This window comes from Pontibacter sp. H249, assembly GCF_037892465.1.
In the GTDB taxonomy this organism is placed as follows: domain Bacteria; phylum Bacteroidota; class Bacteroidia; order Cytophagales; family Hymenobacteraceae; genus Pontibacter.
The window spans coordinates 1-46,023 of record NZ_JBBKTR010000026.1 but is presented as its reverse complement, the minus strand read 5'-3'; the positions used below and the strand labels follow the sequence as shown (position 1 = coordinate 46,023).

Here is a 46,023-nt window from a genome sequence, read left to right as displayed (position 1 = left end):
AGCAAGCGGAGGTTATTATTTTGCGGCACCTGGTCGGTTATAGTTAGCATGTAATTATCAGCAGTGGTAAATAGTTCTTTGCCAATGCCAGCCCACTTTTTGCTTACATTGGCAAACTCCAAGTCATCTTTCACAAACCTGAAGTCCCAACTGGTCCATTTACCTTGCAGCGTGAACAGGTAATTGTCGTTAGCATCCAGCACATTAAACTTGCCGCCAATCGAAAAAAACTGTTGCTTAAGTCGGCCCACTACTTCGCCATTCCCGTCCAGTATCTCTACCGTAGATCTGAATATAGCCACACCTCTCCGTACGGTTAGTATTAAGTCGCTGTCGCTTGCAGACTTGATCTCGATTGTGAAAGGTGTCATGCGCTTGTAATCTGTAAAGCGCAGCAGGCGGGAGAAAATACCCAAATTCTCTTCTCGGCAGTACAGCGAAATTTCCTGTGTTTCGGGGTCGTAAATGTCGTAGTTGTTGGAGGCTTTAAAAACGCCAGTATGTTCTTTTACAAGGTATGAGTTCTGATTTAAGGCTGGGTGCATTGGAAAGTATGGTTAGTCTGTTTTAAGAGTGATTTTATACTTTGGGTAAAGTATGAACAGACAATATAGAGATTTTAAAGTATAGACAGCCGAAAAAATAAAAGCCCACTACATGCCATTATGCAGTAGGCTTTTATTTAGATCAAAGTATGATGCAGTATATCAAAAGTAAGCAACTGGTAGCTATACCTTTAAACGGCTTTCTTATAGAAGCTTAAAGTAGCAAAGGCTGGCTCTTTGTTTTAGTTGTGTGTAAAGCTTTATACTTTAAGCAAACCACGAAACGCCCTGGCAGAATAGTAAGATTGCGCACCGTTGTGATAAACAAAAACTTTGCTGTAGCGGCGATCACAAAACAGGGCGCCACCAAGTTTCCTGATCTCAGCAGGTGTTTTTACCCAGCTGGACGTTTTAGCATCAAAGACTCCAAGCTCCTGAAGCTCCCGATATTGCTCTTCCGTCAGGATCTCGATTCCTATAGCAGCGGCCATATCCAAGGCATTATTCTCTGGCTTATGCTCTTTCCTGGACTCCTGCCCCTCACGGTCGTAGCAAACGCTTCTGCGGCCTTTGGGGCTCTCAGCGGAACAATCACAGAAAATGTACTCGCCTGTTTCCTCATCGTAGGCAATAACATCTGGTTCGCCGCCAGTTTTCTCCATTTCGGAGAGTGACCATAGCTTTTCAGGGTTAGCTTCGAGTTTTGCCTGTACTTTAGCCCATTCAAGCCCATTATGGCGGCTCATGTTTTTCTCGAAGCGGACTCTCAGGGTTTTTAGAAGTGCTGTGCCTTGCTCTTCGGGCAACTCTTGTTTATGTGTAACCGCCATTTTGTGCTTTTGTGGTGTGATTACTGTTTTTGCAAGCGATTGACTTTAATGCTTTTATAATTAGGACTGTACTACGCCTTAATTACAAACTCAGATTTAAACCCCATAGAGCCAAAACCATCAATCTTGCAATCAATGTTGTGGTCTCCATCCGTCAGGCGTATGTTCTTTACCTTTGTGCCAGCCTTTACAGGTTTCGGAGCACCTTTTACCGGCAAATCCTTAATCACAACAACAGAGTCTCCATTCTGAAGTACATTCCCATTCGCATTTATTACTTCTAATCCTGTATCTTCTTATAGTTCATTCGGGCTCCACTCATTCCCACACTCAGGACAAGCATAAATCTCTGCACCCATCGAGTAGCCATATGGTGAGCTACATTTTGGGCATTGTTTCATTTCTTCTGACATCTTATTAATATTTCGTTTTGTGAACGTGCTTAGCCATGAGCAGAAGCATCCCGCAGGGGGCTGTTGCTTATAGGTTTTGTTGTGGCCAGTTTTTTATATTGGTTCAATACCAACGTTCTTCTTAAAAAGTAGACAAAAATTCTCGCTACCTGAACCGTAAAATTTCTCGTAGCCCTTCAGTTCGTCTAAGTAGTGATTGAGCTCAGGATTGGTCAAAGTGCTATTATGTTCTAAGTTATTATACCTGAACGGAAAATTGTCATGGTTAGGATTTGGTGTATGGAGAAATAAAGCATCGCTATAGCTGTCAAAATCTAGAATCACAGCATAAAGCTGAAATTCCTTTTTAAGCTTTTGGGTCTCCATTGCGAGAAGTTCAAAATGTCGGAACAGTTTGTCCAGATGTGGTTTCCTTCTTTTAAAGCTGGTGTTCCCAAATCCTTTCCAGTCAAAGTGTAAATGCCAGTTGTCCAACCATGCCTTTGGGTCGGCAAGGTTCAGCCAAGTTATTTTTTCTAAGTCGTTTTCTGTTTGAAGTCTCCTATAGTACTTCTTAAGTCCGCGTTGTTTTTTCATCTTCAAATTAGCCACAACATACTTGGCTTTGCGTTGGCGTAGCTAACGTGAAGGTGTGGTTGGCCTTTCGTTTTTCTTTTATAACCCTCTTCAATTAAAGAAAATTTGTCCGTCCCAACTACTTTCACCACCCCTTAAGATAGTCATTTTTAAGGCTACCCAAACAGCAAATGCAATCGAAAACCAAATTACTTGTTTCCCCTTTCCAGACATTATACTACTTGTTCTTGTAGACAGGAAGTAGGCTAAGTCTACCACAATCATGACCGCTACTATCAATGCATCAATTAAGGCGTCAGCTAGACCTAAACCAAAGCGAATCTTACCACTCCAACTTAATATAATAATTGTAGTAAGAAATGAATTCCAAAACATCAAGTATAGGAAAGGAGAGGTTATCTTTCGCTTTGATGTTTCCATTTGATGCTCTTTTTAATTTAAATGAATGCCAACGCTCTTGGCCATAAGGCGGCGCAGCTAGCTTATGAGTGTGGTTAGCACAGTGTCGTTTTATTCTTCTATTTAACAAAGTAGTTGAACTGAATTGGGTAAACCTGCCCGTCCAGCATTACTTTTGGTTCGAAAGTATTAACTCCTTTCTTTGGTGCTTTGGCTCTGTAGAGATACCTAACACCATACTCTCCCTCTTCCCGCTTAACTGTATAGGCTTCTTCATGTTTGATACTCACAGATGCGTTTTTTATGTCAGTAGGATTCAGGTAAATAGAAGCTTCAAAAGGGACTGATGCTGACGCAGTATCATTGTTAAAGCTCACAAAAAAGTCTTCTTTCCTGTATTCATACTTGAAGACTTCCTTCTTCTGGTAACCTGCATCCTCACCTTTAGCAAGTCTATAAAAGACATCCCCATTCAATGGGCTATTAACCAACTCGACAGATTCACTTACCGTGTCTCTTCTTGTAAATATCAGCTTCCCGTTTTCATCATAAGCTTTAACCACAGAAGTGTCAGCCATCATTTCTTTTAACAACTCCTCAGATGAACCCTCATAGAACTCTACATTCCTGTTAGGCCTTAAAAGATAAAACAAGAGTAGCGATAAAAGACCTACAAAGACAATCGCGATTAATACCTTCTTCATTAATTATCTATATGTGCTAACGATTAGTCTAGATGGTGTTTCGTTGGAGGATCGCTGTGCTCTGCAAGGTTCCTCCTATGGCATCTAGACAGTGTTGGTCGAGGTTGTTTTCCCTTTTTAAGTAATGACTGTGAGTAATTTATTCTTTTTATTTAGGGAAAACAACCTGCATGGTTGGGTTATTTTCTCCTATTAAATTCCTTCTAAGTGGCGCTTTAGCCGGCGGCAGTACTGTTAATAGCGGGGTATTAGCAATGTTGCCGCCGGCGTCAGGCTCGGGGCTGGTCCAAGGTCTAAAGAAAAACTAACTAAATCATTGGCCTCTCTGTTGCAGGCAACTCTCTGTAAAAGAGCCACCTCGGGCCGAAGCTAGCCCCTTGACTTTGTCAAGTCCCAACGCTAACTTCGCCCCACCAAAGTCTTGCCTGGACGCTTCCGTCCGAAAGCCAGCTTTCTCCCGGCACCGCCGCAGCAAGACTTCCCGGCACAAACTCCATTCATGCCTTTGGCACTTTTTCTGATCGTTGCCCGCTTTAGTGGCCTTTGATGCCACCCAGCCCCTAAAAAGCCTGAAAGACACGCCACTTTTAAACTCTGAAAATAATCCCAATCACGGCCAACTAGTGTATAAACGGAAGTCTATTCGGCTTATCTGCTAAAAACAACAGATAAACCGAATAGATACATGAATATAGTATAACCTGAATGGATCTACAACAAAAAAGCCTGCTGCAACTAGAGTTACAGCAGGCTTCCATACTTTGAGTTTTCAAAACTTAAGCCCCACCAACCTTATTCTCCGGATCATCCGGAATATTAGGGTAGTATTTCTGGAAAAAGGCACAAAAATGGGTTAATGGGCATTCTTCGCATTTAGGGCGGCGGGCAACGCAGATGTAGCGGCCATGAAGTATAAGCCAATGATGCGCTTTGGCCACTAAGTCTTTCGGAAGATTGGTTACTAGCTGCTTCTCAACCTCCAGTGGGGTTTTAGCTGTTTTAGTTACCAGCCCCAGTCGTTTGCTTACCCTGAACACATGCGTATCCACAGCCATAGCCGGCTGGTTCCAGATAACCGATACAATAACATTGGCAGTTTTGCGGCCCACGCCAGGCAGCTTTACCAGTTGCTCTACTGTATCAGGAATCTCAGAGTTAAACTTCTCAACCAACATCTTGCCTAAGCCAGCCAAATGCTTTGCCTTGTTGTTGGGGTACGATATACTTTTGATGTAGGGAAATATTTCCTCAGGAGTAGCTGCTGCTAAATGCTCGGGCGTAGGAAAAGCCTCGAACAGGGCAGGAGTTACTAAATTAACGCGCTTATCTGTGCATTGCGCGCTTAGCACAACGGCAATTATAAGTTCGTATGGGTTAGTATAGGCGAGTTCAGTTTCAGGCTCCGGGAAGTTCTGTGTAAAATAGTCTACCAGCAGCCTGTAGCGTTCTTTCTTGAGCATAAAAAAAGTTTGCAATCGTTAAGACTGCAAACTTAAGCTTTTTGAGTAATTAAGTATATTTTGTACAGTACGCTCATGTGGGGTTTTGAGTGCACTGTCTAAAAGGTTCTGGATCTGCAGGAGCTCCGAGCAGCTTTCGGCTAATTCATCGTCGTGCATAAACGCTGCCTCCAGTTGTTCGCAGGCATCTACTGCCAACTCATTGTAAACGTACTGGATCAGCTCATTCTGAGTAGAGGTTTTTATCATAAGCAATATTCGTGTTTAGCATCTTCTTCCTCAGGTTGATAAGCGCATAGCGCATACGGCCCAAGGCTGTGTTGATGCTCACACCGGTAGCGTCGGCTATTTCCTGGAAGCTCATGTCGGCGTAATGGCGCATCATAAGCACTTCCCGCTGCGACTGCGGCAGCGTCTGGATAAGCTCTCTCAGGCGGGCATGTGTGTCTTCTTTTACCTGTAGCTGTTCTGCAGAGTCTTCTGCAAAAGCCATGGTATTGAACACATTGCTGCCATCTTCCAGCGTGATCATCGGGCTACGTTTTTCTTTACGGAAAAAGTCGATTGCCAGGTTATGGGCAATACGGCATATCCATGAAGAAAACTTGCCTTCCTCGTTATACCTGCCGCTCTTCATGGTGTGGATAGCTTTAATAAAAGCATCCTGCATCAGGTCTTCGGCTGTATACGTGTCCTTAACTATTAATAAAATTGTAGTGTAAACTTTGTTTTTGTGTCTGTTTACTAGCTGTTCAAACGCATTTTCATTACCTGCGATGTAAAGCGAGACTAAAGCAGAGTCGCTTACTTGCGTCGTTGTATTCATCTTAAAGCTACATTAGTTTAACGTAGAGCTTTATATCATATTGTAGCGTTTAGGTTTTTGAACAAAGTTTTTTCGAAGTGAAGAATCAAATATATGTAATGCATTTTATTTGTGCAAGAGCAAACCGCTGCTCCTGCCTAAATTAAATTTTTACCTTCAGCACTAGCAAAGCTTCCTTTGGCAGAAAGCATTTATACTTGATTTTCTCTTATACGGTAGTAGAATATAAAAGAGTGTTAAAATCCTTCAATTTAGTTTTCCACATATAGTAAATAGGCCTTATTTTATAAATAGAGCGGTTTTTAGTTAAGGGCCCTTAAAAAATTTATGTGCTTAAAAGTTTATTAGAAGAGCCCATTGCAGCAGATATGGTATCTAAACAAAAACTTTAGCTGGTTATGGGTAATAAAAAAGATCCTACACGAGGACCTTTCTTGAAGATTTTAGTACAGGAGGTAATTTTTAAGCGCAAGCTTGTGTAGGTGTTTCTATGTATATCTGGAAGCTACAGAGCAGGCTGTTTAATTAGGATGTCACTCATACCTAATCTTACCTGGAAAACATGCGCTATACTTGTGGCCTTTTGTTTTGCTTCTGTAGCCTTATTGCCCTCAAATAAAGTATCTGTCGTTTTGCAGAAAAGCTCTACCCAACGAGAAAAGTGGCGGCGCTCTATAGGCAGGCTCATGTGCTTGGGAAAAGGCTGACCTTTGTATGCCATACTTCCCAATAGTACAGTGCTCCAGAAGGAATACATTAGTGGGAGGTGCTTTTCCCAATTTATTCTCGAAAAATCGTTAAATACAGGAGATAGTAACTCATCCTGATTAACGGATTCGTAAAAAGTGTTCACTAATAGCTTTATATCTTCTTCGTTTTCCAAATCCCGTTTCATGTCTTGCATCTGCTTAAACCACTTTGCACCTTTATTATCTAACATTACTCATTACTGTTCTTATGCGTTAAGGCAAATTTACCGGCTAGCCTGCTCTAAGAAAATGACATACATCATCTTAGAGCAGGCGTGGCAGGAAAAGTATGGTAAAACTGTAGCAGAAATGTGGCGTAAACCTGCGGGCATAAAAAATCCTTCGTAAGAGCTGAGGAATCTTGCCGAAGGATAGTCTGGTTTTACTTAAGTATTATTTTCTGCTGTAGCCTTTTAAGCGGTTCAGGATTAACAGCAGTTTGCGGTTTATCTCGCGCTCTTCTACAGGTTTGCACTGTGCGGTAATGTCGCACGGTTTCTGTAGTTTCTTTTCTACAGCTTTTAAATGCTCCAGATAGCACTCGAGTGTTGTGCAGGATACATTTTTAAGAAAATCATCGGTTGCGCCGCTTTCGGCTTTATACTTTAGGTTTATTGCTTTCGAGATCTCAACATTAATCATCTTCGTTAAGTCAGTGTCAGTTTTAATCTCTTGCTGGTACACCTTCCGCTCAATATTTTCTAGTAGTTCACGTATGTCCAGTTGCTTCATAATTCAAATATTAGTTGTTGTTAATATATTATAGTTGCCTGACGGCATTCCTAAAAATACGCTTTTATGATGCGCACGTTTAGCGGAAAAATTAAAAATTACAGTAAGTTAATTTTAGTAACAAGACTTTTACAGAATGGTTACTCTGAGTTTATTTTAAAAAAACCTGAACGGTTATAGCTGTAATTTGCACAGGTGGCTAGCTATAAAATTTTATACTATGGTTAAGTAAGTTGAGTTGCCTTATAACACCATAAATAAGTTAAAAAACTTGCGAGTAGGCGGCAGCTAAACGGCAACACTATACATTATAAAGTATAACTTATTATTTAGCAGATGCTTGCACATAGGAGAGCAATTTTTAAGCTATAGCTATTTAGTAAGGTTAGTCATAGAACACAGCAGAGGCACCCTAAAACGCAATTGCTTAGGGTGCCCCTGCTGTGTCTGGTTTAGAGTTTACTACTTGGCTGTATCCTGCTGTTCCTGCTTAGCCTTATTTGCCTTGCGGGGACGTCTGTTGCCGTAGGTGCCTTTCGTGATTTTACCTTTGCGTGATTTTTTATCGCCTTTTCCCATAAATATTGTTGGTTAGTATGGTTAACAACTATCCACGCTTACGAATAAAGTATAAAATCGGATTAACCGGCTGCTACTCTAGTATTACACGTTGCTGCACTACTTCATTACCGGATGTTGCTGTAAGTATAAATAAACCTTTGCGGTTGTTTATTTCGTCAGCGGTGAATCTGACCAAACCATTCTGCACCACTTTAGATAGCACAACCCTTCCCGACATATCCTTTAACTCCAACAGTGTTTGTGTGCTTTGCCTGTTGCCTCGCACAAGTACTTCACAGTCTCCGCCACGGCAAGGGTTTGGATACATCATTACTTGCATCTCCTCTGGTATTATGTTGTTTACTGCAATTGTTTTAGAGTATTCAAATTGGCCGTCGAAGTCAGCCTGGCGCAGTCTGTAATAGTTTTCTCCAAATTGAGGATTTGTATCGTTAAAGGAGTATTTAATGACAGTGTTCGAGTTGCCATTGCCCTCTATTTTAGCGATTTTCTCGAATGATTTTCCGTCGGTGCTTCTCTCTACATCAAAGTGGCTGTTATTCTCCTCGCTTGCTGTGCTCCATTCCAAATTAATGCCGCTCTCAGTAGCCTTGCCAGTAAAGCTGATCAGTTCTACAGCCAGCGGTGTAATAGGGAGGCATGGGTCTTCAGAATCAAGTCGGGCTTGCAAGTCTACGATAGGCGGCATTGGCACAGGTATGACAAACCCAAAAAATGGAATGCGTCTGTACCTGAAAGGCGATATCAGAACATCTGGTGTTTCTGTAAAAGTTTCTCTGTCCACGGTAAGCTCTACAAAGGAGTTCTCTGCCAACTGTGCTCGCGTTAGTAAGGTCAAAGCGCCACCTGCAGGTTGAAAGACGAGCCCATCGTAATTAGAGCAGTTGCCGCTATTATTCAGGAAAACACTTAAAACAACCAGAAGGGTAGGTGAATCGGGGCTCTCTTCCTGTATCGTTTCATAAGCTATAAGCAAACATTCGTCTTCGTAGCTGCAAACAGCCTCTTCTACAACCTGAGCTTTAGCATTGCTTGCCGAAAAGAAAATTAAAAGAGAAAGTACGGCAGATAGCCGAATTAGGGAATATATGTTTTTCATAGTTAGGGTCTTTTAAACGTATTACATTTTTGTGGTACCGGCTCTTGTATATAACAGAAGTATTGGTCTGCTTTAAAGGCAGTTGTATACACTAGAGAACCAGGTATCAAATAATATTTTCGCAGATTCAGGAAGGGTGGTGGAAACCTGAACCGATACGTTGGCCATTGTAATGTGCAATTTTATAATGCACTACTGGCGCAACTGTACTGTGCAGTGGCTATATAGATTAGTACGTTACTTGTTATATCATGTTAGTTCTATAGAGCAGCTTTTTGTTAAATGTTGGTTTTGGTCTATCGGAAATGCCTGGGGCTTAGTTAAAATAGTGCAAATTCCTAAACCTTTTTATAGTTGCTGCTGTTACAAAAAGATGCTTTAGCGCTTTTTGTGAGAAGGTTTTACGGCGGTTTCAAATAGCTGAAAACGGTTGTAGAATCTCCTTCAAAAAGAAGGCAGCTATTTGTAACTTTACAAAATTATCTAAAGAGAAAAAGACTTGTGCTGCAGGATAAAGACCTGTGGTTTCAGCTCATGCTTTTATGGCAAATATTCCTGATCAAAACTTAGAAGAACTAGACGCGCGTCAGAACATCATCATCAAAGGGGCGCGGGTGCATAACTTAAAGAACCTGAGCGTGGCGCTGCCCCGTAACAAGTTTATTGTAGTTACGGGTCTTTCCGGCTCTGGCAAATCATCGCTTGCCTTTGATACGCTATACGCCGAGGGGCAGCGCATGTACGTAGAAAGTCTCAGCTCTTACGCACGTCAGTTCCTGGGCCGCATGGACAAGCCCGATGTAGACTATATCAAAGGCATCAGCCCGGCCATCGCCATCGAGCAAAAGGTAAGTATTAAAAATAACCGCTCTACAGTTGGCACAAGCACTGAAATCTACGATTACCTGAAGCTGCTTTATGCCCGTATTGGCAAAACATACTCGCCTATATCAGGAGAGGTAGTGCAGAAAGATAGCGTTGCAGATGTGGTAGACTTCATTTTTTCGCTAGAGGATGAAGCACGTGTGATGATATTGGCGCCGCTGCTGCTGCACAAAGACCGCACCCTGGCTAAGGAACTGGACCTGCTGCTTCAAAAAGGTTATTCCAGAATCTATGCCAAAGGGCAGGTATACTTTATTGAAGAACTGCTGGAGGAGAAGAAGCCAAATCTTGGCAAAGAGGTTTATATTTTAGTAGATCGGGCGGTTATCTATAAATCAGATGAAGACCTGCAGTTCCGTATTGCAGACTCAGTACAGACAGCCTTTTTTGAGGGGCATGGCGAGTGCCGCGTAAAGTATGGAAACGACGAGGAACGTGTGTTCTCCGATAAATTTGAGCTGGACGGAATCGTATTTGAGGAGCCATCTGTAAACTTCTTCAGCTTTAACAACCCCTACGGTGCCTGCCAAACCTGCGAAGGCTTTGGTAGCGTGCTCGGTATAGATCCTGATCTGGTTATCCCGGATAAGAGCCTCACAGTTTACGAAGGTGCCATTGCGCCTTGGCGTTCTGATAAAATGAACGAGTGGCTGCAGCCACTGCTAAAGAACGGCATTCGTTTCGATTTCCCGATTCATAGGCCATACAACGAACTTTTGGAGGCAGAGCAGGAGCTACTCTGGACGGGTAACAAGCACTTTGAAGGCCTGAATGACTTTTTTAAGTTTGTGCAGCAGCAAACGCATAAAATACAGTACCGTGTGCTATTGTCGCGCTACCGTGGCCGCACCTCCTGCCCCGACTGCAAAGGTTCTCGTCTGCGCAAAGACGCCAGCTATGTAAAGGTAAATGGCAAAAGTATAACCGACTTGGTGCTGATGCCCATCACTCAATCATTGGCCTTTTTCGAAAATCTGCAGATTTCAGAGCACGAGCATAAAGTGGCAGAGCGCCTCGTAACAGAAGTAACTAACCGCTTAGGCTACCTGGTGCGTGTAGGGCTGGGGTACTTAACGCTAAACCGTCTGTCAAACACCTTATCTGGTGGCGAAAGCCAGCGCATAAACCTGGCAACCTCGCTGGGTAGTGCCTTGGTAGGATCTATGTATATCCTAGATGAGCCAAGCATTGGCCTGCACCCTAAAGACTCTGAGCAGTTAATTGGAGTGCTGCGCACACTGCAGCAGCTGGGCAATACCGTAATTGTAGTGGAGCATGAGGAGGAGATGATGCGTGCTGCCGATCAATTGATCGATATTGGTCCGGAGGCTGGTTCTGGTGGCGGTAACCTGATGTTTCAGGGTACATTAGATGATCTGACTAAAACAGCTGATACGTACACGGCCAAATACCTGAGTGGCCGCCTGGAGGTGCCGGTGCCAGCGCAGCGACGTAAATGGCGCAATGCAATCGAGATTATCGGCGCACGCGAGAATAACCTCAAAAATTTGAGTGTGAAAATTCCATTGAATGTAATGACAGTGGTAACAGGCGTGAGTGGCTCAGGTAAGTCTACTTTGATCAAGAAGATTTTGGCGCCGGCTATGCAGAAGTTGCACGGTTCATCATCTGAGGCTACAGGTAAATTTGATAAGCTAGCCGGTGATTATAGCAAGATTGAACACGTAGAGTTTGTAGACCAAAACCCAATCGGTAAATCTTCGCGCTCTAACCCGGTAACATATGTAAAGGCTTATGATGCTATACGTACCTTATATGCGGATCAGCCATTGGCAAAATCCAGAGGATTTAAGCCTTCTCACTTCTCATTCAACATTGATGGTGGTCGCTGCGAAGTATGCCAGGGCGAGGGGCAGGTAAAGATTGAGATGCAGTTTATGGCTGATATCTTTTTAACCTGTGAAAGTTGCCACGGCCAACGTTTTAAGCAGGATGTGCTCGATATCAAGTATAAAGATAAAAGCATTTCTGATGTGCTGGATATGACCATTGCCGATAGCATTCAGTTCTTTGCGGATCAAAATAAAATTGTGGAGAAGCTGAAGCCATTGAACGATGTTGGCTTAGGCTACATACGCTTAGGTCAGTCTAGTAATACATTATCAGGCGGTGAGGCGCAACGCGTAAAATTAGCGTCTTTCCTGACTAAAGGTGCTCAGCCGCACCAGTCAAATATTCTCTTTATCTTCGATGAGCCAAGTACTGGTCTGCACTTCCACGACATCAGCAAATTGCTAACATCTATAAATGCTTTAATTGAAAACGGCAACACTGTTGTTATCATCGAGCACAACATGGATATTATTAAATCTGCTGATTGGATTATCGATCTAGGCCCAGAAGGTGGAATAAATGGTGGGCACCTGCTATTTGAGGGCACACCGGAGGATATGGCTAAGCTGGGAGATAACCACACAGCAAGATTCCTGAAGACAAGATTGGAGTAGAAAGTATAAACTATAAGTATAAAGCCGCTGCAAAGTATAAATGCAGCGGCTTTTTTGTTTTCAGCAGTATTTGTCCCATCACCCCTGCCCCTCCTTAACCAAGGAAGGGAGCTCTTACCTACATATTTTAGCTATTTAGCTTATAATAACCTGCCCACTTTTAAATATGAAAGTTTAACCCAACTTTAGAAAAGCAGATTAACGGATGTAATAAATAAACTCCCCTCCTTGGTTAAGGAGGGGCAGGGGTGGTTTGTTATACACCTGCTACAAACTATAAATCATATTTTATTAACTTGCCGTACCTGAAATCAAATAAAACAAACATCAAAGTATAAAACATGAGAAGACGTATAGTTGCAGGAAACTGGAAGATGAACAAAACCTACGAGGAGGCGCTTTCGCTGGTATCGGAGATCGATAATATGGTGAAAGACGAGGTAAACGGTGATGTTACCGTGATTGTAGCCCCTCCATTTCCTTTCCTGCAAAGCGTAGGCAAGTTAACTCAAGGCAACGACCTGATGCACCTGGCTGCCCAGAACGTAAGTGAGCACGAAAGCGGTGCGTTTACCGGTGAGGTGTCGGCAAGTATGCTGAAGTCTGTTGGTACAGAGTATATAATTATTGGCCACAGCGAGCGCCGCATGTACCACCACGAAGATGCGCAAACGCTGTATAAGAAATTAAAAGCTACCATAGCACAAGGCTTGAAACCGATATTCTGCTGCGGTGAGCCATTAGAAGAGCGCGATGCAGACCGCCACTTTGAATATGTTGGCAAACAGTTGCACGACAGCCTTTCTTACCTGAGCAACGAAGAATTTGACCAGGTGACGGTAGCTTATGAGCCGATCTGGGCTATTGGCACTGGCCGCACAGCCAGCAGCCAGCAGGCACAGGAAATGCACGCTTACATTCGTGAGCAACTGTCTCGTATGTTCGATGCAGAGGCGGCAAGCAACACAAGTATACTATACGGCGGAAGCTGCAACCCAGGCAATGCACGGGAGCTTTTTGCGCAGCCTGATGTAGATGGCGGTCTTATAGGTGGTGCATCACTTAAATCTAGAGACTTTACTGACATTATCAGGTCGTTCTAAAAGCGAAAGTATAAAGTATAAAAGGCTGCCAGCTTAATTAGTTGGCAGCCTTTTTGTTTTGGATAAAATTAATTTGAGTAACTTTAAAGTATGCAAATCCTGATTACATTTTGGTTTACCTTGCTGCCGCTGTTTTTGGCAGAAAACGAGGCTTCAGCGCCTGTTGAAGAGGTAGTTGCTGCACGTGATTTCTGCAAGGTTTATGGTTCTGTTTACCTGGAGCGAGACCCAAAGTATAAGAATACGGCTTCTTATACTGTTTTTCTGGAAGAAGATGAGGCTTTTGCTAATATGGTAGTATACCGTGAGAGTAATAAACTTTTTGCCGATGCTACTGCAGTTTGGTATATTACATCCAAGAAAGCGTTTGCCGACCACATAGTATATGTAACCGACAATCGCAATTTTGCAGATTTTACTGTGCATTTTACTAAAGTACGGTCGTTTGCCGCATGCCGCGAATAATACACATATGGATTTTATAGAAGTTACCCTTAAAGTAGACGCCGAATACGCGGACATACTTACAGCCGAGCTGGGAGAGCTGGGTTTTGATGCTTTTGTGGAGACAGAAGATGGTTTTAGTGCTTACATTGACGAGGATAAGTTCTCTGAAGAAGATTTGAAGGAGGTGTTCCATCGTTACGCAGCCCTTGTGCAGGTGGAATATACTACTCAAAAAATTGAACGACAGAACTGGAACGAGGAGTGGGAACGCAACTTTGAGCCACTTTTTATCGGAGAGCAGGTTTCTGTTAGAGCCTCTTTTCACGAGAAGCCAGCTAACGCAAAGTATGATATCGTGATCAACCCTAAAATGTCGTTTGGCACGGGGCACCACGAAACTACCACTCTTATGATAGAGAACCAGCTGACGCTGAGCCACCAAGGTAAACGCGTGCTGGATATGGGATGCGGAACTGGTATCTTGGCAATAATGGCTGGCGAACTGGGCGCTTCTGAAATTGTAGCCGTAGAAATAGAAGACTGGACCGTAGAGAACGCCCGCGAAAACGCTGAATTAAACGGCTATGAAAATATCGATGTACGTTTAGGCGGAGCCGAGACGATAGAAGGAGATAAAGCCTACGACATTATACTAGCTAACATCAACCGAAACGTTTTATTAGAAGACATGCCGGCTTATAAAGCTGTGCTTGCACCGCAAGGGTGGCTGCTACTAAGCGGTTTTTATACCGAAGACCTGCCAATAATACAGGAACGGGCAACCGAACTTGGGCTTAATTACATTTCGCACCGGGTAAAGAACAACTGGGTGTCGGCAATATTTAGAGCAAGCGAATCTTAATTATACTGCTATGAGGCATAAACTTTTACCCTTATTTTTTTTATTATCGATTGTAGTGGCGCAGGCGCAGTCTAAAATAACTGGTAAGCCTGATGATTTTGTGGCGGAAGTAAAGGCGATGCTGATAACGGGTAAAGCAACCAATGCCGATAAACTTGCCGCTGATCTGGAAGGTGTCTGGAACAGCGGCACACTTACCTCTAAACAGCAGAAGGAGATCATAGACATTACGCAAGGGCTATACCGCAAGCGCATGCGCGTTAACCCGCACTATGAGCAGTTCTTCGTGATGGTAACGGCTGGTATAAATAACCAGAACATGCGGGGCAAGCAGCTCGATGAGATGCTGAACGTGGTGGCAAAGTCTGTACAGAATGAAGAAGGCAAGCAATTGGAGGCTTTCCTGCATATCGCAAGCCTTTATCTCCAAACCAATCGCATTTACCAAAATACCTATTATAAGCTTAACACCTCCGGCGGCAGCTTTAGTTTTGCTTATGAAGGCACCAGCAAGCCAGCCGAAGCGAAGGCAGAAGATCCTTGGGCAACATCCTGGGATGATGAGGTAAATGAACAAGGGGAGGTACTGGAAGATGATGGCTGGGGAACTCCTGTTGCTGCTAAAAAAGAAGACAAAAAAAAGAGCGAAAAGAACAGGAAAGAAAGTATAAAGCGTCAGTTTATTCCTGCTATGCCCTCTGTAAGTGGTCCTGTTCTAAAGCTGGAAAATGTTAACCTTACCTTTGTTACCCCCTGGGACTCTACCGGTATAAAGAAAACAAACGGGCAGCTGATGCTTGCCAGCAACATTTTTGTAGGAGAAGGAGGTAAATTCGATTGGCAGGCAGGTGGCACCCCAGCCTCTGCCGAAATCAGGAAGTATAGTTTTAACACATCGTTTGCAGGATTCAAGGCACCAGATGTAACAGTAACTTACGCATCTGTACTGGAAACTCCTGTTGAGGGTGCTATGGAGTGGATCAGCGGGAAACGCAAAACAAGTGAATACCCATATCCGAAGTTTTTCTCTTTTACAAACGATGCAAAGCTTAACAACCTCGGCAATAACATAGCTTATACAGGTGGTTTTTCGATGCAGGGCAACCTGTTAGGCAGTAAACCACTCGACAATAGTTTATCTGAGATTGTAGTATCTTATAACGGAGAACGCAAGTTCCGTTCGCAGGCCCGCAACTACAATGTAAACGATTCGCTAATAATGGCAAACCGGGCGTCGGTAGCTATTTATCAGCAAAAAGACTCGCTTACGCACCCAGCAATGCAGTTGCGCTACTCCAAGCCCAAGCAGGTACTCACCCTTACAAAAGATAAAGGCCCATATGCACGCACTCCCTTTGTAGATACTTTTCACAAGCTTGAGATCACAGCAGAACGGCTTCACTGGGATTTAAGCTCTCAGGAGATAGATTTTTCTATCATCAACTCTAAGTCGCTGGTGCCGGTACAGATAGAATCTTCTCACTATTATTCTAATAACCGTTATCAGCAACTGGTAGGGGTAGCTCCTTTTCATCCGTTGCAGGTGCTTATTGGTTACGGGGCTAAGGCCAAGAGCAATACATTTTATGCCGCAGAAGTAGCCCGTTCTACCAAATTAAACGAGCAGGCGATAAAAGAAGCAGCTTTGGCTATGCATCACGCTGGTTACCTTAAGTATGACCCGGCAACAGGATACATTGAGCTAGAAGAAAAAGCCTGGCATTATGTGCGTTCTTCCCGCAACATTAATGATTACGATCACTTAATTATTAAATCGTTGGTGCCCTCCGGAAGAAATGCTACCCTTAACCTTGCTGATAATAAGCTAACAGTACGGGGCGTAGAGAAAATCACCTTCAACAACGATACGGCAAGTGTATACATACATCCAACAAAAAGTGAAGTACACATTCTTAAAAACCGTGATATAGAATTTGATGGGCATGTGTTCGCCAGCAGCCTCGCTTTTAAAGGCTCTAAGTTTAAGTTTAACTACGACGAGTTCTCCATCGACCTGACCAAACTGGATACAGTTGCCTTAATGTCGAGGAAGCGCAGGGCGCAGGGCGGCGAGGTAACAGACCAGGTACTGACAGGTAAGGGAGGCTCTATCTCTGGTAAACTTTACATTAACAAGCCAAATAACAAGTCAGGCAAAGAGCACTATGCTGATTATCCTAAGTTCGATGCGCCGGTAGGAGCACAGGTGGCTTTTGCAAGGCCCGATGTGGCAGGTGGCGCCTACGATAGTACCGTATACTTCGATATGCCGCCGTTTAAACTCGATAGTTTAGCATCCGGGAAGAATGTGATCGGATTTGACGGTACCTTTAACTCTGGAGGCATCTTCCCGTCGATTAAAACAAAACTGATCATGATGCCTGACGAAACATTAGGCTTCTACTACCAGCCCGGGCCAAAGGGATTGGCAGCGTTCGGTGGTAGAGGTATGGCTTATGATACTATAATGATGAGCTCCAGTGGTATACAGAGCAAGGGCAAGCTTACATACCTCACGGCAACACTTCAGGCCCCGGTTTATACTTATTACAAGAATGCAGTAGTTACAAAAGAGGGCAAAACAGCAGAGATAGCCGAGGGGACATTAGGCGGAACACAGTTTCCGGTGGCTAAAGTTTCTAATTACCACATGAACTGGCTGCCGCAGGCTGATACCATGTACATCCAGACGCAGAAGGAGCCAATGAAAGTGTACAAAGAGGAGTTTGCCTTTAAAGGGATAGCCAAGCTTGCACCAGGTGGTTTGTACGGTGCAGGCGTTGTGGATAATCCTGTGGCAAACGTAACATCGGCAGAACTACACTTTAAACAGCGCCACCTAAGCGGTAACCACGCCACTATGATTGCTAAAGCTGATAAGGCAGCAGGGCGTCCGGCTATTAAAGCGAAGGATATGGCATTTGAGTATGACCTGGTAAAAGGTATAGTAGACTTTGAGAGTGAGGTAAAGGGAGCTGCAAGTATAGAATTCCCGCACGCGCAGTATACAACCTCAATGAGTAGTGCCCGCTGGGACATGAACAAACAGCGAGTAAGCCTTAAAGCGGACGAAAGTGGTAACAAGAACTGGTTTTACTCTCAGCATCCGGCGCAGGAAGGGCTTATGTTTGCAGCCGCCAGCGGAGAGTACGACCTAAAAGCTAACACCATACTTGCAGGCGGCGTGCCATACATTACAGTAGGTGACTCTTATGTGATGCCGGATAGTGGTAAGGTAGCTGTTGCCGGTGATGCCACTATCAAAACACTTCGCAACGCAAAAGTAGTTGCCGATACATTACAACAGTACCACAAGCTCTACGCCGGTAATATTGACGTGCTGTCGCGCAATTCCTTTAAAGGTACTGCAGTGCACGACTATTTTAACGCGGCTTCAGACTCCTTTAAGCTGACTTTTGCAAACTATGTGTATGGTAACCCTCGTGGTAAGAAAAAGCCAATTTATACTTTTGCAGATGCTCAAGCTGATGAAAACAGCCAGTTCTACATCTTCCCAAGAATTCTGTACCGTGGAAAAATATTGATGCATGCCAACAAGGAGCACTTTGACTTTGACGGTGACCTGAAGCTTAACTTTACAGGTAATCCTGCAGACTCAGACTGGTTCTCCTACAAAAAAGACTCGCTGAACCCAGCAAACGTTCGTATCCCGATTATGAAGCCCAAAGCTGCCGACGGTACACCGCTGCACACGGGTCTGCACATTTCGCGGGGTAGTTCTAAACTTTACAACACCTTTGTATCTAAAAAGCAAGACCCCGAGGACCTGGATCTCTTTACTGTAGATGGCTTGCTATCCTATAACAAAGAGAGAACAGAATTTAAGATGGGCCGTGAAGATCGCGCTTACGAAGGCTCTTTTGAGGGTAATCTGCTGCTCTACAACGAGGCCTCTAACACAGTTAGGTTTGAAGGAAAGTTAAACCTGGTAAAGCCAGTAAAAAACTTTAAGATAGAGGCTTCGGGTAGCGGTGATGCAAACGTAGACAGTAGCCGTTATAAATTAGATGCCTTTATGGCTTTTGATCTAGCAGCTCATACCAGTATCCTTACTGCCATGGGAGAATCGCTTAAAGATAATGTGGGAGGTGCAGGCGAAGCATTGGATAAGAGTGAGGCCACTATGTATAAATTGGCAGAGTTTATAGGCAACAGAGCTGCGCAACAGTATGGCGCTAGTATGGAATATATGCCACTGCCGAAGCTGTCAAAAAAATTAATACGAAGCCTGATCATCAACCAAGCTGACTTACGATGGTCTAATGAGCTGAATGCATGGTATAGTATAGGCAAAATCAGTGTGGCTAGTATATTAAAAGAAGATATCAATGCCCAACTGGATGGCTACCTGGAGATAAAACAGGATATGAACGGTGAGCCGGCAGTTACGCTATACTTACAGGCAAACCCTTATGCGTGGTACTACATCAACTTTCTGAATAACTCACTTACTATAGCCTCTGCAGACGAGAAACTAAACAAGCAGGTGCGATCTAAAGGCAAAGGCATTTTTGAAGGTGGCGAGATAGACAAGAATACTTTCCTGGAGCACTTCCGCAAAAATTACCTGAATGGTGAAAGCGGTTTCAAGATTGCAACAGGACAACCACTTAACGAGCCGATCAACAATACAAACTACGCTGAAGAAGAGGAGGATGAAGGCAAGGGTAAGAAGAAGAAACGCAAAAAAGATAAGAAAGATCCTTTTGAGGTAGGTAGCGAAAATAACAACTAAACCAGGAACTATGATATAGGCGTATATAGTTTGAGATATACTTGTTTTGGCGTTTAAATTAAGATTTGCCTATATTTGGGCTTGTTTATGCCCGGGTAAAAGTAAAGTAGTGCCATCTGGTATGATACTGCAAAAGCAGCCTGGCAAGGTTAAAGTATAGATTACACATGGATTTTCTGTTGATAGCTGTATTAGGCTTACTAGCTTACTTAATTGGTTCTGTTTGTACAGCTGTATGGTTGGGTAAAGCCTATTATGGCATAGATATTAGAAAGCACGGCAGTGGTAATTCCGGGGCTACCAATACCTTCCGGGTATTAGGTAAGAAACCGGGTACTATCGTAATGCTGATTGATATCTTTAAAGGCTGGGCTGCCACATCGCTTGCTGGTTTGTTGGTAATTTTTAATGCCATACAAGCTGAAAACTTAGTGATTTACCAGCTTTTATTCGGCGCTTTGGCAGTAGTAGGGCACATATTTCCGGTGTACGAACGCTTTAAGGGTGGTAAGGGCGTTGCAACTTTATTAGGTATGATGCTGGCCATTCAGCCGGAGGTGGCGTTGGTATGTATGGCCATTTTTGTAGTGGTACTGTTTGTGTCGCGTTACGTATCACTAGGATCTATGATTGCAGCGCTTGCCTTCCCGATGCTGCTGCTGTTGCACCCACGCTTTCATCCGGACAACCCAATCCTGATCATCTTCGGATTCATACTTTTTGCTGTGGTTGTGTTAACACACCGCAAAAACATAAACCGCCTGATAGCTGGCGAAGAGAGCAAGGCAAACATTGGCCTGGGCCGCAAAAAATAAAGATCAAAGTACAACGATATGCTAAAAAGCCATCCTTTACTACAAGGGTGGCTTTTTTTTGTAACTTTAAGTCGAAACCAAAACGTAACTGCTAACTATGATAAACCAATATATCAACGAGAACAAAGACCGTTTTATTAACGAGTTGCTGGATATGCTGCGCATACCATCTGTAAGCGCCGACCTAAAATTTAAGCAGGATGTACTGCGCACAGCAGAGTTTGTAAAGCAGCGCCTGATCGATGCAGGAGCAGATAACGTGGAGCTGGTAGAAACACCTGGCAACCCGGTAGTATACGGTGAGAAAATAATAGACCCAAGCCTGCCGACTGTAATTGTTTATGGTCACTACGATGTACAGCCAGCCGATCCGTATGAGCTCTGGACCTCGCCTCCGTTTGAGCCAGTAATCAAAGACGGTAAAATTTACGCACGAGGAGCCTGTGACGATAAAGGCCAGATGTACATGCACGTAAAGGCATTCGAAGCCATGATGAAGACCGGTACGCTTGCCTGCAACGTGAAATTTATGATAGAGGGCGAAGAAGAAGTTGGCTCTGTAAACTTAGCCACCTTTGTAAAAGAAAATAAAGATAGGCTGCAGGGCGATGTAATTCTTATTTCGGATACAGGCATGCTGGGCAACGATACGCCTTCTATCACAGCAGGTCTGCGCGGCCTTAGCTATGTAGAAGTAGAGGTTACAGGACCAAACCGCGACCTGCACTCAGGGTTATATGGTGGCGCTGTGGCCAACCCGATTAACATTCTTTGCCAGATGATCGCCTCTTTGCACGACGAAAATAACCACATTACCATACCTGGTTTTTATGACAACGTGCAGGAGCTAAGCCAGGAAGAACGTGCCGAAATGGCCCGTGCCCCATTTGACCTGGAGAAGTATAAAAAAGCGCTTGATCTGGGAGATGTACATGGGGAAGCCGGTTATGTAACCATGGAGCGTAACTCCATTCGCCCAACACTTGATGTAAACGGTATCTGGGGCGGCTATACTGGCGAGGGCGCTAAAACAGTAATCGCTTCAAAGGCATTTGCCAAGATATCTATGCGCCTGGTACCAAACCAGACGTCAGAAGAAATAACAGAGAAATTCCAGAAGCATTTTGAAAGTATAGCACCGAAAAGCGTGAAGGTGGTGGTAAAGCCGCACCATGGTGGAGAACCTGTGGTTACACCTACAGATTCTGTAGCTTATCAGGCAGCTGCTAGAGCTTATGAGGATACTTTCGGAGTAAAGCCAATTCCTGTTCGCAGCGGTGGCTCAATTCCGATTGTGGCAATGTTCAAATCTGAGCTTGGCCTTGACTCTGTATTAATGGGCTTTGGATTGGATTCGGATGCGATTCACTCGCCAAACGAGCACTTTGGTATCTTTAATTACATGAAGGGTATTGAAACGATACCGATGTTCTACCAGCATTTTGCTGAAATGAGCAAATAGTAAAGTATAAAACAGTACAATTTAAGAGGCCTGGTAGTTTACTATCAGGCCTTTTGTTTTGTTAGCTGTTAAGGTAGCAAAGGTGCAAGTAAGTAACCTACACTTATTTTAAAGCCAAAATTTTTCTGGTCTAGCTCTTTAGAAAAAGATTTAAAGCCGCCGAAATTGTGTACACTCATAAAGAAACCACTATCTAACTGGATGCCTAGACCTACAGTGTAACCATAATCCCATCTTTCAAAATCATCTATACTTAGCGGGTAATCAGCGAGTATAGTAGGTTCTGGTTGGTTGGCTTCTGCACGGTCAATAATGTTTACTTTGGCAGTTTCTGCTAAGAGATATCCTAAATAAGGTCCACCTTGAGCAAATAACCCACCTTTCTGTATTTTTAGCATAAGGGGCAATGTTATGTAGTGCAAGCGGTGATCATCTACCAAAGCTTCAGTGGCATTTATGGGGTAGCCATCGTAGGTAAAGCCTTTCTGCTCATACAGCAACTCTGCCTGCACCGCTAGCCTCGACACAAACTCATAACTGCCTATAAAGCCGCCATGAAAACCTGCCAATGAATTAGTTACATCCGTTGAGCCATCGTCGCCATAGGCACGGGTAAACCCAGCTCCTGCTTTTGCTCCAAAGCGGGCAAACTGCGCTTGAGCAAGTTGTGCCGTTAAAAGTATAAATAGCAGAAGTAGAAAAGTCTTTTTCATAATATTGATTTTATAGGGAAGGCTACTATGTATTACTAACGCAAGTATAAATTTATTGGCTGGCCTTGTTACAAATAAAAAAAGCCAGCCTTACGCTAGGTAAGGCTGGCTTGTAAAGTATAGTTTATACTTTGTTATCTGCCAGAAGGAATAGTAAAGCCTAAGGTTAGCATAATGGTAGAATGTCTTGCGTTTGTAAGATCGCCTTCAAAATAATCTTCAGCGTTAGTATCAACAAAATCTGTTAAGCTGCCGTTGTAACGCACACCTATGCTGATGCCGCTTCTGGCCATAAGACCAATACCAGCCGCGTAGCCAAACTCAAAGTCTTTTAAACCGTCTTTGTCTCTCTCTGTAGTAGAAGAAGATTGCAGGTTTCCATTAAAATACTCTTTAGTTTCGTTGTTAACGCTTAGCAGATAAGAAGCCTGCGGGCCACCTTCAAAGTATATTGGGCCAGCTTTTATTCTAGCCAGTATAGGCAGTTCCAGGTAGTTGTAATTTACCTTGCCTGTACGTCTGTAATCACCTAAAGGCGTTGAGAATTCTGTGTCACTGTTCTTAAATCCTTTGTTAGAGTAAAGCAACTCCGGCTGTATGGAGAAAAAGTCTCCTACAATACCAAAGTTCATGGTAACACCGGCATGAAAGCCTACTTTATTCTCGTAACGATCTTCGTTGCGCAGGTCTCCGGAGAGGTTAGAAAGATTTGCGCCACCTCTTATGCCAAACGACTGTGCTTGGGCAAAGGAAATACTGGCAAATGCAAAAACGAATACAAATAATAGCTTCTTCATAATCATTAAAATGTTTTGTTATGCTCAGATAAACGTGGTTTATACGCTTAACTAGATACATAGAGGTTTAAATTTTAATACAATCTTTTAGTGTACACTGCAAACACCTGAATTTTAGATACTAAATTTTTAATGTGTCTGCAGCGGTTGCGCATGCAATGAAGCATTAGCAACAAGTAGGCCAAAAGTATAGCGTCAGCCTATATAGTTTTACTAAATGCTCTGAGCTACTTTGTAACAGGTTGTTAAACTGATTGTTGTAAGGTTGATTAGTTTAATGTGAGATAAGTGGGGCTTAATGCAATCTTAGTTGTGATGGCTTTGCTGCTGAACCTGCTCCTATACAATAGAAGAGCCCTGCAGGGGCAGGGCTTTCCATTCATAGTTTATATTTTATACTAAAGACATCTCGTTATTATCTGCCGGTAAACATGTAGGCAAGAGTTAACATAAACACATTGTTTCTTGCATCTGAAACGTTAGCGTTGTCATATAGTTTTGAAATATCTCCATTATATCGTACACCTACACTTAAACCAAGTGGCGTAGCAGAAAGACCAATGCCAGCGGCATAGCCAAAACTCGTTCTTTTAAACTGATCCAGGTCATCATCAATGTTAATACCATTAGATTCTATGTCGCCACCTATTCTGAAAGAAGCCTGAGGGCCGCCCTCAAAGTATAACGGACCTGCATTTACGCGGGCAAGTACAGGTACATCTATGTAACTGATTTTGTACTTGAAAGTATCATCATCAGATTCAGCGCCTTTTGTAGAGAATAATAATTCTGGCTGTATAGCAAAAAAGTTATCGCTTGTTAGGTAAAACTGCGAAGTTAAACCGGCATGGAAGCCAAACATTCTGTCAAGGTTATCTACGTCGTCGCCGTTGAAGCCAGAATAGTTTGCGCCTGCCCTTATGCCTATGCCCGGAGCTTGCATTTGTGCCTGAGCTGTAACTGTGGTTATGAGCGCAAGCAGTACTAAGGTTAAAATCTTTTTCATAACTCTAAATAATTTATAGGTTTTACAATTGCGTCGTGTTTAGATTTTGCTTTTTATGTTTGATTCTATTACGAGCTATTCTGTAAAAAGTCTAAAATGTGGTGCAATTTTAAGGGTGATGCCATAAGAAGCAGATGGGTGCTGTATAAAAATTAGTGCACAAAAAAAGCGGCGCAAAAGACCGCTTAATATGTATAGATAGCTATTTAACAGTTGCTTAATATTGGGGTTTATCAGCCTGCCCAGCCCTCTCTATCCAAGCTTCTATACTGGATAGCTTCTGCTAAATGTTCAATTTTTATTTCTTGGCTGTCAGCTAAATCGGCAATGGTGCGGCTAACTTTCAAAATGCGATCGTAAGCCCTTGCTGAAAGGCCTAAGCGTTCCATAGCGGTTTTAAGGAGTGTCCGGCCGGCATCATTTATCTGGCACACTTCTTTTACCATCTGCGACGGCATCATGGCATTAGAATGTATCTGCGGCATCTCCTTAAACCTGGATGTTTGTCTTTCTCGGGCCTGCACCACGCGCTCACGCACTACAGCACTTTCTTCTGCTTTACGGGTAGCGGTCATCTCATCAAATGTAACAGGCGTAACCTCCACGTGCAGGTCTATTCGGTCTAACAAAGGGCCACTTACTTTGTTCAGGTAGCGCTGTACCACACCGGGGCCGCATACACATTCTTTCTCGGGGTGGTTGTAGTATCCACAGGGGCACGGGTTCATGCTAGCAATCAGCATGAAGTTAGCCGGAAAGTCCAAAGTGGTTCTTGCTCTTGAAATGGTAACTCTGCGCTCTTCTAATGGTTGGCGCATTACCTCCAACACGGTGCGTTTAAACTCCGGCAACTCATCCAGGAAAAGTACGCCGTTATGTGCCAAAGATATTTCGCCAGGCTGTGGAATTCCTCCACCGCCAACTAAAGCTACATCTGAAATGGTATGGTGCGGCGCGCGGTATGGACGTGTGGTTAAAAGCGAGGCAGCCTCTCCTAATTTACCGGCAACGGAATGGATCTTGGTTGTTTCCAGGGCTTCGTGCATGGATAGCGGAGGAAGCACCGATGGCAGGCGCTTGGCCAGCATGGTTTTGCCTGCACCCGGAGGGCCGATCATGATTACGTTATGTCCACCAGCTGCCGCTATCTCAAGGGCACGTTTAATGTTCTCTTGGCCCTGAACGTCGGCAAAGTCGGCTGCATATAAGTCAACGCTGTTCTGGAAAACTTCACGGGTGTCAATTATAAGAGGTGTTATATCACGGCGATCATCCAGAAACTCGATTGCCTCCAGAATGTTAGTTACTCCTATTACATCCAGGTTATTAACGATAGCAGCTTCCTGTGCATTCTGGGCCGGAAGTATAATACCTTTAAATCCTTCTTTGCGTGCCTGTATAGCAATGGGTAATACTCCTTTTATGGGGCGCAGCGAACCATCCAGCGATAGCTCACCCATGATCATATACTGCGAAACTTTATCAGGTTTAATTTGGGCAGATGCTGCTAACAATCCCATAGCGATAGGAAGATCGTAAGAAGAGCCTTCTTTACGAATATCGGCAGGTGCCATGTTGATCACCACTTTTTGGCGTGGTCTTTTGTACCCGTACTGTTTCAACGCCGATTCGATACGGAGTTCACCTTCTTTAACCGCGTTGTCCGGCAATCCTACTAAAACATAACCTGCTCCGGCACTTACATTAACCTCAATGGTGATAGTATAGGCGTTAACGCCCTGAACGGCGCCACCGTACGTCTTGATCAACATGCTTCTTAAGTTTGTCTAATTTTGATGCGGAACACTTAAGTATGGCATTTAATTCCGGCTTATACTTTAAAAGTATAAAAGTACGAATTTGATTTACAGAAGGGTAAAGGAGAGGCTAAGCTATAGTCATAAAGTATGTCTCATAGATCGCATCAAAAAAGCCACAGCTACTGCTATGGCTTCTGATAAAGTATAATGTGGTTGTTGTACCAGCCGCTGTTTAGGCTACTTTCTGCTCGATCAAAAGTATAAGTATGTGTATTACCTTGATGTGAATCTCCTGCACGCGATCTGCAAAGCCGAAATGTGGCACACGTACCTCAATATCGCAGAGTGGAGCCAGCTTACCGCCATCCTTACCTGTCAGGCCAACTACTTTCATGCCTTTAGCCCTGGCAGCCTCTGCAGCTTTAATTACGTTGCCGGAGTTGCCGCTGGTGCTGATGGCCAGTAGCACATCGCCATTGTTACCAAGTGCCTCTATGTAGCGGGAAAAAACAGAGTCGTAGCCGTAGTCGTTGCCTACGCAGCTCATGTGGCTTACATCAGAGATAGAAATAGCCGGAATGGCTTTGCGGTTTTCGCGGTAGCGGCCGGTCAGTTCTTCGGCAAAGTGCATGGCATCGCACATAGAGCCGCCGTTGCCGCAGCTAAGTATTTTTCCGCCTTGCTGCACCGATGCTGCCATTGCTTCGGCGGCCTGCTCGATGGCGGTAATGTTTTTAGGATCTGATAAAAATGCGCTGAGCACTTCCTGTGCCTGCGTTAGTTCTGCCAATATAGTGTTAGCGGTCATGCTTGTTTTAAATATTCGATCTCGGGCTCTTCTTCCCGTTGCTTATAACTGTTGCTCCTGAATGCCTGACGCTTTTCGTAAAGGTCAGCCTTTAATTCATTGATCTTGAGTTGTGACAGGTGCTGCTCATACTTCAGGTCGGCCACATAAAGACGCGTTACCAGTAGCTTTGCCAGCATCAGTACTCCACCAACAGCTACGATGGCTTTGTACAGCTGTAGTACCTGTTCTTCTGTCTGAATATCAAATATTGTGTTTTCGTTAAGTACAGTAGCCAATAGCAAAACTGTAAACACAACATATCCTATAACCAGTACTTCAAGAATAGTTTTAAGCGCTTTCATGTTTTATGCGGTTTTTAGTACAACAACACGTTTGCTTAAATCTATAAATTAAATATGGTTATTTCGCAATGCTTAGTGTTAATTCATTGATATGCCCACTATTAACAAATAAATAATGCTATTTATCCGTTATGCTGTAAGCTGCATCTGCGTTAATTTGGCGTAAAGTCCGCTGTTTTGCTGCAATTCTTCATGTGTGCCTCGCTCAATAATGCGTCCTTCCTGAAGTACTAAAATCTCATCGGCGTGCTGAATGGTACTTAACCTGTGTGCTATCACAATAGAGGTTCTGTTCTTCATCAGGTTGGTCAATGCTTCCTGTACCAGTTTCTCCGATTCTGTATCTAGTGCCGATGTGGCCTCATCTAGTATAAGGATAGGAGGATTTTTAAGTATGGCTCTGGCTATACTCAAGCGCTGGCGCTGCCCACCTGAAAGCTTGCTGCCACGGTCGCCAATCACGGTATTATACCCCTCTTCTGTGTTGATGATAAACTCATGGGCGTTGGCGATTTTAGCGGCTGCTATTACCTCCTCCATGGTAGCATCTGTCTTGTTAAAGGCGATGTTATTGAAGATGGTGTCGTTGAAAAGTATAGACTCCTGCGTAACCACCCCCATCTTATCGCGCACCGACTCCATGGTATAGTTCCGGATATCGTGCCCATCTATTAGTACTGCACCGGCAGTCGGATCATAGAAGCGTGGTATCAGGTCGGCTAGGGTAGATTTACCGCCACCCGAAGGGCCAACCAGTGCCACAGTTTTGCCTTTCTCTATAGTGAAGTTAATGTCCTTTAATACTGGTCTGTCGCCATAACCAAAGCTTACATCCACAAACTCCAGCTGGTGCCCGAACTCAGGCAAAACCTTGGCATCGGGCTTGTTCGTAATCTGTGGTTCCATATCTATAACCTGCAGCACCCTATCGCCGGAAACCAAACCACGCTGAATGTTACTAAAAGAAGCAGACATGGCCTTTGCTGGCACCAGTACCTGTGAGAATAAGATGATATAGGTAATAAACTCAGCTGGAGATAGCTCCGACTCCTGGTTTAAAACAAGATTACCGCCAAAGTATAAAAGACCTGCTACAACGGTTACACCCAAAAACTCAGAAAGCGGAGAAGCCAGGTCGCGTTTATGCGCAATGGAGCGCTGGATGCGGGCATAGCGGTTATTCTGGTCGTGGAACTTGTTAAGTATAAATGGCTCTGCGTTAAAAGCTTTTATCACGCGCATGCCGCTCAGGGTCTCATCTATGATGGTAAGAATAAAGCTAAGCGAGTCCTGGCCTTGCTGTGCCTTGCGTTTAAGGCGTTTTGATATACCTGCAATCACACCACCTGAAAGTGGTAAAAGTATAAGCGTGAACAACGTAAGCTTAACCGACATGCTGAATAGTACAGCAAAGAAAGCGATGATAGCGATTGGCTCCCTGATTACGGTTGTTAAGGTGCTTACCACTGAGTTCTCCACTTCCTGTATATCCACTGTAAGGCGTGTCATAAGGTCGCCTTTGCGCTCGTTGGAGAAGTAGCCCAGGTGCAGCTGCGTTACGCGTTCATAAATGGCATGGCGCATGTTTTTTACCACATGTGCCCTTAGCTCGCCCACAATCCTGAAGGCTAGGTAACGGAACAGGTTAGCCAGGAAAATAGAGATGATCACCACGATACACACGAAAAGCAGGGCTCCCTCACGGCCGTTCTCAGCAATCACCTGCCCAAAGTAATAGCTGAAAAAGTTTTTAAAGAATTCCAGGCTAAAGTTAAACTCAGGGCGCTGCGCCACAAGCGTAACTCCCGATTCGCCGGTGCCTATTGTTCCAAAGAGCGTGTCGAGCAGCGGAATAATCAGCGTGAAGTTGAAAATGCCGAAGATGATGCCGAGTACCGTGTATATGGTGTAAAGCGGCACAAACCTGCTGTATGGTTTGGCATACTGAAGTATGCGAAGGTATGTCTTCATGGTATATGTTCTGCTGTGGCCAGGTCTTCTGCACAATGCCTCGGGGCCGGCCAGCAACTAAAGCTGCAGCAGTGCTGCAGTGGTAAATATTCTGATATTGTTATACTTATACTTTTAATTGGAGCCAAATCCGATTCCGGCGCAAAGATACTTAATAAAAGATAGAAAGGTAGAAAAGTAAAGAGGTAGAAACTTCCTTCCTACCTCTTTGTCTGCGTTTATACTTTATGTATTTTAAAACTCATGTAGTCGCTGCGGAATGTTCCATCTTAAAGCGAATGAGGCAAAAGTTGTGTTCTTATCCAGGAGGTTATCCTCTGCATCTGTCCTTCTAAGTATACCTTTTAGGTCGATGAACACATTGTGACGGAACTGGTAGGTAGCTGTGAAATCGAGGTGGAGCTGGTTTGTGGTAATGCCTTGCCCGATCTTGTTGCCGTAGTTATTTACACGTGTAGTATAGGGTAGCAGCACATTTCCGCCATAGTTAAGCGTATCTCCATCTACGATCATATCCTGGCCAAAACGTGTGGCAATGGCTTTGCCGGTTAGCATCAGGCGTGGTATGGGCTGGTAGTGCACAATACCGATAAACTCAGCCAGGTTTGCTCCCATCGGGTGTGCCAGCGGCTGGCGGTAGTGCTGGTAATTGGTTACTGAGTTGCGGTGCTGATATGTGTAAGGGCGAATAATATTCACCTCACCCTGCAGGTCTAGGTTGCTCAGGCCAAAAGCATCAATATACTTGGCACCGATCTGGCCTGCCTGCTTGTTGGCCCACCAGCCATTGCCGCTCTTTACCTCGTTCAGTTTAAACTCATCCAGCTGTAGCTGGCCGTACAGCTGCACACGATTTGCAATGTTCCAGCGGAAATCTGCACCCAGCATGGCATTATCCTCGCTACCTACAGCTTGCTCTATGGCTCTGTAGAAAATAACAGGGTTAAGGTACTGTAGCTCAAAGCGGCCTTTCTCACGGGCAAATACCACCTGCTCAAATACACCAATATTAAAGTTATCTGTTAGATTTAAGCCTAAACGGTGCAGGGCCATATACTTTTTAGGCAGTAATCTATCCCCGCCGCTTTGGCTTCTGTTCGATTCCGAAATCAGTTCCTGGAACAGGTTCATGTAGTGCAGTTTCCAGACACGCGTGTTCAGCTTCAGGAAGAAGGCCGGTGGCGCATAGTCGGAGTAGGCAAGAGAGCGGTAGCCATCGCCGATAAAGTGGCGGTCGTGGCCCAGCTGTATCTCCACGTGCTTGCTCAGGGCGTAGTTCAAGTAGCCGCGTGCGGTAATAAAATCGTAGCCGTCTTCTTTAAATTTCTTCCAGAAGCCTTCGTGCGGCACAGCATTGTCGCGCAGAATACGGTCGTTTACGTAGCTCGGGAAACGTGCCTGGTTCTCGCCTATAAAAGTATAAAAGCCAAATTTCTCATCTATGCTGCCTTCTATTTGTAAGCCACGTGTGTTCACATAGCGTATACCATCAGACTGGCTATCGTGACCCAGTTCCAGGTGTAATACCGGGTTTACGCGCAGGGTAAAATCATTGCTCTCGTAATGGTATAGGTCGGTTTTGTTTTGATAAAAATACTTTAGTATTGGTCTGTCGCTGGTGTTATCGTCCTGGTCGGTATAGTTCCAGTTGTCATTTAGCAGGTACTGTGCGTTAAAATCTTCAACAGTGGTGCGGGCATTGCGGGCACTGATCTCGGCTAACTCAGCCACATCGCGACGCCCATAAGGTCTTACTGCTGTTTGCAGCGATGGTACCTGGTCGCCATACTTTATCTGGTAACGGTCAATCCAATGGTAAACATCACGATTGTATGGCACATACACGTCCTGTGCCTGCGCGGCAAATCCTGAGAGTAGCGCTACGGTAATAACGCAAAGTATACTTCTCATCATAAAAAGATATGGAAAAATAGGAGCTTTTAAAGTGCGAATTTACTCTTTTATCAAAATAAAATTCTGTAAAACGCTCTTAATTTATACTTTAGCGGGAAGAAAGACTGCAAACACTCATGCTGCGCTACCTGCCACACAACGAGATAAACGAAAAAAACTGGAATGATTGTGTGAAGGCATCCACTCAAAGTATAATCTACGCCTTTTCGTGGTATTTGAATGCCGTTTGCAAACGATGGGATGCCGTGGTTGAGATGGATGAGCAGGGCATGTATACTTCGGTGTTTCCGTTGCCGCTTGGCAGGCGCTTTGGGCAACTGGGAGTTTTGCAGCCATACTTTACGCAGCAGCTGGGCCTGTTTACCACACCGCAAAGCAAGTATAAAAGTATAGCCGACTACCTGCCGCTTATACCCCAAAAGTATAAAAGTATATACCTGCAGCTAAACACCGCAAACACAGAGAACGCTCTACACAACCCGCAGCGCCTGCTTGCTAAAGAACGTGTGACTTACCACCTGCAGCTGCAGCAAAGTTACCCAGAACTGTATAGCCGTTACAGTACAAACCAGAAGCGTAATATCAGAAAAGCAGAGAAGGCAGGTGTAGCAGTTTGTGAGCTTAAAGATATCAAAACGCTTATATCACTTTTTAAAAGCACAAAAGGCAAAGAACTGACGGAGGTAAAGGAGAAACATTACAGGATGCTTGCAAACCTGTTCGCAACTTTGGAGCAGCGTGGCTTCGCTGACTTGGTGCAGGCAACTGCCGCCGACGGAGAGGTGCTGGCGGCTGCGTTACTGGCGCATCAGCCGGATAAGATCATTTTTCTGTTCGGAGCATCTTCTGATGCTGGAAAAAAATACGGAGCCATGGCCTTTTTGCTTGATAGCATTACAAAGAAGTATAGCGCCACCAGCCGCATCCTGGATTTCGAAGGAAGCATGGAGCCTACGGTAGCTAAATTTTACGCTAACTTTGGCGCCACGCCTGTTACCTACGTATCTTTATCCCGACAACATACGCCTTGGTATCTTATATGGAAAGAAGCAATCTCTACATCTTAACAGAAAAACCTTCGCTGGCCAACCATTATGTGGCAGAGCTACGCGATATTCATGTGCAAGGCGATAGCCTGCGTTTCAGAAGAAACCTGGAGCGCATCGGGGAGTTGCTGGCGTATGAGATATCTAAAACACTGCCTTATAAAGCGGTAAACATAACCACACCACTTGCCCAAACCGAAACGCTGCTGCTGGCAGAGCAACCTGTGCTGGCTACTATACTTAGGGCCGGTTTGCCGATGTACCAGGGCATGCTTAATTATTTTGATAAGGCCTATAGTACGTTTGTAGGTGCTTACCGCGTAGAAGAAGAGAATACAGAACTGCAGATAAACATGGAGTACCTGGCCTCAACAGACCTTCACGATAAGATACTTATTCTCGCTGACCCGATGCTGGCAACCGGCAGGTCGCTCGTGAAGTCGTATAAGGGAATGCTGCGGCACGGTAAGCCGGTGCAGGTGCACATTGCTGCTGCCATAGCTGCTCCGGAGGGGCTTGCATATATACAGCAGGAAATTCCGGAGGCGAATGTATGGCTGGGGGCACTGGACCAAAAACTTAACGAGAAATCTTACATAGTGCCGGGCTTAGGCGATGCAGGCGATCTGGCGTTTGGCCCTAAAGTCTGATCTTGACAAGTGCCAGCTGGTGCAGCATGTGCTGCCGGGTGCATACAGCACGTTCATATAAACGGAAGCTTAGCTGGTACATAATATAATAAAGCTGTGGTGGTAGAGGTCTTAAAATATCTGTCGGTGTACCTGATAAGCATGGTGAAGTTTATTGGCGGGCCTGTAGCAGGTGTATCCTCAGGGTTAAGTTACCTGGAGTCTGTGGTGCTTACCATTGCCGGCATGATGACCACAGTGGTTATTTTCTCGAACATTGGGAGGGCTTTTGCTAAATGGTGGTCTGAGCGGCAACGGGCACAGAACAAACCGATCTTTAACAAAAATAACCGGCGCATTATTAAAGTATGGCGAAACTTTGGCGTGGTTGGAGTTGCCTTTCTTACACCAGTTATTTTTACGCCGATTTTAGGTACGGTAGTGGTGGCATTGTTTGGTACGCCCCGCAAGCAAATCTTCATTCATATGCTTTGGAGTGCCGTTGTGTGGAGTGCTTTGCTTAACCTGATGGTGTTTAAGTTTGGAGATATTGCTTCTAAATACTTTTAGTAAAGCCAGGATTGGTATAGATAAGATAGAGGCCCAAAGTACACTTTATACTTTGGGCCTCTATCGTTTATTTTTTGCGGCTGCCTTTCTTCTTGGTTTTTTGCCAGAACGAGTTTTTAGGATCTCCTTTCTTTTTGCCTTTCTCGAAGTTTGACTTGTGCCGGCCTCTTTTCTCATGGAAAGCACCTTTAAAGTCAGGGTTTGCGCTTCGCTTCTGATGGTCTATGTCACGGGCTATGGCTTGCTGCTCATCAAAAGGAGTTTCATAAATTTTTATCTCTGCCGGCATTGGCTCCTCTGGTATCTGCATCCGAATTAGGTTCTCTATCTTACGGACATGGTACATTTCGGCTGGATTGGCAAAGGTAATGGCAGCGCCCTCGTTTTCGGCACGACCTGTGCGGCCAATGCGGTGCACGTAATCTTCGTACACAAACGGTACATCGAAGTTAATCACATGGCTTACCATTGTTACATCTATGCCCCTGGAAGCTACGTCTGTTGCAACTAAAAAGCGCACATCCCCTCCCTTAAAAGCCTCCATTGAGTTGATACGGGTGTTCTGGCCTTTGTTGCCGTGTATAGCGCGTACTTCGCCATACTCTCGCCGTTCCAGAAACTTAGCCACATCCTCTGCATTTTTTTTGCTCCTGGTAAAGATGATAACACGGTTAAACGCTTCCTTATCGCGGATAAGGTGCTCCAGCATGGCAATTTTAGTGCGTAGGTTAGGCACCTGGTATAATACCTGGCTTACGGTTTCTACGGGTGTGGCCTGTGGTGTTACCTCTATACGCGTCGGGAACTCCAGAAACTCCTCTGACAGCTCCACCACTTTTGGGTGCATCGTGGCCGAGAATAGTAGATTCTGGCGTTTGCGCGGCAAAATCTCAAGCAACTGACGGATCTGCGGCATAAAGCCCATGTCCATCATCTTGTCGGCTTCGTCCAGCACCAGCGTTTTTACTTCTTTAAGTATAAGTTCGCCTTTTAAGTAAAGTTCCATCAGGCGCTTTGGTGTGGCAACCAGTATGTCGAGTCCTTTGTTTATAGTTTCGATCTGGGTTTTCGGGCCCAAGCCACCATAGATAACTGTGTGACGCAGGTCAGTATATTTGCCTAAGAGTGTGATGTTCTCCTCTATCTGCATAGCCAGCTCGCGAGTAGGAGCAAGTATGATGGCGCGTGGGTTATTGCCTTGCGCATATTTTACCTTCATCAGTATTGGCAACAGAAACGCCGCTGTTTTGCCAGTTCCTGTCTGGGCAATGCCCATCACATCGTGGCCACCCATTATAACCGGAATAGCCTTCAGCTGTATAGCTGTCGGTTTTTTGTAGCCGGCATCGGCAATGGCGTTCAGCAGCTGTTTGTTCAGCTTAAAATCCTCGAACGTTGTTATCTCTTTCTCTGCTTCTTCGGCCATGGCGGTAATGTATACTTTGTGTTGATGTACAAAGGTACGGGAAAAATGCCAAATGGAGTTTGGTGGGATAGTACACTCCTGATGTTATAGAAGTATACATGCATGCAACCATTCTCCAGGCTATCGGGTCGTACAGAAAAAGAGGCATACTTTATGCACTCTACTAACCTAGCTGACCATGAACAGAAGCTCACTCATATTAAGTATAGCAACAGCGGCTGCCGTATTATTTACCGGTTGCCAGCAAGACGAGGTAATGGATAACACGCCAAATACTCGTCCGCTTACAGTGCAGGAGCAAAAAACAGTGGAAAGCTCCAACGATTTTGCCTTTCGCTCTTTTGCCAGCTTAAGCCAGGAAGATGAAGCAGAAAATATCTTCATCTCGCCGCTAAGTATAAGTATGGCTTTGGGTATGACCTACAACGGCGCCGGAACCGATACCAAAGAGGCTATGCGCCAGGCACTGGGTTTCGGCATAGCCTCAGATGAGGACATTAACAAGTCTTTTAAGGAGCTGGATGTGCTGCTAAAGGGTATCGATAAGAAAGTAGTGTTTACCTCGGCCAACTCATTATGGTACAGAAATGACCTTAAGTTACAGGCTCCGTTTATAGAAAAGAACAAAATATACTTTAATGCCACCGTGCAGGGACTCGACTTTGCCTCTCCGGCTGCTAAAGACCAGATAAACAACTGGGTAAAGAGCAAAACCAATGGTAAGATAGAGAAGATTGTAGAAGAGGTTCGGCGGGAGCATGTGCTGTTCCTGATCAATGCCATCTACTTTAAAGGCGCCTGGACTTATCCATTTGATAAAAAGCTGACAAGCCAGAGACCGTTTAACCTGGAAAACGGTGGCACCGTTACCCACGATTTCATGACGCTGAAAAACGGGAAGTACCTGTACTACCAGGATGCCAGCAAGCAACTAATAGACCTGCCCTACGGAAATAAACAGTACAGTATGACTATTGTAGTGCCGAAAGGAGATAAGCACGTGCACGATATTGTGCAGGAACTGAATGCTGCAAACCTTAACAGCTGGCTTTCCGGTGCAGATACCTCAAAGTTGGAACTGCACATGCCTAAGTTTAAGCTGGAATACGACAAAGAACTAAAAGACCTGCTGAAGCAGATGGGCATGGGCATCGCCTTTAGTCCGCAGGCAGACTTTAGCTATATGATTGAAGGTAACGCAGGTCTGGCTATTTCAGAGGTAAAGCATAAAACCTTTGTTGAGGTGAACGAAGAAGGCACCGAGGCGGCTGCGGCCACGTCTGTCGGAATGATGGTGACCTCCCTGCCTCCTTCTGTGCATATCAACAGGCCTTTTGTATTCATGATCCGGGAGAAATCATCCAACGCCATACTTTTTATCGGTAAGCTGATGCAGCCAGAGTAAAGTACAAAGTAAAACAAGCGTGATTTCTGCAGGAAACTTAGATAATGTGTTAATTTTGTTCAACACGTATCTTAGCAAGCATGAAATCAACCCTCATAAAAAACGCACAACTCGTTAACGAAGGAAGAATAACCACTGCCGATGTACTGGTAAAAGACGGACGCATTGCCCAGATTGGCCAAAGTATAACCGCCGAAGCCGACGAGACCATTGACGCCACAGGTTTGCACTTGCTGCCCGGTGTGATAGATGACCAGGTGCACTTCCGGGATCCGGGGCTAACGCACAAGGCAAACATAGAAACAGAGGCAAGAGCAGCTGTAGCAGGCGGTACCACTTCTTTTATGGAGATGCCGAATACGGTACCCAATACACTTACGCAGGAGCTACTGGAGGATAAGTATAAGATTGCTGCAGAAACATCGCTGGCGAATTACTCTTTTTACATGGGAGCCTCCAACGATAACCTGACCGAGGTGTTGCTCACCAACCCGAACACTGTTTGCGGTATCAAGATCTTCATGGGCTCCTCTACGGGCAACATGCTGGTAGATAATGAAGAGACGCTGGAGCAGATCTTCGCCAAGGCTAAGCTGCCAATTGCTGTGCATTGCGAAGACGAGCAGACCATCCGCGATAACATGGCCATTTACGAAGAAAAGTATGGCGATGATATTCCGGTAAAATGCCACCCCGAGATACGTAACGAAGCAGCCTGCTTTAAATCGTCGTTTATGGCGGTGAAGCTGGCCGAGAAGCACAACACACGCCTGCACATCCTGCACATCTCCACAGAAGAAGAGTTAAAGCTTTTCCGCAACGATATTCCGCTGGAGCAGAAACGCATTACCGCTGAAGTATGCGTGCACCACCTTTGGTTCGATAAAGAAGACTACGACACCTATGGCACACAGATAAAATGTAACCCAGCCGTAAAAGAGGCACGCCATAAAGCTGGATTGCTGAAAGGCCTACTGGAGGATAAGCTGGATGTAATTGCCACCGACCACGCGCCGCACCTGTGGGAGGAGAAGCAGGGCAAGTATAAACAAGCGCCATCAGGTGTGCCGCTGGTACAGCACTCGCTGCAGATGATGCTGGAGTTTGTAAAACAAGGCAAGCTGACACTGGAGAAGGTGGTAGAAAAGATGGCGCATGCACCGGCTATACTTTTTAACGTGCGCGAGCGCGGTTATATCCGCAAAGGCTACTGGGCCGACCTGGTGCTGGTAGATCTGAACAAGCCATACAACGTTACTAAAGAAAACACTTACTATAAATGCGGCTGGTCGCCTTTCGAAGGCCATACTTTCAGTAGTAGCATTACACATACTTTCGTTTCTGGCCACCTGGCTTTTGCCAACGGCACATTCAATGAAAGTAAAAAAGGAGAGAGGTTGCTGTTTGATAGATAACTGTTAGGTATGGGCAATACTTTGCTGCTGCAGTATGAAATGGTAAAGCAGTCGCGGGAGGTGCTCCTGCAGTACTGCGATACCATAACAACAAAAGATTTCTGTGCGGAGAACAGCTCTTTTGGGGGAGGAAGTATCAGAAACCTGCTGGTTCATACTGCCAATACTTATGAATTTTGGTTGGGAAAGCAGGCGCTGCAAAAAGATTTGGCATTTACAGCCTATAAGTCGGTGGAAAGTATAGCGGCAACATGGCAGTTGTTTCAAAGTATTGATTTGTTGGTAGCCGAATTTATTTCAGCGTTTGCACATGATTACCTCTCTGAGCTTGAGGTGCGCATTAATAACATTCCTGCCAAAGCAAGTCCGCTTAAGTTGTTCACGCACGTTATCACACACGAGTACCACCATAAAGGGCAGGTCCTTTCGTTAAGCAGACACCTGGGCTATACTCCCGTTGATACTGATGTTATGCGTTAGTATCTATTCAATGATTATTAGTAGAGATTATAAATGAAAGAGCCTTTCTAGGTTGAAAAGTATAGAGTTATATGGAGTTAGAGAAATTCAAAGGCTTGCATGTCCGCTTTTTCGGGAAGGAACTACCAGAGGAAGTAACAGCTTCAGAAGAATACGAAGCTTATGTGGATGCTATACATGAAGATGAGGCCTGTTACAACTGGGCAACTGCTGAGAAGTTAAAAAGCAAAGGCTTCGATTACGAGAGCTTCTGCTGCATGATGATGGCCGATAAAGTATACGGAAGCCTGGACGAGGATGGGGAGATAAAATATGATGAGCCGGAAGTTATCATTAACAAATGGGACGAAGATCTATATGGCATTCCTGTACACAATGGCAGCGCTACAATGGTAGTTATTAACTACTGCCCTTGGTGCGGCACAAAGCTAAGCGCCTGATTTGATTAATCTTTGATACTTACCATATTAAGATATACAAAGTATAACTGCCATGGAAAACAAGCATAGCTTTTGGGAAATTTATAAGCAATACACGTTTAGCAACAGCCGGGTTATTCCGCTTCTGTTTTTCCTGGGTCTTTGGAATATACTGATCTTTACATAGGCCGAATTTGATAGTGTGCAGATGTCCAAATGGTTACTCTTTGTAGTGCCCCTTTTACTGGCCGAACTAGCATACATGTATACTTGTATGCGCAAGTATAAAAGAAGTTTGAAGTAAAATTTTATGCAAAAAAAGCGCATAGGATATTGCATAATGTGATTTACTGCGTATATTTGCACTCTCAAATGAGACACGGTGGTTGTAGCTCAGTAGGTTAGAGCACCAGATTGTGATTCTGGGGGTCGTGGGTTCGAGCCCCATCTTCCACCCCAAGCCCTTGAAGCGAACCTTCAGGGGCTTTTTTATTTATTTTAATTGCTAACTTGCTGAAGGGTTAAATTGCTGATATCAAGTATAAACCCATTCACAATTCTTAATTCGTAATTCATAATTAGCAAAAAGATATGAGCTTAGTAGTAGTAGGTTCGATGGCGTTTGATGCGCTGGAAACACCCTTCGGGAAAACAGACAAGATTGTAGGCGGTGCGGCGACGTACATTTCTTTATCATCTTCATACTTTGTGAAGCCGGTAAACGTGGTATCGGTAGTGGGTGGCGATTTCGACCAGGACCACATTAACCTGATGCACCAGCGCAACATCAGCACCGAAGGCGTGCAGGTAAAAGAGAACGAGAAGTCTTTTTTCTGGTCTGGCCGCTACTTTAACGACATGAACAGCCGCGAAACGCTTGTTACCGAGCTTAACGTGCTGGGCGATTTCGATCCGATTATCCCTGGTGCTTACCAAGGCTGCGAGTACCTGATGCTGGGTAACCTGGCACCGCAGGTGCAAAAAACAGTTATCGAGCGTTTAACGGAACGCCCCAAGCTGGTAGTAATGGACACCATGAACTTCTGGATGGACATTGCCCTGGGCGAACTGAAAGAAACGCTGAAGCTGGTAGATGTACTTTCTATTAACGATGAGGAAGCACGCCAGCTGAGCGGCGACTACTCTCTGGTGAAAGCTGCCAAAAAGATCATGGCCATGGGGCCTAAATTCCTGATTATCAAGAAAGGTGAGCACGGTGCCTTGTTATTTAACGAGGATAAAGTATTCTTCGCGCCAGCGCTTCCTTTAGAAGAAGTATTCGACCCAACCGGAGCCGGTGATACTTTTGCAGGTGGCTTTATCGGTTACATCGCCAGCACTGGTGATATCAGCTTTGATAATATGAAGCGTGCTATTATTTATGGCTCTGCAATGGCATCTTTCTGCGTAGAGAAGTTTGGTACAGAACGCCTGAAAAACCTAAGCCACGAGGAGATCGAAAACCGTGTACAGCAGTTTGTAAACCTGGTTGCATTTGATACCGTGCTGCAGTAAGTACGGCAACATATAAAGTATAGAAAAGGGAGGCTTCGGCTTCCCTTTTTTGTTTTCCAGGGATTGGTTAATGCAGGCTATGTCTTAGTTAAGTTTGTAACAAAATCCAGAGCAAAGGGGTAAAACTAAGTATACATTAACGAGGAGATTGGATTATGAGCATAAAGAATCAAAATAATAAAAATAAATTGGATGAGTTGAAGAAGAATAACCCAAACCAGGTGGATCCTAAAAAACCTATGGGTAATATCGAAGACAATCCTGTACGTACTGCGCTGAACAAAGACGCTACTAAAGTGCAGAACCCTAATCGCAATTTAGCGAAGGGGGGTAACAACATGCCTTACGATAAAAAGTAAAGTGCATTAAAAGCAAAATAATTCTATGAAAATACAGAAGGAGGATGGCCTTAGCGGCTATCCTCCTTTTTTGCTTACAGTTTCTGGAGCTACAACTAAAACTCCTGCTTCAGCCACAGCTTAAAACTCTGCTTTTGCTCTTCAGTAGCATCAGCCAACTTCTCAATGGTATACTTGCTGTAGTATAAATTGCCGTCTGGCTGCAGGTTTATACTTCGGAGCTGCCTCTCACGGAAAAGCATTAATTCCACCTTCTGCGGCTGCAATGCCAGCAAATGCTGCAGGTTGTTGTCTATTTTGCGGCCATTCAAGGCTATCAGTTCATCATCTATGCTTAGTATGCTGCTGACAGGTGAATCCGGAGCAACGGCAGTTACTTTGGCTGTACCCTCTGATGTTACCTTAAAGCCATACTTTCCCTCATTGATGATAGGATTCTCTGTCGTTTTTAAAGTGCAACCAACAAAGTATAAAGCCTCATCCAGTGCCTTCTCAATGGGTGCGGTGCCATTAATATAGTTCTCAAAGTATGAGTTAAAGGATGTACCGGCTACCTCATCTACCAATTGGGCGTAATCAGCTTCGGTGTAACCTTTTCCTGTTACGCCAAAACGCTGCCAAAGCAGGCGCATTATCGTATCCAGGCTAGCTTTGTGCTTGGTTTTCTGGCGCAGTTGCAGGTCCAGGAGCAGGGCCGTTAATGCACCTTTTATGTAGATGGATACTTTGCGGTCTGGTGTGCCAGGTTTATAGCCATCCAGCCAAAGATCAAAAGACGAGTCGGCTACAGAGAGGTTATTACGGCTGTAGTCGGCGAAGTAGCGTTGTAGTGTGGTGTTTAGCTCGTCAAAGTACTGTTGTGCTGTAAGCACTCCCGATCGGGCCAGCATATAGTCGCCGTAATAAGTGGTAATACCTTCTGCCACATAGCCGGTCTTAAAGTAATTCTCCTGCGCAAAATTGTAAGGCATCATCTCGGCAGGCCGTATTTTCTTGATGTTCCAGGTATGGAAAAGCTCATGCGAACTTACTCCCAGGAATTCCTTGTACAGGCTTGGTGCCATCAACAGTTCGCCAGGGCCAAGGGTGATAACAGTAGAGTTGCCATGTTCAACACCATGATAAGTGCGGTAAGGCAGTATCAGGTTTAGGTAATGATAATCCGTCACTGGGAAGTCGCCAAATACCTCCAGCTGCTCTTTGGTAAATGCCGCAAAGTCATGTTTTATTCTTTCCCAGTTCGGCTGGCAATCGCCTTGTATCCAGACATGGAAGTTAATGCCGTTGATTGTATAGGTCTCTTTGCTTAAGGAGGGGCTGGAGATAAAAGGGCTATCGGCTAATTCATCAAAGTTCTCTGCCTGCAATGTATGTGCGTCAACTTCAGGTAGGCCACAGGCAATTTGCCAGCTTTCAGGAATGTCCAGCTTCAGAAAGTATGGCTCATGCTCACGCCCCTCTACTGCCATCAGGCAGTTAATGGGGTTTACGTACAGCAGTTCCTCATCCAGCCACGATCCGCCTGCGTCCATCTGCCGTGCGAAGAAGCTATACTTTACCTCGAGTGTGTCTGCTCCGTTAGCCTGTACCAGCCACCTATCTTTGGTTACTTTGCTGATATTTATACGTTGGCCATTGGCTGAGGCGGTTACAGCTCTTAGCTTCTGGGCAAAGTGCTGTAGCTCATACCGGCCAGGGCGCCAGGCTGGCAACTGCAAGTATACTTCCGTGGCTGTGTTATCAGCAATGGTAAGTGTAATATCCAGGTAGTGCGATAGCGGATTAGTGTAGGAGAGGTGGTAGGTTATCATAATTACTTGTTGTTGAATGACGATACTGTGAGTTATCGTTTTATAAACTTTAGATTTGCCTGTTGCAAAGTATACTGCATGCTGCTATAGCAGTTTCATAATTTAGCAGTGCAGCAATTTGGTTGCTCAATAGTAACAAAATTATATAGCCAACACGCTGTTGCTGCGGCTTTAATATACATTTTAGCAAAAAAGTGGAAGCATACTTTGTTAATTTAAAAAGGTTGTCTAATTTTGCAGGCCATAATAAAACCATTGGCAGACGATGAAAAGAACATTCCAGCCTTCGCAGAGAAAAAGAAGAAACAAGCACGGTTTCAGATCAAGAATGGAAACCGCTAACGGCAGAAGAGTATTGGCTAGCAGAAGAGCCAAAGGTAGAAAGAGACTAACAGTTTCTGACGAGAAAAGACATAAGGCGGCTTAATCCCTTTTAGGGGATATGCCTTGCTTCTATAATCGTAGCCGCTCATGCATATAGAGCCAGCTAACGAGCACAAAGCAGAGCAGCCAACTTCCTATACATTTTCTAAAGAAGAACACTTGTGTAGCAAGCGCCTTATTGCGCTGCTTTTCAGCAAGGGTTCTTCTTTTAATTTGTATCCGCTGCGGTTTATATATTATTCACCGCAGGATATGCCTCCTGTACAAACTCAGGTACTCATCTCTGTTTCCAAGCGCTATTTTAAGCGTGCCGTAGATCGCAACCGCCTGAAGCGGCAAATACGTGAGGCTTATCGCCTTAACAAGCATTTACCTGCCCAACAGCCGGAGCAGGCGCCGCTGTTATTGGGTATTCTTTACATTGGTAAAGAAAAAAAATCCTTTCATACTATCCAGAAAAAACTAATTTCAGGTTTGGAACGTTGTTTGAGTAAGTAGTCTTACCACGTCCTTAACCTGCGAATTATGTATAAGAAGTCTATAGCCGCCCTTTTAGTAGCTGTACTAACTTTAGGGCTTTTCTCCTTTAAAACCGATTCTGAGCGCTATTTCGAAATAGCCAAAAACTTAGATGTGTTTGCTACCTTGTTTAAAGAAGTGAACACTTTTTATGTGGATGATGTGCCTCCTGCCAAAATGATGCGCACGGGTATAGATGCCATGCTCAAATCGCTGGACCCTTACACCAATTACATCCCTGAGGACGACATTGAGGACTTCCGTACAATGACTACAGGTCAGTATGGAGGTATCGGTGCTTTGATTGGTAGCTACGACGGTAAAATCACAGTGCAAATGCCTTATGAAAACTCTCCTGCCCACAAGGCAGGTTTAGTTATCGGCGATCAAATACTGAAGGTTAATGGCGTAGATGTGACAGGTAAATCTACCAGCGATGTTACCAAACTTTTAAAAGGCCAAGCTAATACTTCGGTAAAACTAGAAGTACGCAGCTACGGTCAGAATAAATCTAAAACACTTGAGCTTACCCGTGCCAATATTATGGTAGACAATGTGCCATATTATGGTATGATCAATGATCAGATTGGCTACTTACAATTATCCGGATTTACTGTTGATGCCTCTAAGGAGGTGAAGATGGCGGTACAGAAGCTAAAGGAACTGGGCGCAAAGAAAATCGTATTTGACCTGCGCGATAACCCAGGTGGTTTACTGCATGAAGCTGTTAACATCTCTAACGTTTTCGTTGACAAAGGCAAAGACATTGTTAGTACAAAAGGCAAGGTTAAGGAGTGGAATAAAACTTATAAGGCATTAGACGAACCATTAGATAAAGAGATCCCATTGGTTATACTTACTAGTTCGCGTAGTGCCTCCGCCTCAGAAATTGTGGCTGGCGTTATGCAAGATTACGATCGTGCAGTATTAGTGGGAGAGCGTACATTTGGTAAAGGACTTGTGCAAGCTACCCGCCCATTGTCTTACAACTCACAGCTTAAGGTTACTACTGCTAAGTATTACACTCCAAGTGGTCGCTGCATTCAGGCTATTGACTATGCTCACAGAAACGAAGATGGCAGCGTTGGCGCTATACCGGATTCGTTAAGAGTGCCATTTAAAACTACTGCTGGCCGTTTAGTATATGATGGCGGTGGAATTAGCCCAGATGTGGAGGTAGAAAAGAAGAACTATTCAGAAATAACAAAGACAATTGCCCGAAAAGGATACTTCTTTGAGTTTGCGAACAAATACAGAGCTGAGCATACTTCGATACCTGCAGCAAAGCAATTTAAGCTTACAGATGATGAGTATCAAAAGTTTGTGACTTATCTAACTAATAAGGACGTTAGCTATACTACAGCTATAGAAAACGAATTGCAGGATCTGTCTTCTAAAGCAAAAGAGGGTAAGCATTATGATGATATCAAAGCTGAACTGGAAGCAATTAAAATGAAGGTGTCACATAATAAGTCAAACGACCTGATGCGCTTCAAAACTGAAATCAAAGAAATGTTAGAAGCAGAGATCGCTTCGCGCTACTACCTGCAGAAAGGATATATTGAGTCTAGTTTTGATGATGATCCGGATATCATCATGGCCTTGGATGTGCTGAACGACTCTCAGAAGTATAATTCATACCTGAAAGTGAAGTAAGAGGAAGACCATAAATGAAAGGGCCATACTTATATATTAGGTGTGGCCCTTTTATTATTAATAGCGCATAACTATGATAGAGTTTTGTGACTTGAACCCCATCAATTAATTTTGTTCCATACTTTACAATACACTACTATGCAAAGCCCTTTACTGCTTGCCCTCGAAACATCAACAACTGTATGCTCTGTTGCTCTTTTTAAAGGAGAGCAACTAATGGGAACTTCAGAGCTGAGAATCGAAAAATCACACTCTTCTCATATAACTGTAATGATGGAGCAATTGGTGAACAACTGTGGTTTTAAAATAGAAGACGTAAACGCTATAGCTGTATCAGGTGGGCCTGGGTCTTACACAGGCTTAAGAATAGGAACCTCTACGGCAAAGGGATTATGCTATGCTCTTGAAATTCCGCTAATAGAGGTGTCTACGCTCTATAGTTTAGCAGAACAGGTAATAAACTATACTGCAAATCCTGAGCGATACTTATTTTGCCCAATGCTGGATGCGCGACGAATGGAAGTTTATACTTGCGTGCTCAACCATAAATTAGAAGAAGCAACACCAATTGCACCTGTAGTTCTAAATGAGGAAACATTTCAGGATCTGCTATACAAAAGGGAAATTATATTCTTCGGCAGCGGCGCTGATAAGTTTAAGGAGCTGGTGGCAAACAATCAGAATGCATTATTTGTTGGAGAGGTTGTTCCTTCGGCTGTTCCTGTAGGCAGGTTGGCGCTTAAAAAGTATGAGCTGGAGGCTTTCGAAGACGTAGCCTATTATGAACCCTTCTATTTAAAGGATGTTTATATAACAAGTGCCGGTATGAGCACTAAATAAATCAACTATCATGACTGAATTTATAAATAGAGTAGCCCAAAGCGCATTGGTTACAATTAACTTGGAGGAACTGCTTCATCCGGGAGAGCGTGTACTATATGATATAAAGGAAAACCTGTTTCATGGGCTGATCTTAAAAGAGAAAGATTTCAGGGCATTTGTGAAAGAGCACGACTGGACTAAATATGATGGCAAGAATGTAGCTATTATATGTTCCGCGGATGCTATAGTGCCAACTTGGGCCTATATGCTATTAGCAACTAAACTAACAGGCCACGCAAATTATTTTGTTTTCGGAGATATGGAAGCATTAGAGCAGGCGCTGATGCAGGAAGCTATTGCAAAGATTGATGTAGAAGAATACAGAGATGCAAAGGTTGTAGTAAAAGGTTGTGGTAGTATACCAGTTCCCACGTATGCCTATGTGGAGATTATGCGGAAGCTATTGCCGGTAACCAGCAGCCTTATGTATGGAGAGCCATGTAGTACAGTACCTTTATACAAGAAGCCTAAGAGCTAATAA

Annotated in this window: 44 protein-coding genes, 1 tRNA gene and 1 pseudogene; 23 read left to right on the top strand and 23 right to left on the bottom strand. The window is 44.3% G+C overall.

Annotated features, from left to right (window positions below; all coding sequences use genetic code 11):
• The 6 genes and pseudogenes from WG943_RS20975 to WG943_RS20950 all read right to left on the bottom strand — a co-directional run.
• A partial coding sequence (locus WG943_RS20975; RefSeq protein ID WP_340411976.1) for a phospholipid scramblase-related protein occupies positions 1-545 on the bottom strand: 545 nt, incomplete at its 3' end.
• 260 nt (positions 546-805) lie between these two features.
• Positions 806-1,375 carry a DUF4256 domain-containing protein gene (locus WG943_RS20970; RefSeq protein ID WP_340411974.1) on the bottom strand — a complete coding sequence of 190 codons (570 nt, stop codon included), beginning with the start codon at positions 1,373-1,375 and terminating at the stop codon, positions 806-808.
• Positions 1,376-1,446: 71 nt separating this feature from the next.
• Positions 1,447-1,788 (bottom strand): annotated as a pseudogene (locus WG943_RS20965) (zinc ribbon domain-containing protein YjdM).
• Between the two features lie 93 nt (positions 1,789-1,881).
• Complete coding sequence (locus tag WG943_RS20960; RefSeq protein WP_340411972.1) at positions 1,882-2,379, bottom strand: hypothetical protein; 498 nt, start codon at positions 2,377-2,379, stop codon at positions 1,882-1,884.
• A 75-nt stretch (positions 2,380-2,454) separates the two neighbouring features.
• Positions 2,455-2,784, bottom strand: a complete 330-nt coding sequence (locus WG943_RS20955; protein WP_340411971.1) for a hypothetical protein — start codon at positions 2,782-2,784, stop codon at positions 2,455-2,457.
• A 98-nt stretch (positions 2,785-2,882) separates the two neighbouring features.
• Complete coding sequence (locus tag WG943_RS20950; protein ID WP_340411969.1) at positions 2,883-3,467, bottom strand: hypothetical protein; 585 nt, start codon at positions 3,465-3,467, stop codon at positions 2,883-2,885.
• Between the two features lie 421 nt (positions 3,468-3,888).
• On the opposite strand from WG943_RS20950, the gene WG943_RS20945 reads away from it, so the two are divergent.
• Positions 3,889-4,014, top strand: coding sequence for a hypothetical protein (locus tag WG943_RS20945; protein WP_340411967.1), 126 nt, complete (start codon positions 3,889-3,891; stop codon positions 4,012-4,014).
• Positions 4,015-4,243: 229 nt separating this feature from the next.
• Here the strand turns inward: WG943_RS20945 and nth are convergent, their stop codons facing one another.
• From nth to WG943_RS20910, 7 genes are all read right to left on the bottom strand, one after another.
• Positions 4,244-4,927 (bottom strand): endonuclease III, encoded by a 684-nt coding sequence (gene nth / locus WG943_RS20940; protein WP_340411966.1) that lies wholly within the window; start codon positions 4,925-4,927, stop codon positions 4,244-4,246.
• Between the two features lie 18 nt (positions 4,928-4,945).
• Complete coding sequence (locus WG943_RS20935; protein WP_340411964.1) at positions 4,946-5,176, bottom strand: hypothetical protein; 231 nt, start codon at positions 5,174-5,176, stop codon at positions 4,946-4,948.
• On the bottom strand, positions 5,151-5,753 hold the full coding sequence (locus WG943_RS20930; protein WP_340411963.1) for an RNA polymerase sigma factor: 603 nt from the start codon (positions 5,751-5,753) through the stop codon (positions 5,151-5,153). The genes WG943_RS20935 and WG943_RS20930 overlap by 26 nt, the downstream gene beginning before the upstream one ends.
• 505 nt (positions 5,754-6,258) lie before the next feature.
• Positions 6,259-6,693: a group III truncated hemoglobin gene (locus tag WG943_RS20925; protein WP_340411961.1), complete on the bottom strand. Its 435-nt coding sequence runs from the start codon at positions 6,691-6,693 to the stop codon at positions 6,259-6,261.
• Positions 6,694-6,895: 202 nt separating this feature from the next.
• A complete protein-coding gene (locus WG943_RS20920; protein WP_340411959.1) occupies positions 6,896-7,234 on the bottom strand; it encodes a hypothetical protein in 339 nt (112 codons plus the stop codon).
• Positions 7,235-7,696: 462 nt separating this feature from the next.
• Complete coding sequence (locus WG943_RS20915) at positions 7,697-7,813, bottom strand: 30S ribosomal protein THX (RefSeq protein ID WP_340411957.1); 117 nt, start codon at positions 7,811-7,813, stop codon at positions 7,697-7,699.
• Positions 7,814-7,886: 73 nt separating this feature from the next.
• On the bottom strand, positions 7,887-8,915 hold the full coding sequence (locus WG943_RS20910; protein WP_340411955.1) for a T9SS type A sorting domain-containing protein: 1,029 nt from the start codon (positions 8,913-8,915) through the stop codon (positions 7,887-7,889).
• A gap of 542 nt (positions 8,916-9,457) precedes the next feature.
• Between WG943_RS20910 and uvrA the strand changes: the two genes are divergently transcribed.
• The 7 genes from uvrA to WG943_RS20875 all read left to right on the top strand — a co-directional run bounded on the left by uvrA (position 9,458) and on the right by WG943_RS20875 (position 21,713).
• On the top strand, positions 9,458-12,268 hold the full coding sequence (uvrA, locus tag WG943_RS20905; RefSeq protein ID WP_340411953.1) for an excinuclease ABC subunit UvrA: 2,811 nt from the start codon (positions 9,458-9,460) through the stop codon (positions 12,266-12,268).
• A gap of 341 nt (positions 12,269-12,609) precedes the next feature.
• Positions 12,610-13,371, top strand: a complete 762-nt coding sequence (gene tpiA, locus WG943_RS20900; protein WP_340411951.1) for a triose-phosphate isomerase — start codon at positions 12,610-12,612, stop codon at positions 13,369-13,371.
• Positions 13,372-13,461: 90 nt separating this feature from the next.
• A complete protein-coding gene (locus tag WG943_RS20895) occupies positions 13,462-13,836 on the top strand; it encodes a DUF6150 family protein (RefSeq protein ID WP_340411950.1) in 375 nt (124 codons plus the stop codon).
• 7 nt (positions 13,837-13,843) lie between these two features.
• Entirely contained in the window at positions 13,844-14,680 is an 837-nt protein-coding gene (gene prmA / locus WG943_RS20890) for a 50S ribosomal protein L11 methyltransferase (protein WP_340411949.1), read from the top strand.
• A 10-nt stretch (positions 14,681-14,690) separates the two neighbouring features.
• Positions 14,691-19,436 carry a hypothetical protein gene (locus WG943_RS20885; RefSeq protein WP_340411948.1) on the top strand — a complete coding sequence of 1,582 codons (4,746 nt, stop codon included), beginning with the start codon at positions 14,691-14,693 and terminating at the stop codon, positions 19,434-19,436.
• A 167-nt stretch (positions 19,437-19,603) separates the two neighbouring features.
• On the top strand, positions 19,604-20,251 hold the full coding sequence (plsY, locus tag WG943_RS20880) for a glycerol-3-phosphate 1-O-acyltransferase PlsY (protein ID WP_340411947.1): 648 nt from the start codon (positions 19,604-19,606) through the stop codon (positions 20,249-20,251).
• A 97-nt stretch (positions 20,252-20,348) separates the two neighbouring features.
• Positions 20,349-21,713, top strand: coding sequence for a dipeptidase (locus tag WG943_RS20875; RefSeq protein ID WP_445323660.1), 1,365 nt, complete (start codon positions 20,349-20,351; stop codon positions 21,711-21,713).
• Between the two features lie 68 nt (positions 21,714-21,781).
• Here the strand turns inward: WG943_RS20875 and WG943_RS20870 are convergent, their stop codons facing one another.
• The 8 genes from WG943_RS20870 to WG943_RS20835 form a co-directional block, all read right to left on the bottom strand.
• Entirely contained in the window at positions 21,782-22,426 is a 645-nt protein-coding gene (locus WG943_RS20870; protein ID WP_340411946.1) for a porin family protein, read from the bottom strand.
• A 134-nt stretch (positions 22,427-22,560) separates the two neighbouring features.
• Positions 22,561-23,223, bottom strand: coding sequence for a porin family protein (locus tag WG943_RS20865; RefSeq protein ID WP_340411944.1), 663 nt, complete (start codon positions 23,221-23,223; stop codon positions 22,561-22,563).
• Between the two features lie 415 nt (positions 23,224-23,638).
• Positions 23,639-24,229: a porin family protein gene (locus tag WG943_RS20860; protein ID WP_340411942.1), complete on the bottom strand. Its 591-nt coding sequence runs from the start codon at positions 24,227-24,229 to the stop codon at positions 23,639-23,641.
• 233 nt (positions 24,230-24,462) lie between these two features.
• Positions 24,463-26,001: a YifB family Mg chelatase-like AAA ATPase gene (locus tag WG943_RS20855; protein WP_340411940.1), complete on the bottom strand. Its 1,539-nt coding sequence runs from the start codon at positions 25,999-26,001 to the stop codon at positions 24,463-24,465.
• A gap of 220 nt (positions 26,002-26,221) precedes the next feature.
• Positions 26,222-26,797 carry a D-sedoheptulose 7-phosphate isomerase gene (lpcA, locus tag WG943_RS20850; protein WP_340411938.1) on the bottom strand — a complete coding sequence of 192 codons (576 nt, stop codon included), beginning with the start codon at positions 26,795-26,797 and terminating at the stop codon, positions 26,222-26,224.
• Positions 26,794-27,141, bottom strand: coding sequence for a hypothetical protein (locus WG943_RS20845; RefSeq protein ID WP_340411937.1), 348 nt, complete (start codon positions 27,139-27,141; stop codon positions 26,794-26,796). The genes lpcA and WG943_RS20845 overlap by 4 nt, the downstream gene beginning before the upstream one ends.
• A gap of 129 nt (positions 27,142-27,270) precedes the next feature.
• The gene (locus WG943_RS20840; RefSeq protein WP_340411936.1) at positions 27,271-29,112 is read right to left on the bottom strand and encodes an ABC transporter ATP-binding protein; all 1,842 of its coding nucleotides are present in this window, start codon (positions 29,110-29,112) and stop codon (positions 27,271-27,273) included.
• Positions 29,113-29,346: 234 nt separating this feature from the next.
• Positions 29,347-31,026 (bottom strand): hypothetical protein, encoded by a 1,680-nt coding sequence (locus tag WG943_RS20835; RefSeq protein WP_340411935.1) that lies wholly within the window; start codon positions 31,024-31,026, stop codon positions 29,347-29,349.
• A 116-nt stretch (positions 31,027-31,142) separates the two neighbouring features.
• On the opposite strand from WG943_RS20835, the gene WG943_RS20830 reads away from it, so the two are divergent.
• The 3 genes from WG943_RS20830 to WG943_RS20820 all read left to right on the top strand — a co-directional run bounded on the left by WG943_RS20830 (position 31,143) and on the right by WG943_RS20820 (position 33,271).
• Positions 31,143-32,093, top strand: coding sequence for a GNAT family N-acetyltransferase (locus tag WG943_RS20830; RefSeq protein ID WP_340411933.1), 951 nt, complete (start codon positions 31,143-31,145; stop codon positions 32,091-32,093).
• A complete protein-coding gene (gene upp, locus WG943_RS20825; protein ID WP_340411931.1) occupies positions 32,066-32,722 on the top strand; it encodes a uracil phosphoribosyltransferase in 657 nt (218 codons plus the stop codon). The genes WG943_RS20830 and upp overlap by 28 nt, the downstream gene beginning before the upstream one ends.
• Positions 32,723-32,863: 141 nt before the next feature.
• Positions 32,864-33,271, top strand: a complete 408-nt coding sequence (locus WG943_RS20820; protein WP_340411929.1) for a hypothetical protein — start codon at positions 32,864-32,866, stop codon at positions 33,269-33,271.
• A gap of 67 nt (positions 33,272-33,338) precedes the next feature.
• On the opposite strand, the gene WG943_RS20815 is transcribed toward WG943_RS20820, so the two are convergent.
• Positions 33,339-34,697, bottom strand: coding sequence for a DEAD/DEAH box helicase (locus WG943_RS20815; protein ID WP_340411928.1), 1,359 nt, complete (start codon positions 34,695-34,697; stop codon positions 33,339-33,341).
• Positions 34,698-34,875: 178 nt separating this feature from the next.
• Here WG943_RS20815 and WG943_RS20810 point away from each other — a divergent pair, with 178 nt between their 5' ends.
• The 7 genes from WG943_RS20810 (at position 34,876) to WG943_RS20780 (ending at position 40,290) form a co-directional block, all read left to right on the top strand.
• Positions 34,876-36,102 (top strand): serpin family protein, encoded by a 1,227-nt coding sequence (locus WG943_RS20810; RefSeq protein WP_340411927.1) that lies wholly within the window; start codon positions 34,876-34,878, stop codon positions 36,100-36,102.
• Between the two features lie 80 nt (positions 36,103-36,182).
• Positions 36,183-37,517, top strand: coding sequence for a dihydroorotase (locus WG943_RS20805; RefSeq protein ID WP_340411925.1), 1,335 nt, complete (start codon positions 36,183-36,185; stop codon positions 37,515-37,517).
• Positions 37,518-37,526: 9 nt separating this feature from the next.
• Positions 37,527-37,997: a DinB family protein gene (locus WG943_RS20800; RefSeq protein ID WP_340411924.1), complete on the top strand. Its 471-nt coding sequence runs from the start codon at positions 37,527-37,529 to the stop codon at positions 37,995-37,997.
• Positions 37,998-38,068: 71 nt separating this feature from the next.
• Positions 38,069-38,437, top strand: a complete 369-nt coding sequence (locus WG943_RS20795; RefSeq protein ID WP_340411923.1) for a DUF6980 family protein — start codon at positions 38,069-38,071, stop codon at positions 38,435-38,437.
• Positions 38,438-38,798: 361 nt separating this feature from the next.
• A tRNA-His gene (locus tag WG943_RS20790) sits at positions 38,799-38,875 on the top strand.
• A gap of 132 nt (positions 38,876-39,007) precedes the next feature.
• A complete protein-coding gene (locus tag WG943_RS20785; RefSeq protein ID WP_340411922.1) occupies positions 39,008-39,931 on the top strand; it encodes a PfkB family carbohydrate kinase in 924 nt (307 codons plus the stop codon).
• A 155-nt stretch (positions 39,932-40,086) separates the two neighbouring features.
• Entirely contained in the window at positions 40,087-40,290 is a 204-nt protein-coding gene (locus tag WG943_RS20780; protein ID WP_340411921.1) for a hypothetical protein, read from the top strand.
• 95 nt (positions 40,291-40,385) lie between these two features.
• On the opposite strand, the gene WG943_RS20775 is transcribed toward WG943_RS20780, so the two are convergent.
• Complete coding sequence (locus WG943_RS20775; protein WP_340411920.1) at positions 40,386-42,101, bottom strand: M61 family metallopeptidase; 1,716 nt, start codon at positions 42,099-42,101, stop codon at positions 40,386-40,388.
• Between the two features lie 265 nt (positions 42,102-42,366).
• Here WG943_RS20775 and rpmH point away from each other — a divergent pair, with 265 nt between their 5' ends.
• From rpmH to WG943_RS20750, 5 genes are all read left to right on the top strand, one after another.
• Positions 42,367-42,528, top strand: coding sequence for a 50S ribosomal protein L34 (gene rpmH / locus WG943_RS20770; RefSeq protein ID WP_162347583.1), 162 nt, complete (start codon positions 42,367-42,369; stop codon positions 42,526-42,528).
• Positions 42,529-42,572: 44 nt separating this feature from the next.
• Positions 42,573-42,983 carry a ribonuclease P protein component gene (locus WG943_RS20765; protein WP_340411919.1) on the top strand — a complete coding sequence of 137 codons (411 nt, stop codon included), beginning with the start codon at positions 42,573-42,575 and terminating at the stop codon, positions 42,981-42,983.
• Between the two features lie 27 nt (positions 42,984-43,010).
• Positions 43,011-44,660, top strand: coding sequence for a S41 family peptidase (locus WG943_RS20760; protein ID WP_340411918.1), 1,650 nt, complete (start codon positions 43,011-43,013; stop codon positions 44,658-44,660).
• Between the two features lie 138 nt (positions 44,661-44,798).
• The gene (gene tsaB / locus WG943_RS20755; protein WP_340411917.1) at positions 44,799-45,500 is read left to right on the top strand and encodes a tRNA (adenosine(37)-N6)-threonylcarbamoyltransferase complex dimerization subunit type 1 TsaB; all 702 of its coding nucleotides are present in this window, start codon (positions 44,799-44,801) and stop codon (positions 45,498-45,500) included.
• Between the two features lie 10 nt (positions 45,501-45,510).
• On the top strand, positions 45,511-46,020 hold the full coding sequence (locus WG943_RS20750) for a DUF2480 family protein (protein ID WP_340411915.1): 510 nt from the start codon (positions 45,511-45,513) through the stop codon (positions 46,018-46,020).
• The last annotated feature ends 3 nt before the right edge of the window (positions 46,021-46,023 follow it).

Coding starts and splice junctions, on each gene's coding strand:
- lpcA (WP_340411938.1), bottom strand. CDS start 26,797: ATGACCGCTAACACTATATTGGCAGAACTAACGCAGGCACAGGAAGTG.
- WG943_RS20810 (WP_340411927.1), top strand. CDS start 34,876: ATGAACAGAAGCTCACTCATATTAAGTATAGCAACAGCGGCTGCCGTA.
- WG943_RS20855 (WP_340411940.1), bottom strand. CDS start 26,001: ATGTTGATCAAGACGTACGGTGGCGCCGTTCAGGGCGTTAACGCCTAT.
- tpiA (WP_340411951.1), top strand. CDS start 12,610: ATGAGAAGACGTATAGTTGCAGGAAACTGGAAGATGAACAAAACCTAC.
- WG943_RS20885 (WP_340411948.1), top strand. CDS start 14,691: ATGAGGCATAAACTTTTACCCTTATTTTTTTTATTATCGATTGTAGTG.
- WG943_RS20915 (WP_340411957.1), bottom strand. CDS start 7,813: ATGGGAAAAGGCGATAAAAAATCACGCAAAGGTAAAATCACGAAAGGC.
- WG943_RS20795 (WP_340411923.1), top strand. CDS start 38,069: ATGGAGTTAGAGAAATTCAAAGGCTTGCATGTCCGCTTTTTCGGGAAG.
- nth (WP_340411966.1), bottom strand. CDS start 4,927: ATGCTCAAGAAAGAACGCTACAGGCTGCTGGTAGACTATTTTACACAG.
- WG943_RS20935 (WP_340411964.1), bottom strand. CDS start 5,176: ATGATAAAAACCTCTACTCAGAATGAGCTGATCCAGTACGTTTACAAT.
- WG943_RS20750 (WP_340411915.1), top strand. CDS start 45,511: ATGACTGAATTTATAAATAGAGTAGCCCAAAGCGCATTGGTTACAATT.
- WG943_RS20815 (WP_340411928.1), bottom strand. CDS start 34,697: ATGGCCGAAGAAGCAGAGAAAGAGATAACAACGTTCGAGGATTTTAAG.
- WG943_RS20930 (WP_340411963.1), bottom strand. CDS start 5,753: ATGAATACAACGACGCAAGTAAGCGACTCTGCTTTAGTCTCGCTTTAC.
- WG943_RS20800 (WP_340411924.1), top strand. CDS start 37,527: ATGGGCAATACTTTGCTGCTGCAGTATGAAATGGTAAAGCAGTCGCGG.
- WG943_RS20920 (WP_340411959.1), bottom strand. CDS start 7,234: ATGAAGCAACTGGACATACGTGAACTACTAGAAAATATTGAGCGGAAG.
- WG943_RS20875 (WP_445323660.1), top strand. CDS start 20,349: ATGATAAACCAATATATCAACGAGAACAAAGACCGTTTTATTAACGAG.
- WG943_RS20765 (WP_340411919.1), top strand. CDS start 42,573: ATGCATATAGAGCCAGCTAACGAGCACAAAGCAGAGCAGCCAACTTCC.
- rpmH (WP_162347583.1), top strand. CDS start 42,367: ATGAAAAGAACATTCCAGCCTTCGCAGAGAAAAAGAAGAAACAAGCAC.
- WG943_RS20950 (WP_340411969.1), bottom strand. CDS start 3,467: ATGAAGAAGGTATTAATCGCGATTGTCTTTGTAGGTCTTTTATCGCTA.
- WG943_RS20870 (WP_340411946.1), bottom strand. CDS start 22,426: ATGAAAAAGACTTTTCTACTTCTGCTATTTATACTTTTAACGGCACAA.
- WG943_RS20925 (WP_340411961.1), bottom strand. CDS start 6,693: ATGTTAGATAATAAAGGTGCAAAGTGGTTTAAGCAGATGCAAGACATG.
- WG943_RS20860 (WP_340411942.1), bottom strand. CDS start 24,229: ATGAAAAAGATTTTAACCTTAGTACTGCTTGCGCTCATAACCACAGTT.
- WG943_RS20775 (WP_340411920.1), bottom strand. CDS start 42,101: ATGATAACCTACCACCTCTCCTACACTAATCCGCTATCGCACTACCTG.
- upp (WP_340411931.1), top strand. CDS start 32,066: ATGGAAAGAAGCAATCTCTACATCTTAACAGAAAAACCTTCGCTGGCC.
- uvrA (WP_340411953.1), top strand. CDS start 9,458: ATGGCAAATATTCCTGATCAAAACTTAGAAGAACTAGACGCGCGTCAG.
- WG943_RS20835 (WP_340411935.1), bottom strand. CDS start 31,026: ATGATGAGAAGTATACTTTGCGTTATTACCGTAGCGCTACTCTCAGGA.
- WG943_RS20895 (WP_340411950.1), top strand. CDS start 13,462: ATGCAAATCCTGATTACATTTTGGTTTACCTTGCTGCCGCTGTTTTTG.
- tsaB (WP_340411917.1), top strand. CDS start 44,799: ATGCAAAGCCCTTTACTGCTTGCCCTCGAAACATCAACAACTGTATGC.
- WG943_RS20955 (WP_340411971.1), bottom strand. CDS start 2,784: ATGGAAACATCAAAGCGAAAGATAACCTCTCCTTTCCTATACTTGATG.
- WG943_RS20780 (WP_340411921.1), top strand. CDS start 40,087: ATGAGCATAAAGAATCAAAATAATAAAAATAAATTGGATGAGTTGAAG.
- WG943_RS20820 (WP_340411929.1), top strand. CDS start 32,864: ATGGTGAAGTTTATTGGCGGGCCTGTAGCAGGTGTATCCTCAGGGTTA.
- plsY (WP_340411947.1), top strand. CDS start 19,604: ATGGATTTTCTGTTGATAGCTGTATTAGGCTTACTAGCTTACTTAATT.
- WG943_RS20970 (WP_340411974.1), bottom strand. CDS start 1,375: ATGGCGGTTACACATAAACAAGAGTTGCCCGAAGAGCAAGGCACAGCA.
- prmA (WP_340411949.1), top strand. CDS start 13,844: ATGGATTTTATAGAAGTTACCCTTAAAGTAGACGCCGAATACGCGGAC.
- WG943_RS20845 (WP_340411937.1), bottom strand. CDS start 27,141: ATGAAAGCGCTTAAAACTATTCTTGAAGTACTGGTTATAGGATATGTT.
- WG943_RS20785 (WP_340411922.1), top strand. CDS start 39,008: ATGAGCTTAGTAGTAGTAGGTTCGATGGCGTTTGATGCGCTGGAAACA.
- WG943_RS20865 (WP_340411944.1), bottom strand. CDS start 23,223: ATGAAGAAGCTATTATTTGTATTCGTTTTTGCATTTGCCAGTATTTCC.
- WG943_RS20840 (WP_340411936.1), bottom strand. CDS start 29,112: ATGAAGACATACCTTCGCATACTTCAGTATGCCAAACCATACAGCAGG.
- WG943_RS20830 (WP_340411933.1), top strand. CDS start 31,143: ATGCTGCGCTACCTGCCACACAACGAGATAAACGAAAAAAACTGGAAT.
- WG943_RS20760 (WP_340411918.1), top strand. CDS start 43,011: ATGTATAAGAAGTCTATAGCCGCCCTTTTAGTAGCTGTACTAACTTTA.
- WG943_RS20805 (WP_340411925.1), top strand. CDS start 36,183: ATGAAATCAACCCTCATAAAAAACGCACAACTCGTTAACGAAGGAAGA.
- WG943_RS20910 (WP_340411955.1), bottom strand. CDS start 8,915: ATGAAAAACATATATTCCCTAATTCGGCTATCTGCCGTACTTTCTCTT.